The sequence below is a fragment of the uncultured Corynebacterium sp. genome (assembly GCF_902489365.1).
Taxonomy (GTDB): domain Bacteria; phylum Actinomycetota; class Actinomycetes; order Mycobacteriales; family Mycobacteriaceae; genus Corynebacterium.
This window is the reverse complement of record NZ_CABTZR010000002.1, coordinates 1-56,433: the sequence shown is the minus strand read 5'-3', so window position 1 is coordinate 56,433 and position 56,433 is coordinate 1. Positions and strand designations below refer to the sequence as shown.

Annotated in this window: 54 protein-coding genes and 2 pseudogenes (1 of these 56 only partly in view); 29 read left to right on the top strand and 27 right to left on the bottom strand. The window is 62.3% G+C overall.

The genetic code is table 11. The annotated features are described in order from the left end of the window. A protein-coding gene (locus RDN59_RS00590; RefSeq protein ID WP_308606124.1) for a M20 family metallopeptidase crosses the window boundary here: on the top strand, positions 1-797 show its 3' portion. It extends 571 nt beyond the left edge of the window; 797 of the gene's 1,368 nt are visible here — the last part of the coding sequence; the start codon falls outside the window, past its left edge; the stop codon is at positions 795-797. Here the strand turns inward: RDN59_RS00590 and RDN59_RS00585 are convergent. Genes RDN59_RS00585 through RDN59_RS00575 form a run of 3 tightly spaced genes read right to left on the bottom strand, consistent with a single transcriptional unit; the run spans position 733 to position 2,827 of the window. Then, positions 733-1,503, bottom strand: a complete 771-nt coding sequence (locus RDN59_RS00585; RefSeq protein ID WP_308606097.1) for a PrsW family glutamic-type intramembrane protease — start codon at positions 1,501-1,503, stop codon at positions 733-735. The genes RDN59_RS00590 and RDN59_RS00585 overlap by 65 nt on opposite strands. Beyond that, positions 1,500-1,922, bottom strand: a complete 423-nt coding sequence (locus RDN59_RS00580; RefSeq protein ID WP_308606096.1) for a hypothetical protein — start codon at positions 1,920-1,922, stop codon at positions 1,500-1,502. Before RDN59_RS00580 ends, RDN59_RS00585 begins: the two co-directional genes overlap by 4 nt. Further along, positions 1,919-2,827, bottom strand: a complete 909-nt coding sequence (locus tag RDN59_RS00575; protein WP_308606095.1) for a PrsW family glutamic-type intramembrane protease — start codon at positions 2,825-2,827, stop codon at positions 1,919-1,921. Before RDN59_RS00575 ends, RDN59_RS00580 begins: the two co-directional genes overlap by 4 nt. Here RDN59_RS00575 and RDN59_RS00570 point away from each other — a divergent pair. Together RDN59_RS00570 and RDN59_RS00565 are read left to right on the top strand one after the other, a co-directional pair. Next, positions 2,796-3,965 carry a histidine kinase gene (locus tag RDN59_RS00570; protein ID WP_308606093.1) on the top strand — a complete coding sequence of 390 codons (1,170 nt, stop codon included), beginning with the start codon at positions 2,796-2,798 and terminating at the stop codon, positions 3,963-3,965. The genes RDN59_RS00575 and RDN59_RS00570 overlap by 32 nt on opposite strands. Then, the gene (locus RDN59_RS00565; protein ID WP_308606091.1) at positions 3,965-4,609 is read left to right on the top strand and encodes a response regulator transcription factor; all 645 of its coding nucleotides are present in this window, start codon (positions 3,965-3,967) and stop codon (positions 4,607-4,609) included. The genes RDN59_RS00570 and RDN59_RS00565 overlap by 1 nt, the downstream gene beginning before the upstream one ends. Here RDN59_RS00565 and RDN59_RS00560 read toward each other — a convergent pair. Both RDN59_RS00560 and RDN59_RS00555 read right to left on the bottom strand, forming a co-directional pair. After that, a complete protein-coding gene (locus RDN59_RS00560) occupies positions 4,606-4,986 on the bottom strand; it encodes a hypothetical protein (protein ID WP_308606089.1) in 381 nt (126 codons plus the stop codon). The genes RDN59_RS00565 and RDN59_RS00560 overlap by 4 nt on opposite strands. Continuing rightward, a pseudogene (locus tag RDN59_RS00555) lies at positions 4,987-5,658 on the bottom strand (BCCT family transporter); the annotation flags it as partial. It abuts the gene before it with no gap. Positions 5,659-5,947: 289 nt separating this feature from the next. Here RDN59_RS00555 and thpR point away from each other — a divergent pair. Further along, positions 5,948-6,439, top strand: coding sequence for an RNA 2',3'-cyclic phosphodiesterase (thpR, locus tag RDN59_RS00550; protein WP_308606088.1), 492 nt, complete (start codon positions 5,948-5,950; stop codon positions 6,437-6,439). Here the strand turns inward: thpR and RDN59_RS00545 are convergent. From RDN59_RS00545 to RDN59_RS00500, 10 genes are all read right to left on the bottom strand, one after another. Further along, positions 6,414-8,051: an FUSC family protein gene (locus tag RDN59_RS00545; RefSeq protein ID WP_308606087.1), complete on the bottom strand. Its 1,638-nt coding sequence runs from the start codon at positions 8,049-8,051 to the stop codon at positions 6,414-6,416. The genes thpR and RDN59_RS00545 overlap by 26 nt on opposite strands. Continuing rightward, positions 8,023-9,243, bottom strand: coding sequence for an ATP-binding cassette domain-containing protein (locus tag RDN59_RS00540; RefSeq protein WP_308606086.1), 1,221 nt, complete (start codon positions 9,241-9,243; stop codon positions 8,023-8,025). The genes RDN59_RS00545 and RDN59_RS00540 overlap by 29 nt, the downstream gene beginning before the upstream one ends. Beyond that, the gene (locus tag RDN59_RS00535) at positions 9,227-9,985 is read right to left on the bottom strand and encodes an ABC transporter permease (protein WP_293774894.1); all 759 of its coding nucleotides are present in this window, start codon (positions 9,983-9,985) and stop codon (positions 9,227-9,229) included. The genes RDN59_RS00540 and RDN59_RS00535 overlap by 17 nt, the downstream gene beginning before the upstream one ends. Continuing rightward, complete coding sequence (locus tag RDN59_RS00530) at positions 9,982-10,887, bottom strand: ABC transporter permease (RefSeq protein WP_308606085.1); 906 nt, start codon at positions 10,885-10,887, stop codon at positions 9,982-9,984. The genes RDN59_RS00535 and RDN59_RS00530 overlap by 4 nt, the downstream gene beginning before the upstream one ends. Continuing rightward, complete coding sequence (locus RDN59_RS00525; RefSeq protein ID WP_308606084.1) at positions 10,884-12,302, bottom strand: ABC transporter substrate-binding protein; 1,419 nt, start codon at positions 12,300-12,302, stop codon at positions 10,884-10,886. The genes RDN59_RS00530 and RDN59_RS00525 overlap by 4 nt, the downstream gene beginning before the upstream one ends. Next, positions 12,302-13,057, bottom strand: a complete 756-nt coding sequence (locus tag RDN59_RS00520; protein ID WP_308606082.1) for a GntR family transcriptional regulator — start codon at positions 13,055-13,057, stop codon at positions 12,302-12,304. Before RDN59_RS00520 ends, RDN59_RS00525 begins: the two co-directional genes overlap by 1 nt. A gap of 68 nt (positions 13,058-13,125) precedes the next feature. Further along, on the bottom strand, positions 13,126-14,106 hold the full coding sequence (locus RDN59_RS00515) for an LLM class flavin-dependent oxidoreductase (RefSeq protein ID WP_308606081.1): 981 nt from the start codon (positions 14,104-14,106) through the stop codon (positions 13,126-13,128). Between the two features lie 3 nt (positions 14,107-14,109). Then, positions 14,110-15,450 (bottom strand): branched-chain amino acid transport system II carrier protein, encoded by a 1,341-nt coding sequence (brnQ, locus tag RDN59_RS00510; protein ID WP_308606080.1) that lies wholly within the window; start codon positions 15,448-15,450, stop codon positions 14,110-14,112. A 38-nt stretch (positions 15,451-15,488) separates the two neighbouring features. Then, on the bottom strand, positions 15,489-16,586 hold the full coding sequence (locus RDN59_RS00505; RefSeq protein WP_308606079.1) for an aminotransferase class I/II-fold pyridoxal phosphate-dependent enzyme: 1,098 nt from the start codon (positions 16,584-16,586) through the stop codon (positions 15,489-15,491). A 10-nt stretch (positions 16,587-16,596) separates the two neighbouring features. Further along, the gene (locus RDN59_RS00500; protein ID WP_308606078.1) at positions 16,597-18,429 is read right to left on the bottom strand and encodes an ABC transporter ATP-binding protein; all 1,833 of its coding nucleotides are present in this window, start codon (positions 18,427-18,429) and stop codon (positions 16,597-16,599) included. Positions 18,430-18,519: 90 nt separating this feature from the next. Between RDN59_RS00500 and RDN59_RS00495 the strand changes: the two genes are divergently transcribed. After that, positions 18,520-19,056, top strand: a complete 537-nt coding sequence (locus tag RDN59_RS00495) for a hypothetical protein (RefSeq protein WP_308606077.1) — start codon at positions 18,520-18,522, stop codon at positions 19,054-19,056. Further along, positions 19,053-19,577: an isopentenyl-diphosphate Delta-isomerase gene (idi, locus tag RDN59_RS00490; RefSeq protein WP_308606076.1), complete on the top strand. Its 525-nt coding sequence runs from the start codon at positions 19,053-19,055 to the stop codon at positions 19,575-19,577. The genes RDN59_RS00495 and idi overlap by 4 nt, the downstream gene beginning before the upstream one ends. Here idi and RDN59_RS00485 read toward each other — a convergent pair. After that, entirely contained in the window at positions 19,574-20,845 is a 1,272-nt protein-coding gene (locus RDN59_RS00485) for a carboxylesterase family protein (protein ID WP_308606075.1), read from the bottom strand. The genes idi and RDN59_RS00485 overlap by 4 nt on opposite strands. Positions 20,846-20,868: 23 nt before the next feature. Here RDN59_RS00485 and RDN59_RS00480 point away from each other — a divergent pair, with 23 nt between their 5' ends. Together RDN59_RS00480 and RDN59_RS00475 are read left to right on the top strand one after the other, a co-directional pair. Further along, on the top strand, positions 20,869-21,033 hold the full coding sequence (locus RDN59_RS00480; protein WP_216381656.1) for a hypothetical protein: 165 nt from the start codon (positions 20,869-20,871) through the stop codon (positions 21,031-21,033). Further along, on the top strand, positions 21,020-21,175 hold the full coding sequence (locus RDN59_RS00475; protein ID WP_168162657.1) for a hypothetical protein: 156 nt from the start codon (positions 21,020-21,022) through the stop codon (positions 21,173-21,175). Before RDN59_RS00480 ends, RDN59_RS00475 begins: the two co-directional genes overlap by 14 nt. Before the next feature lie 7 nt (positions 21,176-21,182). On the opposite strand, the gene malQ is transcribed toward RDN59_RS00475, so the two are convergent. Continuing rightward, positions 21,183-23,282, bottom strand: coding sequence for a 4-alpha-glucanotransferase (malQ, locus tag RDN59_RS00470; RefSeq protein ID WP_308606074.1), 2,100 nt, complete (start codon positions 23,280-23,282; stop codon positions 21,183-21,185). Between the two features lie 93 nt (positions 23,283-23,375). On the opposite strand from malQ, the gene RDN59_RS00465 reads away from it, so the two are divergent. Both RDN59_RS00465 and RDN59_RS00460 read left to right on the top strand, forming a co-directional pair. Beyond that, positions 23,376-25,217 carry a long-chain fatty acid--CoA ligase gene (locus RDN59_RS00465; RefSeq protein WP_308606073.1) on the top strand — a complete coding sequence of 614 codons (1,842 nt, stop codon included), beginning with the start codon at positions 23,376-23,378 and terminating at the stop codon, positions 25,215-25,217. Between the two features lie 158 nt (positions 25,218-25,375). Beyond that, positions 25,376-26,056, top strand: coding sequence for a hypothetical protein (locus tag RDN59_RS00460; protein WP_070513599.1), 681 nt, complete (start codon positions 25,376-25,378; stop codon positions 26,054-26,056). A 180-nt stretch (positions 26,057-26,236) separates the two neighbouring features. Here RDN59_RS00460 and RDN59_RS00455 read toward each other — a convergent pair whose 3' ends face one another. Both RDN59_RS00455 and RDN59_RS00450 read right to left on the bottom strand, forming a co-directional pair. After that, complete coding sequence (locus RDN59_RS00455; protein ID WP_308606072.1) at positions 26,237-27,304, bottom strand: hemolysin family protein; 1,068 nt, start codon at positions 27,302-27,304, stop codon at positions 26,237-26,239. Further along, positions 27,304-28,677 carry a hemolysin family protein gene (locus tag RDN59_RS00450; protein ID WP_308606071.1) on the bottom strand — a complete coding sequence of 458 codons (1,374 nt, stop codon included), beginning with the start codon at positions 28,675-28,677 and terminating at the stop codon, positions 27,304-27,306. Before RDN59_RS00450 ends, RDN59_RS00455 begins: the two co-directional genes overlap by 1 nt. Before the next feature lie 143 nt (positions 28,678-28,820). Between RDN59_RS00450 and hemW the strand changes: the two genes are divergently transcribed. The 10 genes from hemW (at position 28,821) to RDN59_RS00400 (ending at position 38,911) form a co-directional block, all read left to right on the top strand. Continuing rightward, the gene (gene hemW / locus RDN59_RS00445) at positions 28,821-29,957 is read left to right on the top strand and encodes a radical SAM family heme chaperone HemW (RefSeq protein WP_308606070.1); all 1,137 of its coding nucleotides are present in this window, start codon (positions 28,821-28,823) and stop codon (positions 29,955-29,957) included. A 324-nt stretch (positions 29,958-30,281) separates the two neighbouring features. Further along, positions 30,282-31,316: a heat-inducible transcriptional repressor HrcA gene (hrcA, locus tag RDN59_RS00440; RefSeq protein ID WP_308606069.1), complete on the top strand. Its 1,035-nt coding sequence runs from the start codon at positions 30,282-30,284 to the stop codon at positions 31,314-31,316. Positions 31,317-31,370: 54 nt separating this feature from the next. Continuing rightward, positions 31,371-32,513 carry a molecular chaperone DnaJ gene (gene dnaJ / locus RDN59_RS00435; protein WP_308606068.1) on the top strand — a complete coding sequence of 381 codons (1,143 nt, stop codon included), beginning with the start codon at positions 31,371-31,373 and terminating at the stop codon, positions 32,511-32,513. Then, on the top strand, positions 32,513-33,253 hold the full coding sequence (locus RDN59_RS00430; protein ID WP_308606067.1) for a 16S rRNA (uracil(1498)-N(3))-methyltransferase: 741 nt from the start codon (positions 32,513-32,515) through the stop codon (positions 33,251-33,253). Before dnaJ ends, RDN59_RS00430 begins: the two co-directional genes overlap by 1 nt. 10 nt (positions 33,254-33,263) lie before the next feature. Beyond that, positions 33,264-34,229: a PhoH family protein gene (locus RDN59_RS00425; RefSeq protein WP_308606066.1), complete on the top strand. Its 966-nt coding sequence runs from the start codon at positions 33,264-33,266 to the stop codon at positions 34,227-34,229. Beyond that, on the top strand, positions 34,226-34,801 hold the full coding sequence (gene ybeY / locus RDN59_RS00420) for an rRNA maturation RNase YbeY (RefSeq protein ID WP_046649037.1): 576 nt from the start codon (positions 34,226-34,228) through the stop codon (positions 34,799-34,801). The genes RDN59_RS00425 and ybeY overlap by 4 nt, the downstream gene beginning before the upstream one ends. Before the next feature lie 50 nt (positions 34,802-34,851). After that, complete coding sequence (gene pdxY / locus RDN59_RS00415; protein WP_308606065.1) at positions 34,852-35,700, top strand: pyridoxal kinase PdxY; 849 nt, start codon at positions 34,852-34,854, stop codon at positions 35,698-35,700. A 716-nt stretch (positions 35,701-36,416) separates the two neighbouring features. Next, complete coding sequence (era, locus tag RDN59_RS00410; RefSeq protein ID WP_374044562.1) at positions 36,417-37,412, top strand: GTPase Era; 996 nt, start codon at positions 36,417-36,419, stop codon at positions 37,410-37,412. Positions 37,413-37,431: 19 nt separating this feature from the next. Then, positions 37,432-38,148, top strand: coding sequence for a DNA repair protein RecO (gene recO, locus RDN59_RS00405; RefSeq protein WP_308606064.1), 717 nt, complete (start codon positions 37,432-37,434; stop codon positions 38,146-38,148). A gap of 10 nt (positions 38,149-38,158) precedes the next feature. Continuing rightward, positions 38,159-38,911 carry an isoprenyl transferase gene (locus RDN59_RS00400; protein ID WP_308606063.1) on the top strand — a complete coding sequence of 251 codons (753 nt, stop codon included), beginning with the start codon at positions 38,159-38,161 and terminating at the stop codon, positions 38,909-38,911. Positions 38,912-38,921: 10 nt separating this feature from the next. Here RDN59_RS00400 and RDN59_RS00395 read toward each other — a convergent pair whose 3' ends face one another. Then, positions 38,922-39,335, bottom strand: coding sequence for a transcriptional repressor (locus tag RDN59_RS00395; RefSeq protein WP_308606062.1), 414 nt, complete (start codon positions 39,333-39,335; stop codon positions 38,922-38,924). Positions 39,336-39,362: 27 nt separating this feature from the next. After that, complete coding sequence (locus RDN59_RS00390) at positions 39,363-39,662, bottom strand: metalloregulator ArsR/SmtB family transcription factor (RefSeq protein ID WP_308606061.1); 300 nt, start codon at positions 39,660-39,662, stop codon at positions 39,363-39,365. Positions 39,663-39,852: 190 nt separating this feature from the next. On the opposite strand from RDN59_RS00390, the gene RDN59_RS00385 reads away from it, so the two are divergent. From RDN59_RS00385 to RDN59_RS00375, 3 genes are read left to right on the top strand one after another with little or no spacing between them, the layout of a single operon-like run. Next, a complete protein-coding gene (locus RDN59_RS00385; RefSeq protein ID WP_070754451.1) occupies positions 39,853-41,232 on the top strand; it encodes a glycine--tRNA ligase in 1,380 nt (459 codons plus the stop codon). Next, positions 41,232-41,750, top strand: coding sequence for a hypothetical protein (locus RDN59_RS00380; RefSeq protein ID WP_308606060.1), 519 nt, complete (start codon positions 41,232-41,234; stop codon positions 41,748-41,750). Before RDN59_RS00385 ends, RDN59_RS00380 begins: the two co-directional genes overlap by 1 nt. Beyond that, on the top strand, positions 41,750-42,172 hold the full coding sequence (locus tag RDN59_RS00375) for a hypothetical protein (RefSeq protein WP_308606059.1): 423 nt from the start codon (positions 41,750-41,752) through the stop codon (positions 42,170-42,172). Before RDN59_RS00380 ends, RDN59_RS00375 begins: the two co-directional genes overlap by 1 nt. Positions 42,173-42,883: 711 nt before the next feature. Here RDN59_RS00375 and RDN59_RS00370 read toward each other — a convergent pair. Beyond that, complete coding sequence (locus tag RDN59_RS00370) at positions 42,884-44,914, bottom strand: TPM domain-containing protein (RefSeq protein WP_308606058.1); 2,031 nt, start codon at positions 44,912-44,914, stop codon at positions 42,884-42,886. A gap of 43 nt (positions 44,915-44,957) precedes the next feature. Between RDN59_RS00370 and RDN59_RS00365 the strand changes: the two genes are divergently transcribed. Together RDN59_RS00365 and RDN59_RS00360 are read left to right on the top strand one after the other, a co-directional pair. After that, positions 44,958-45,542, top strand: a complete 585-nt coding sequence (locus RDN59_RS00365) for a YdcF family protein (protein ID WP_308606057.1) — start codon at positions 44,958-44,960, stop codon at positions 45,540-45,542. Positions 45,543-45,553: 11 nt separating this feature from the next. Then, positions 45,554-46,828, top strand: a complete 1,275-nt coding sequence (locus RDN59_RS00360; RefSeq protein WP_308606056.1) for a deoxyguanosinetriphosphate triphosphohydrolase — start codon at positions 45,554-45,556, stop codon at positions 46,826-46,828. Here the strand turns inward: RDN59_RS00360 and RDN59_RS00355 are convergent. Together RDN59_RS00355 and RDN59_RS00350 are read right to left on the bottom strand one after the other, a co-directional pair. Next, positions 46,825-47,058 (bottom strand): barstar family protein, encoded by a 234-nt coding sequence (locus RDN59_RS00355; RefSeq protein ID WP_046649054.1) that lies wholly within the window; start codon positions 47,056-47,058, stop codon positions 46,825-46,827. The two genes, RDN59_RS00360 and RDN59_RS00355, sit on opposite strands and share 4 nt — an antisense overlap. Before the next feature lie 3 nt (positions 47,059-47,061). After that, entirely contained in the window at positions 47,062-47,589 is a 528-nt protein-coding gene (locus tag RDN59_RS00350; RefSeq protein ID WP_308606055.1) for a ribonuclease domain-containing protein, read from the bottom strand. A gap of 157 nt (positions 47,590-47,746) precedes the next feature. Between RDN59_RS00350 and dnaG the strand changes: the two genes are divergently transcribed. Next, entirely contained in the window at positions 47,747-49,675 is a 1,929-nt protein-coding gene (dnaG, locus tag RDN59_RS00345) for a DNA primase (RefSeq protein WP_308606054.1), read from the top strand. 76 nt (positions 49,676-49,751) lie between these two features. Here the strand turns inward: dnaG and RDN59_RS00340 are convergent, their stop codons facing one another. Continuing rightward, entirely contained in the window at positions 49,752-50,036 is a 285-nt protein-coding gene (locus tag RDN59_RS00340; RefSeq protein WP_308606053.1) for a hypothetical protein, read from the bottom strand. A gap of 500 nt (positions 50,037-50,536) precedes the next feature. Between RDN59_RS00340 and wecB the strand changes: the two genes are divergently transcribed. Together wecB and RDN59_RS00330 are read left to right on the top strand one after the other, a co-directional pair. Then, the gene (wecB, locus tag RDN59_RS00335; protein WP_308606052.1) at positions 50,537-51,694 is read left to right on the top strand and encodes a non-hydrolyzing UDP-N-acetylglucosamine 2-epimerase; all 1,158 of its coding nucleotides are present in this window, start codon (positions 50,537-50,539) and stop codon (positions 51,692-51,694) included. 89 nt (positions 51,695-51,783) lie between these two features. Further along, positions 51,784-52,443 (top strand): DUF1707 domain-containing protein, encoded by a 660-nt coding sequence (locus RDN59_RS00330; RefSeq protein ID WP_308606051.1) that lies wholly within the window; start codon positions 51,784-51,786, stop codon positions 52,441-52,443. A gap of 77 nt (positions 52,444-52,520) precedes the next feature. Here the strand turns inward: RDN59_RS00330 and RDN59_RS00325 are convergent, their stop codons facing one another. After that, the gene (locus tag RDN59_RS00325) at positions 52,521-53,780 is read right to left on the bottom strand and encodes a glycosyltransferase family 25 protein (protein WP_308606049.1); all 1,260 of its coding nucleotides are present in this window, start codon (positions 53,778-53,780) and stop codon (positions 52,521-52,523) included. A 530-nt stretch (positions 53,781-54,310) separates the two neighbouring features. After that, positions 54,311-55,519 carry a glycosyltransferase gene (locus RDN59_RS00320; protein WP_308606048.1) on the bottom strand — a complete coding sequence of 403 codons (1,209 nt, stop codon included), beginning with the start codon at positions 55,517-55,519 and terminating at the stop codon, positions 54,311-54,313. Between the two features lie 628 nt (positions 55,520-56,147). Here RDN59_RS00320 and RDN59_RS00310 point away from each other — a divergent pair. After that, positions 56,148-56,273 (top strand): annotated as a pseudogene (locus RDN59_RS00310) (integrase core domain-containing protein); the annotation flags it as partial. Positions 56,274-56,433: the final 160 nt, after the last annotated feature.

Below are 56,433 nucleotides of genomic sequence, written 5' to 3'. Positions count from 1 at the left end.
ATGGCCTGCACGTTGGCCCGCAGGATCGGGGCACCTTCCATCACATCGCCGGGCCGATGATGGCTTCTTCTTCGAACCTGGGTATCACCGTCTACGGCAAGGGCGGACATGGCTCGCGCCCGCATGATGCGATTGATCCGGTTGCCGCCTTGGCGGAGATCCAGGTGGCGCTGCAGGTGGCGCTGACCCGGCGCTTCGACGCGAACTCGCCGATTGTCATCACGGTGACCAACCTGCGCGCGGGCGACGGGGCGGTCAACGTCATCCCGGACAAGGCGGAGCTGGGCGCGACGGTGCGCGTGCTTCGCGACGAACACATCGACGCCGTCCGCCAGATGATCATCGAGGTCTCAAGCTCCGTGGCGGCCTCGCACCGTTGTACCGCGAAGGTGGACTTTGAGGTTTTGTATTCGGCCACGAAGACCTCACCGCGCGAGGATCAGTTCGCGGCGTCGTTGTGGGCCGGGATGTTCGGGGCGGAAAACGTGCTGACCTTGGACACACCGATGATGGCTTCGGAAGATTTCGGCGCGGTGCTCGCCCAGGTGCCGGGCACGTTCATGTGGTTTGGCACCGGGGATCCGCACACCCCGGAGCACATGCGCGAGTGGAATCACTCGCCGCTGGTGCGCTTCGATGATTCCGTTCTGGGGGATCAAGCCGCGGCCCTGGCAGCGGTGGCCTTTGAGCGCCTCGCCGCCGAGGACGCCCATCCCTCCCCGGCGACGAAGGCTATGCGCGCACCGGTGCAGGGGACAGGGCTGGATGCGCAGCCGCCTTCTTCCGCAGCGCAATAACGCCCCAGATGGTGGCTATCCACACGGCTAGCACGACGACCATGCCGGCGAGGACGGGCCAGATGGCGTCGTCGAACGCGGTGCTTAGCGACGGGAAGAGGTTGTTCGTCACGTGCACCGCGATGGCGATAATGAGCCAGCGCACCGGCTGCTTTCGGGACAGGCCATAGGCGCTAAGCCCGGTGAACAGCGAGTGGGAGAGCGGGTTGGATACCAATCGGATGACCACCGCTGAGAGCGCGCCGGCGGTATCCGAATCGAGGTTATCCACCGTCATGCGCGCGAAGGCGGTTGCGTCCTCACCCGCAGTGAAACCGAGGCCCACGGCCACGCCCACGAAGACATAGTCGAGCCAGCTACGGGGCCGGATGACGCAGGTGCAAATGAGAATCACGCCGAGGAATTTCAGCACTTCTTCGGTGAGCGGCGCGTACCCGGCAGCGCCCAGCCAGTCCAGGCCCGCGCGGGCAAGGAGATGGGTCATGTTCGTGTTGAGTTCCACGGCGAGCCCGGAGACCGCGAAGCCCCACACCACGCCGTGCGCAATTCCTGGGCAGCGGCGCAGGAAGAACAGCGTGAGGCAGACAACGACGGCGGCGAAGACCACAGCAGTCAGCGAGCTGGCGGAAAGGAAGGGCTCGCCCGCGTAGTGGAAGGCGGACATGGCCAGCGCGCCGAGGGTCAGCAGATAGTAGAGGTACTTCATGCGTCCTCCTTCTGCACGCGGTCGGCGAAGTCACTTGCCTTCGGGCCCTCGATGTGGAGGAAGGAGACGGTGTTGTTGTGCGGGTTCGCCAGCGTGATTCCGTCCTCGTCGGAAACGCGGTAAAGCTCGGCAGCCTGGGTGGTGATGGGGGCGTCGGTGAGCGCGCGCGTCCCGATGAAGGAACGGTGCTGCCGCGGCAGGTAGGTCTCGACCTCGTGGGAGGAGCTGCCTTCCTCAGAAATGATGGTCGCACCACCGCAGTTCCAGGTCTGCGAGGAGGCGTACGGATCCTCCGGGCATTCAAGCCCCGGGATACCGCGTACGGGCGTGGTGTCGGGAGTGGGGTCGGGGAGGAGGGCGTCGGCAAGCGGTACTGCGGCGAGGACGCCGATGCAGGAATAAATCAGTGTGTTTCTCATGCTTTTGACCCTACGAACTGCGGGGTTGCGCCGGTATCCTCCGCAGGGAGGATTTTGCGGAGCTTGACGATGCTGACAATCGTGGCGACCCACAGGGAGATGAGGATGAGGAAGGTGGGGAAGAGGGGCCAGAGGGCGTCGTCCAACGCGATAGTGACAGAGGGGCCAAAGTTGGCAGCGAAGTGTACCGCCATGGCGAGGAGCAACCAGCGCACCGGTTGTCTGCGGGAGAGCCCGTAGGCCGCGATTGCGGTGAAGAAGGAATGCATAAGCGGGTTCGCGATGAATCGGGCAAGCACCGCCAGCAGCGTTCCCTTGACATCGGAATCCAGGTTCTCCAGTGTCATGTTGACGTAGTAGACGGCGTTTTCGCTCACGCTAAAGCCCATGCCCACCGCCACACCGACGAAGACGTAGTCCGCCCAGTGACGGGGCCGGATGATGCAGGAGCAGATGAAGAGGACGCCGAGGAATTTGAGGACTTCCTCGTTGAGCGGGGCGATTCCAGCGCCGACCAGCCAGTCTGGGGCCACGCGGATGAGGAGGTGATTCATGCTCTCGTTGAGCTGAGCCGCGACTCCGGTGACCACGATGCCCCACACCACACCGTGCGCAATGCCCGGGTGCTTGCGCAAAATCAGCAACGTGAGACCGATTGCGACAGCCGCGTATAACACTGCGGCGAGCGCACTTGTGGGCACGAAAGCGCCGTGGGAGAAATCATAAGCGACGTATACCAGCCCGGCGGCGGTGAGCAGATAGTACAAGAGTCGTGTTCTTCTCATGAGGCTTAGGTTATGAACCGCGCCTGGGGTGCCGGTATCCTCCGCAGGGAGGATTTCCATACCGTGGGGGAGGGCTATCGTGACAACCATGACGAAGAAGACGAGACCGCTGTGGATCACGGTGCTGCTCATTCTGCTCTGCGTGGTGGCGGATATGGCCACGTGGATCCTTCAGCTCGAGACCTTCGAGGTGACGGACCGGGAAATATACGTCACCTCCTTCATGATTCTATTTGCCGTTGTCACATGGGTTCTGCTGCCCGTTGCCCTGCATCACTCGCGGCGGGAGCGCAACATCCACGAGGAGTACCCCGGCCACCCAGTGACGCTGATTGCGGCTCTACTCGTCTTAGCGCTAGGCGGGTTTCGCCCGCTGTCGCTGTCAGTGCTGGTGGTGTTGATATCGCTCATCTCGCGCGGCCGACTGCGGTGGTCCTTGGCGGGGACTGTGGTGTTGGTGGTCTCGTATGCGACCGTCATGGCGGTGCCCTACTTGCACTTGAGCTACCTGTCGGTTTTCGGATACGGGTTCTTTGGAATCATCGTGCTCGTCGTCGCTTGGATTACGGGCTCGGTGCGCGCGCAGCGCCGCCAGCGCGAGGTCACGTTGGTGAGCTTGGCGGAGCTCAATGAGGACCAGTTGCGCTCGCGCGAGGAGCGGGCGCGCTTGGAGGAACGCAACCGCATTGCGCGTGATATCCACGATTCCCTCTCACACCGGCTCAGCCTTATTTCCGTATACGCGGGTGGCCTGAACTACCGCAAGGACGCCGATCCGGAGCACGTCGCTGAGGCTGCGGGGACTATCCAATCGGAGGCGAAGTCTGCCGTGGAGGATCTGCGCGGGGTCATCAAGGCGCTGCGCGTGGATGACCGCGTGGATCCGCGCGCGAGCATCGAGGAACACATCGAGCGCGCACGCGCGGCGGGGACGAAGGTGCGGTACGTCAAGGGAGACGTCGATAAGCTGAGCACCCTTGCCGCCCACACGCTGGGCCGCGCCGTGCAGGAAGGGCTGACGAACGCGCGCAAGTACGCGCCGGGCCAAAAGGTGACGCTCAGCGTGGACAACGAGGAGAACAAGGTACGGGTGACTATGCAGAACAAGAAGGTGGCAGCACAGCCGGAGTCCGGTGGCGGCAATGGCCTGCTGGGCTTGGAGGAACGCGCCCGGCTGGCGGGAGGCACCTTCACCGTGCTTGACGACGCCTCCACCTTCACCTGGGTCCTCGAGCTACCGGAGGAGGCACACGCGTAATGATTTCAGTGGTGTTGGTTGATGATGAGCAAGCGCTGCGGCGCGGTATCCGCTTCATCCTGGAAGGCGCAGCAGACATCGAGGTGGTGGCCGAGGCCGGCAATGGGCGCGATGGCGTGGCCCGCGTGCTGGATCTGCAACCGGATGTTGTCCTCATGGATATCCGCATGCCCGTGATGGACGGCATCGAGGCGGCCGGGCAGCTGCGCGCGAGCGCGCCGGAGACCCCGGTGGTGATGCTCACCGCTTTTGATACGGACGAGTTCATCGTGGATGCGCTCCATGCAGGTGCGATGGGGTTTCTTCTTAAGACCATCGAGCCGGAGGGCCTCGTCTCTGCGGTGCGGGCTGCGGCCACCGGGCAGCAGCTGCTAAGCCCCAAGGCCCTGAAGAACCTGCTGGCGCTCAAGCGCCCCGAGCCAACTCCGGCAGCGGAGGTGCGTGAGCCCCGCCCGCTGGAAGAGCTAAGCGAGCGCGAAAACGAGGTGGCGGAGCTGGTGGCCCAGGGCCTAGACAACCAGGAGATTGCCGGACAGCTCTACGTCTCGGTGACCACGGTGAAGACCCATATCAAGCACATCTTGGACAAGCTCGGCGGTACCAACCGCGTGCACATTGCGATCGCGGTGTTGGAATCGCGTTAGCGTCGGCGGAGGAAGGCGGAAATGATGCCGACGATAGCGATGACGACCACGATGACGGAGGCCGCCGGCCAGTACTGGGGGTAGTACTTCACCGTGTAGCCAAAGACCTGGCTGTCGTTGAACTGTTGGGCCAGTGCGATGGGCATCCACCACAGCTTGGTCAGCGTCAGGATCGCGCCCAAGAGGCCGGCGATGATGCGGACCGGCCTGCGCAGGAAGAAGCTGGCCGCCACGAGGAGAACACCAACAATCGTGAGTGCGAAAAGCAGAGGCGTATCCACGGCGAGCGGCGAGCCATAGATGAGGAACTCGTGGTCCACTTCGTGCTGTTCGATAAGCGTGTAGCCGTCGAGGACGACATCGTCGGGGATGCCCACTTAGGTCTCCTTCTGCTCAGAGTTCGGGTCGTAGCCATCGGCCCAGGTATCGGTGTCGAAGTCGTAGTCTACATTTTCGCCCTTTTCATCGGTGCGCTGGTACCAGTCCGTGTAGCGGTGCGCTGAGGAGTCGAAGTCGGAGCCAGCACCGCGGCCCTCGTCGGCATGCTCGACGGTGAGCTCGAAATCATCGCCGTGCTCCTCGATGCCGCGCACAACGGCGTTTTCCACCGCGGCGCGCGCGTAAGCGCGGCGGATGAATACCGGGTCGGAGCGCAGGTCCTTGATGAAGGCCACCATCATGACGAGCAGCACGATGCAGAAGGGTAGGGCAGACAGGATTGTCAGGTTCTGCAGGCCGGTGAGTACGTCTTCGCCGCCGGTTAGCAGCATGACAACAGCGATGCCCATCATGCACAGGCCCCAGAAGATAACGATGATCTTGTTCGGGGCGGGATTGCCCTTGGAGGACATGGTTCCCATGATGACCGAAGCGGAATCGGCGGAGGTGATGAAGAAGACCGCCAGCACCAGGATCAAAATGAAAGGCGTGATGCTGCTCAGCGGCAGGTTGTCGAACATGGCGAAAAGAACCTGCTCGCCGGAGGCGGAGCCATCAAAGTTGGGTAGTTCTTCGCGCTTAAAGGTGATGGCCGTGCCGCCGAAGATGGTGACGTTGGTCCTCCACGCCGATGCCGGGGACCAAGCCCGGGTGCATGTCGTGAGGATAGAGACCAACGGGTGGACCGGTGGCTTGTCGAGAGTTCATGGTGACCATTATCGCAGGTGCGCGAAATGACAGTGTTGTGAGCTAGGATGAAGGCACTTATCTCTGCGTCGATTGGAATGCCATGTCGCTGCCTAATTTTGATGAGAATGTCCGTGAGCTGGAGGAAGCCTTCGCTCTCTTCGAACTCGTGGAGGAACACGTACTCGATCCAAACCTTTTGCTGTCGGTGAAATGATTCGCCTTTTCAGCGCTCTTTTCCCTTCCGTGGAGGCCCGGGAGCACCTCGTGCGGGCCGTGCGCCCGCTCAAGGACAACGGGCTGCGGTGGACGGACCCGGATAACTGGCACATCACCCTCGACTTTTTCGGGGAACAGCCCAATGACGCAGTGGAGGTCCGCGAGGCGCTGCGCGGCATTGAGGCGTCCCCACTCACGCTGAGCCTAAGCGGCGCTGGGTCTTTTGAGAAGCAGGTGCTGTGGGCAGGCGTCAAAGGGCAGATCAAACACCTCATGCTCGAGCCATCGCGCCCGCACCTTACGTTGGCCCGAGCCGGAAGGCGGACGCGGGATCCGTGGCTCATCCCGGATGCGGTGCACGCACTGAGCGTCTACCGCGGGCCCGAGTTTGAGGTCACGGAAATCAACCTCGTCCAATCCTTCTTGGGAGAGGGACGCGGCGGTGGGCCCCGCTACGAGGTCATTGACGCATTTCCGCTGCGGTGATTTTCTCGATGAGCGTGTCGAGCTCCGCTCGGCTGGGCTGCGAGAGCGGGTTGACCACGCAGAAGTCGAGGAGGAAGTAGCCGGCGGTTTGCAGGGCGGTGTGGCGCTGCCAGAACTGGCTGATATCGGAGTGGTTGGTGGCCAGCGACTGGATGCTGCGGCGTTCCGAGAGCAGCTCGTAGTGCAGGTCGCGGCGCTGCGCCAGCGCCTCTTCCGGGGTCTTGATAAGCAGCGCGCCCAGCAAGGCTGCCATCGCTTCGAAGCAGCGCGTTTGCAGGCGGTAGTGGTTGGTCAGCTGGGCGCGCGGCTTCCACAGCCACAAGAAGAGCATCGCCACGACCACGGAGAGCCCAATCTCCGCCATGCGCGAGCCGATGGTGTGGGCCAAATGCTCCGAGGAGTTGCCCATGAGCAAAGCGAGCGGCGTGGAGAAGATGACGCACAAGGCGTAGTTCTTCACCACCAGAATCTCCGCGCAGAACTGGCAGAAGGCCAAGGCGAGCACCAGGCCCCAGCCGTGCGGGCTGAATGACGCAATGAGCGCAAAGACGCACACGCCCAAGACCGAGCCCAGCATGCGCTGGATGCCGCGAATCGTCCCGGGCACCCGGTCCGGCCCCCACTGCAAGACTAGGAGCACCGACACCGCGCCCCAGTCCGGGCGGTTAAGCCCCAGCGCCATGCCAATGAACGCGGTGGCCAGGCCACCAAGCGCGATCTTCTCCGCCGTCACCACAGCGTGGGAATTGCCCACCGCGGCGCGGTAGAAGCGGTAGCGCATCGTCGGCTTGGTGTGCGGGATGGTGGTTCGGTCCGGGTCCACGTAGGTGGGGGAATCAGAGAGCTCATCCGAGTTGCCGCCGACCTGCTTGTGGTGTGCCACGATCCGCTGCTGAGCGGCCAGCGCGCGGTGAACCAGTTCCGCCTGAGCGGGGCGGCGGATGCGGCCGCCGCGGATGACGCCGGCGTCGGCAAGCGCTTGCCAGGCGGTGGAGATGGCGGACTGCGCCTGGTGGTGGCGAGCCAAGAAATCGCTATCGGAGTTCACGAAGGTATCGGCGGCCTTCTCCAGCGCGGCCACCGCGCGGGTCTCCGGGCCGTGCGGGTCCCTAAAGCGCGGCACCATGCCCAGCAGATAACCTGCCGCCACGCCAGCCAGGCTCCACGCGGCGACCTCCCACGGGGAGACCCCGCGCAGCATCGTGGAACCACCGGCCACCATCACGATGAAGAAGGAGCCCGGCGGCGGCAGCCGCAGCGCATTCTGCACGAACGCGCCGATGGTTGCCAGAGCCACCGTAAACACCGCGGACAGCGCCAGGCCATGCACGCCGACGAGCGAACCGGCCGTGGCCGCCAGCGTGAGCAGCCCGCCAGCGGTGAGGATCACGCGGCGCCGCGTGCGGTAGGGGTGCCCCTCGCCAAAGATCACGGAGAAGGCACCGGCCGAAATGAGCAGCACCGCATCCGGGTGGCCCGTCGCTACAGCGATCCCGCCGGGGATAATGATCGCCAACGCCGCGCGCAGGGCACCGGGCCAACGGCGCGCGGAGGTGTTGAAGGCGGTAAAGAGCTGAAGGGCGTTAGGACGTTGCGGCAGTGGGTGTTCCATATCGGGAGAACACCTTACTCGTTTCGCCGCGATCCACGAGCCGGCCGTCCTGCAGGACCGCCACCGTGGGGCATAAGTGCCGCACGACATCGATGTCGTGGGAGACGAAGACCAGCGTCATGTCCTTGGTCACGCGCTGTAGTAACTCGAGGACTTGGGCCCGCGAGGTGGCATCCAGGGCCGAGACGGCCTCGTCCGCCAGCAGGATCTCCGGCCCGCCCACCACGGCGCGCGCCAGCGAGATGCGTTGGCGCTGCCCGCCGGAGAAGTCCCGGGGATAGCGCTCGAAGCCCTCGATGCCGACCTCCCGCAGCACGGCTTCGGCTTCTGCGCGTGTCCCGCCGCCCTCGGCCACGATCTTCCAGATGGGCATGCGCGGGTTGAGCGAGCCCTTGGGGTCTTGGAAGACCATGTGCACGCGCTTGGCGACGTCCACCGTTCCCGAGGTCGGCTCCGCCAGCCCCGTGAGCATCTTGAGTAGCGTGGATTTGCCGGAGCCGGAACCGCCGACGATGCCGAGGCGTTCGCCCTCGCAGACGGTGAGGGAGACGTCGTCCAGCGCGGTCACCCCGCGGTAGGTCTTGGTCACGTTCTTGAGCGTGATGACGGGCTTGCCCAGGGTGGGCATGGGCGGCGGGGTGAGGTCAGGAGTGGTGAGCTCGCCGATGCGCACGACTCGGTCGCACACGCGCTTGACGACGTCCTGGTCGTGGCTAATAAACAGCAGCGCCGTGTCTTCGCTGTCCGCGGCATCCACGATGGTGGAGAGGATTTCCTCCTGGGTGAAGGGATCCAGCGCGGTGGTTGGCTCATCGCAGATGAGCAGCTTGGGGTGGCGGGCCATGGCCATCTCGATGAGCGCGCGCTGGCGCTGCCCACCGGAAAGCTGGTGCGGGAAGCGGTTGAAACCGGGCACCTTCATCAGCGGGTCGAGTGCGGTCATGGGTTCTTGGAAGACCATGGCCAGCGGCAGCTTGCGCAGGTCACGATCACGCATGCTCAGCAACTCCTGGCCGTTGAAGCGGATGGAGCCGGTGGCCTGCAGGTGGTCGGGCAACAGCCCCATGATGGCTAGGGCGGTGAGTGACTTGCCGCTGCCGGAATCGCCGATGAGGCCGACGCGCTCGCCGGGTGCGATGGAAAAGGAGATGGGGCCGACAGGGCCCACGCGCAGATCAGTGACGGTCAGCATGGCTTCCTAGCAGGTTGAATCCGAGGACGGTGCCGGCGATGGCCAGGCCTGGCCACAGCGCCTGGAGGGGGTGGGTGGCCAGGAGGGGCTGGGCGTCGTGCAGCATGCGTCCCCACGAGGCGGTTGGCGGGGCGGTGCCCAGGCCGAGGTAGGACAGGCCAGCCTCGGCGAGGACGGCCAGCGCAAAGTAGACGGAGGCCTGGATGGCCACGATGCCGCCGAGGTTGGGCAGCACGTGGCGCCACGCGATGAGCGCCGGCGGCACGCGCGAGATGCGGGCGGCCGCGATATAGTCCTGCGTCATAATCTGCAGCGTGCCGGAACGGGTGACCCGGATGAAGGAAGGGATGCCGGCGATGCCGATGGCGATGGTCGCCGTGAGCGTCGACGAGCCCCACACCGCGCCGGCGACGATGGCCAGCAGCAGCGCCGGGAAGGCGAGTAGCAGGTCGGTGGCCGCCATGATGACGCTGCCGCCGCGCATCCCGGCGATGATGCCCAGCGGGACCCCGATGAGCGCGGCGATGGCCACCGCCACCACGCCCACCAGCACGGTGATCTGGGCGCCGGCGAGGATGCGGGAGAAAGTATCGCGCCCAAAGCGGTCGGTGCCCATGAGGTGCTCCAGGCTGGGGCCGGCCAAGCGGTCGGGGGAGATGAGGTTCGGGTCATAGGGCGTCCACACCAGGGAGACCAGGGCGAGCAGGATGGTCAGGCCCACCAGGATATAGCCGGGTTTCATCGCGCCTCCTTCAGCCGTGGGTCGATGACCCGGTAGGCCAGGTCCGTAAGCAGGTTGACGGTCAGCGTGAAGGTCACGAAGACCATGATGAGGGTCTGGACGGTGGTGAGATCGCGGGTGGAGACGGCGTCGAGAAGCAGGGAGCCCAGACCTGGAATGACGAAGACGTTCTCGATGACCACCGCGCCCACTACCAGGGTGCTCAGCTGCACGCCGGTGACGGTGAGCACGGGCAGGGCGGCGTTGCGCAGGCCGTGGCGGATGAGCGCCCCGGTGCGGGATTCACCCAGGGAGCGGGCGGTGCGGATGTAGTCCTTGTCCATCTCCTCGCGGAGGGTGGCGCGCACGTAACGGGTGAGCATCGCGCCCTGCACCAGTGCCAGCGAGATGACCGGCAGGACCAGGTGGCTTAAGCCCTCGCGCGGTAGCTGCCAGCCGTTGGCCGGCAGCCAACCCAGGTGCACGGAGAACACCGCGACGAGCACAATACCGACCAGGAAGCTGGGGACCGCGATGCCCAGCTGCGTGGCTGCATTGAGCACGGGGAGGCGAAAGCGGGCGAGCAGGATGCCCATGGGGATCGCCCCGGCCAACGCGAGGGCGATGGCTAGCCCGATGAGCAGCAGCGTGACCTGCGCGCGGTCAATCACCAGCGGGGTGATGTCCTGCTGCGAGGACAGGGAGATGCCGAAGTTGCCGGTCAACAGCCCCTTCATCCACTCCAGGTATTGCACAATGAGCGGGCGGTCCAGACCCATGGCATGGGTCAGCTCCGCCACGGACTCATCCGTGGCGTTGACGCCCAAGGCCACGCGCGCCGGATTGCCGGGCACGGCCCGCATGAGCAGGAAGATGATGATGGAGGCGGCCCACATGGTGCCGAGGAAGCGCAGGATTCTCATTGCACTCCTCTAAGCTCGATGGCGTCGGTGATCTGGTTCGGCTGCAGGCCGGTCAGGCCCTCGCGGTAAAGCACGATGTTGGGCATGTTCATCAGGGTCAGGGCGGGCATATCTTCCATGATCTGGTCGACCGCACCTTTCATGTCATCCTGCTCCAACAACGTGCGGGTCTGCGGCGAATCATAGCCGATGTAATAGTCCGGGTTGCCAAAGATGGTGGGGATATCGCGCGGCTCGACGTGCGCGACGAGCGACATCTGATAATCCTTGGCCCCCATCACCTGGCTGAGCCACACGGCGGGAAACTCCGCGGTTTCCAGCGTGACCTCGAAGCCCATCTCCGTTAGCTGCGAGTAGAGGAACTCGGAGAGCGTTTGCGTATAGGGCAGGCTCGGCACGGTGAGCGTGAGCGCCGTGCCCACGGCTTCGGCCTCTTCCATCAGCGCGCGGGCGCGCGCGGGATCGTAGGGGTAGTAGTCCTTGGCGCTAAACCACGGGTCGGTCGGCGGCACCGGGGCACCACCGGTATCTTTCGCGCGGCCTTCCCAGAGGATCTCGTTGGCGGCCCGGCGGTCGATGCCATAAGCCACGGCGCGGCGCACCCGGGGGTCGTCGAAAGGCGCTGCCTGGTTATTCATGGACAGCAGCACCTCGCCGTTCGTGGTGCCCACGGCGGTGTCGATGGAGTCATCGAGGGTGTCGAGCAGCTCGGGGTTCTGCACGCCCCACACCGCGTCCACCCCGCCGGAGCGCAGGGCGTTGACCGCGGTGAGGGAATCCGGGAAGTAGCGGATGGTGATGTCTTCCTTCGCCGGGGCTCCCCAGTAGTCCGGTCGGGCGCGCAGCGCGATGTACTCGTTGGGGGAGAAGCTGGCGACGGCGAAGGGGCCGGTGCCCACAGCGTCAGTGGGCGTGCGCATGGCGCCGATGACAGTACCCATGGACCACAACCAACCGGCGGAGGGGCGGGAAAGCGTGACAACCAGCGTGGAATCGTCGACAGCCGTGGCGGATTCCACAACGTCCATCTGCTTCTTGAGCCCGTTGGTCCACTCCGTCTTCACCGCGTTGATGGACCACGCGGCGGTGTGCGCGGTGAAGGCCTCGCCGTTGGAGAAGGAAGCCTCACGCAGGTGGAAGGTGTAGCGCGTGGACTCGACCTCCCAGGACTCGGCCAGGCCGGGCACGATCTCGCCCTCCGGGGAGATGCGCACCAGGGTTTCGTAGACGTTGCTCATGAGTGCTGCCGGGATGGCGGCGCCGCCGACGGTGGTGAAATCCAGGGAGGTCGCCGGCGTCGTGGTGGCCAGCGTCAGCGCGGCGGAATCAGAATCAACCACTGCTGTGGAGCCAGCAGAACACGCGCTTAACGACGCCCCCACGACCACCCCCAGCGCACCAATCCAGGCCCTCATCATCCTTCCGACAGCTTGACCTCGAGCGGGGACGTGGTGCCGCGCACGTTCGTCATACCAAGCGTCATGCGGTCCCCGAGGTACAGGATTTCGGTGCACTCGACGGGATGCCCGGAGTGATCCGAGATGTCGAGGTGCAGGCGCCACAGCGGGATGCCGGGCTCGACATTGAGGGAGCGCGCATCTTCCTCGCTGGCGTAGGCAAGGGAGAGCTCGCGGTTGACGCTGTCGAAGTCCACGCCCTGCTTGCGCAGGTGATCGTGGATGGACTCATTGTCGGCATCGAAGCTGAGGATCTGGCTGCCCACGTCCAGTGGGAAGAACATGCGCTCGATGGCGATGGGCATGCCGTTGGCGCTGCGCACGCGGTGCACAAAGATAACGGGGGAGCCGGTTTCTACCCGCAGGAACTCGGCTTCCTGCTCGGAAGCAGGGCAGCGACCCAGCCACAACGTGGACGCGCCGGGCTCGAAGCCGCGCTCGCGCAGCCAGTGCGTCACGGAGTAAATGGAATCGAAGGACTCCGAGGTAAAACGGCCGAGGACGACGGAGCGGCGGCCGCGGCCGGAGGAGATGAGCCCTTCCGAGCGCAAAGCGGCGACGGCTTGGCGCACGGGGCCGCGGGAGGAGGAGAATTGCTCGCAGAGCTCGGCCTCGCTGGGCAGGAAATCGCCAGGAGAAAGCTTTTTGCTGCGAATGAGGGTGCGCAGGTAGTCAGCGATCATGCTGTGTTGCTGTGTGCGGCGAAGGGCCACCGAAATTCTCCTCTATGTAGAACAACGCTGTGACGGGTAAAGATGTGCGTACGCGCCTGCGCGTACGTCTACATCTGCCACGCTTGTGCCAGGTTACTCATGTTACCCAACGCGGCCTCGTGGCTTGTGGATTGAAGGGAAATCATGAGCTCGTCCGCCTGAGCCAACTTCTGGAAGTCGGTGAGATACTCGCGCACGTGCTCGATGCTGCCGACTGCGGAGTACTTCAGCATGCCAATGATCTGCTGGCCCTGCGGGGAGTCGATGATGCGGGCAACGTCGGCGTCGCTGAGCTGCTTGCCGCGGCTGACGAAGGCCTTGACGCGGCGGAAGCAGACCTTCTCGAATTCCTCGGCGGCGTCATCCCCCGCAGTGACGTTGACGCCGGCGATGACATAGGGCTCGGGGTGGGCTTCGGAAGGCTGGTAATTCTCGCGGTAGTAGGCCGTGGCGGCTTCCAAGTGCTGCGGGGCGAAGTGCGAGGCGAAGGCATAAGGCAGACCGAACTTGGCTGCCAGCGAGGCGCCGAAGAGCGAGGACCCCAGGATGTAGATCGGCACGTTGGTGCCCTGGCCGGGGATGGCCTGCACACCGGGGACGAGAGATTTGCCGGAAAGGTAGCCCTGTAGCTCCTTGACGTCCTCGGGGAAGCGCTCGGCGGCGTTTCTATCGCGGCGCAGGGCGCGGCCCAAGGTCTTCATGTCGGTGCCGGGTGCGCGGCCCAGGCCCAAGTCGATGCGCCCGGGGTAGAGCTCGGCGAGGGTTCCGAATTGTTCGGCGATGACATAGGGCGCGTGGTTCGGCAGCATGATGCCGCCGGAGCCGAGGCGGATGCGCTCGGTCTTCGCGCCGATGTGGGCGATGAGCACCGCCGGGGAAGACGAGGAAATGGAGGGCATGTTGTGATGCTCGGTGTACCACATGCGCTCAAAGCCCAAGGCCTCCGCCTGTTGCGCTAGCTCGACCGACCTAGCCATGGACTGAGAAGGGGTCTCCCCCTCATAAATGGTGCAGAAATCGAGGATGGATAGAGCGGCGCGGGGCGTCATGAACTACTCACTTTTCTTCGGCGAGGATGTAGATACAAAGTCGATGATAACGCCGATGGCAAAAGCGAGGAGCGTGGGAACTACCCAGCCCAGGCCAACGTCTTGGCCGGGGGAGAAGTCAAGCGGGGCGCCGAAGGAGGTGGCGGCGGACCACAGGACGGAAACCCACAGCGCCAAGCGGAAGCCCCAGTAGAAGGTGACCCACTTCTTCACTACCGGCTGCAGGAGGGTCAGCACGATCAGCGAGATCGCCGGCGGGTACAAGAACACGATGAAGGGCATCGCGATGGCAAGCACCGTGTCGAGGCCCTGGAAAGCGAAGGCGATGGACAGTGCAGTAAACAGGCAGGCCCACAGGTGGTAGGTGGTCTTCGGTACGAGCAGGGCGAAGAACTCCGAGGTGGCGGAAATCAGGCCCACGGCAGTGGTCATGCACGCCAAGATGACGATGGCGGAGAAGACGGCCTGGCCGATATTGCCCATGGTGAGATTGGAGGCGTCGGCAAGCAGGGCGGCGCCGGACTCGTAGGAGGCACCGTTCGGCATGGTTTGGCCGATCCACGCCAGCCCCAGGTAGATGGCGGCGAGCAGGGCGCCGGCGATGACCGCGGAGAGAATGGTTCCGCGCAGCAGCTCACTATTCTTGGAAAAACCCTTGGAGCGCAGGGAGGTCACGATGACGATGGAGAATGCCAGGCCCGCGATGGCGTCCATGGTGTTATAGCCCTCAAACAGGCCGGTGACGAAGGGCGCGGAGGCGTACTCCTCGGTTGGGGTGCCGGGAACGCGGGGATTCGCCAGCGTGGCCAAGGTGATGAGGGCGGCGAGCAGGATGACCAGCGCCGGGGTGAGGAACTTGCCCAAGGTGTCGATGATGTCATTCGGGCGCCAGGCCAGGGCTAACGCGATAAGGAAGAAAACGACGTTGAAGGCGCCGTTGGCGAAGGTCCCCTCCCAACCCAGCAGCGGGGTAATCGCGGTTTCCATGGACACCGCGCCGGTACGCGGCAGGGCGTAGAAGGCTCCGATGGCTAGGTAGGCGATGACGGAGAAGGCCACGCCGAAGATCTTGCCGCCGTGGTTTCCGATATCGCGCACGGACTGGCCGGAAATGGCCACCGCGATCACCGCCAAGACCGGCAGGGCTACGCCGGCGGCGAGGAAGCCCAGGGTGGCGGGCCAGAAGTTGGTGCCGGAGGAGACACCGACCTCCGGCGGGAAGATGAGGTTGCCCGCTCCGAAGAACATGGAGAAGAGCATGAGGGAGGCAACGATCACGATGCCGATGGGCGAGCTCGTCTTCGAAGCAGACTGGGCGGGGGCCTGAACGTCATTTATGGACATTTTTCTAAGGATAATGCCCATGACATGAGATGTAAATTTTAGCTAAATGCTTTCTCCAGCCGGTCGAGTGCCTCTTCCAGCAGCTCGCGGGAGGTTGCGAAATTAAGACGGGCATGATGCTCGCCGCCCGTGCCGAAGGTGACACCCTCATTCAGGGCCACCTTGGCGTGCTCGCGAACCCACGCCGCGGGCTTCGGGTCATCCCCAATGGCGGTCTCGCTAAAGTCCAACCACAGCAGGTAGGTGGCCTGCGGGTGGGAAGTCTTGAGGCCTGGAACGCGCTTGGGCAGCTCCTCCACCAGCCAGTCGCGGGTCTTCTTCAGATACTCGATTTCCTCGTCGAGGAACTCCGCACCGTGGCGGTAGGCGGCCTCTGCCGCCAGCACTCCGAGCGTGCCGGTGCCGTCCTTGGCCACACCGCTCAGCGAGTTCCAGCGCTCGACATCCGCGGTGTTGGAGAAGATCACCTGCGCGCACTTTAAGCCCGCGGTGTTCCACGCCTTGGACGTGGCGGTGACGGTAATAACGCGGTCGGACAAAGCGCCGAGCGGGATGTGGCGGTCTTCGTAGACCAGTGGGGCGTGGATCTCATCGGAGAGGATGCGGGCATCGTACTTCTCCGCCAGTTCCACCAGACCGCGCAGCCAGTCTTCATCAAAGACGATGCCCAGCGGGTTATAGGGGTGGGAAAGCAGAATGGAGCCCGCACCGGCCTGGAAGGCACGTTCAATATCGTCGAGCTCCAGCGAGGTTTCAATCTTTTCGCGCCCCGCGGTCTCCGGCAGCTCCAGCAGAGGCGGGGAGGAAGGGACCGGCACGATGACCGGGCCCTCGGGGAAGGACTGCACGCCGAGCAACAGACCGCGCACGACATCCCCGATCCAGAAGATATGCTCCGGGCGCCAGCCGTAACGTGATTCATAAAAATCCGCCAGTGCCGCGTTGAGCTCGGAGGCCTTGGGCGCCGGGGTGTAGCCGAAGGATTCGGCGTCGACCGCCTCTTGGATGGCCTCCTTGACCGCCGGCGCGGTGAGGAAGTCTGATTCGGCGATCCACAGCGGGATGACGTCTTCGTCATAGACGGTCCACTTGCGGGTGCCGCGGGCACTAAGTTCTTTCAGGCTAGGGAAATGCATGCGCCCCACCTTACTCATCGGTGGCTTGGACGAATCCGTATTTTTTCAATCGCTGCCGGTCGGCGGCGGAGGCGGATTGGGTCAAACGCAGCAGCTCGGCGTAGATGCCGTCCGATTGCGCCAGCTCCGCTGGCGCGCCGATCTCGGAGATGCGGCCGCGGTCCAGGGTGATGATGGTGTCCACGTCCGCGATGGTGGACAAGCGGTGCGCGATGATGAGCGTGGTGCGGTCCTTCATGAGCTCGTCCAGACCGGCCTGCACGGCGCGTTCGGCCTTGGTATCCAGCGCCGAGGTGGCCTCGTCGAGGACGAGGATGGGGGCGTCCTTCAGCATGGCGCGCGCCACGGCCACGCGCTGTTTCTGCCCGCCGGAGAGCTTGAGGCCGCGCTCGCCGATGACGGTGTCGTAGCCATCGGGGAATTCCTCGATGAAGTCGTGTGCATTGGCACGCTTGGCGACGCCCACGATCTCCTCCATCGTCGCCCCCGGCTTGCCATAGGCGATGTTTTCCTTGATGGTGCCGGAGAACAGATAGGACTCTTGGAAGACCACGCCGACTGAGGCGCGCAGGCGCTCCGCGGTGAGCTCCGCGGCGTCGTGGCCCAGCACCGTTAGCTTTCCCTCCGTGGGCTGGTAGAGGCCCAACAAAAGATTGACCAGGGTGGACTTGCCGCCGCCGGACTCGCCGACGAGTGCGACCTTGTGGCCCTCTTGGGCGGCGAAGGTGATGTCGGCGACGACCGGCTTATCCGATTCATAGGAGAAAGACACGTCCTCGAAGGCGAAGACCGGGCCTTCGGTGGGGTGCAGCGGCTCGGCCGGGGTGAGGTCGAGCTCCGGCACGTCGGAGGTTTCAGCGGCGGCGACCAGCTGCGGGTTGACGGTGGGCTCCGGGATTTCCTCCATGACCTTGAAATAGTCCTTGGAGCCGGCGATGGCGCGCTGGCTAACATCCACGATCCAGCTCATCATGAACACCGGCTGCTTGGCCATGTTCACCAGCTGCAAAAGCATGACCATGTCACCGATGGAGAAGTGTCCCTCCAAGGTGCGCCAGAAGATCAGGCCGTAGATGCCTAAGAAGATCAATGCCATGGCCGCCCCGCGTGCGGTGTCCATGGAATGCCACCAGCGAGACTGCGGCTTCGTAGTATCTACAACCGTGCGGTAGTGCGAACCGAAGGAGGCCAGCTCGCGGGCCTCGGCAACGAAGGACTTAGTCACCTTCACCTGGCCGATGACCTCCGCGAAACGCCCATTGGCCACGTCGATATTCTCGTTCTTGATGGCCTCATACTTCTGCCAGCGCTCCGAGGTCAGCGCCGTGAGCCACATATAGATAGGGAAGAGGGCGGCCAGTAAGACGGCGAGCGGCCAGTAGTACACCGCGGTGATGACGAGCACGGCCGCGGCTTGGATGAGCATGACGAAGAAGTTATTGGAAAAGGACTGCAGGAACTGCGTAATATTCGCGATCGAGCGGTCCAGGCGCGCGATGATGGTGCCGGTGACCTGGTTGTCGTAGTAGCCCTGCGGCACGGAGAGCAGCTTGGCAAAGTAGCGCGTCGAAAGAATCTGGCGCAGGCGCGCGACCATGACATCGCCGATATAGCCGCCGATATTCTTCACCACGTTGCCCAGCGCGTCCGCCACAAAGAGTGCCACGACCCACCACAGGATGGTGCGCAGCGGGCCGCCTGCGACGACGGTGTCGGTGGCCTCGCGGAGGATAAACGGGGTCAGCAGCGACAGAATCGCGGTGACTGACGCGGTGATTAGGACGCCAAGATAAAACGGCCATAGGGCGGATGCGCTGCGGACGATGCGGAGAATAGAGTTCATCGCCGGCCGATGTTACGCCCTTAATAGGAATATCCAACCCGTCGACTAAGGTAGGGGAGAAACCGAAGTCGTGATGGAAAAGGATCCGCGGTGAAGAAATACCTCCCCCTAGCGTGCGCCCCGCTGTGTCTGGCTGCCTTGTCAGGCTGCAGCATCCTCCAGCCGCCGGACGTGGGCCCGCAGGACAACATCGTGGTGTCTAGCTCGGAGCCGCCGACCTTTGAGGCCAAGGATGTCGACACCCATGAGGTCACCTCCAACCTGGCGGCACCCGTCAAAGATGAGGGGCTCAACGTGGAGTTCGAGCTCCAGGGGCTGTACTCCGGCGGCGGCGGAACGGTGCTGACGGTGAAGATTCACAACCTCAACGAGTTGCCCCTGCCTGCCGACGCCCTCGCGGAACCCACCTTAGAGCGCGCCGACGGCAACGGCGGCTGGGCCACCGTGGATCCCGTCCCTTATGACCCGGAGGTCAACGTGGACCTGGCCGCGCCGGGCTTGGATCACCCGCTGGGCGCCGGTGCATCCACCAACCTTCAGTATGTCTATAACGTTGCCCCCGGAAACTTGTGGAACGCGCGCTTTAGCATCGGCAACGTGCGCTTTGTAGGAGATCTCAATCTATGACGGAACTCGTCGTTCTAGCCTCGCCGGAGGGCACACCCGCCGGCACCGCTGACAAGGCCGCCATACACACCGCGGATACTCCGCTGCACTTTGCTTTCTCCGCCTGGGTGGTGCGCGATGGCCAGCTGCTGCTGACCCGCCGCGCCCTGTCCAAGCTGACCTGGCCCGGCGTGTGGACCAATTCCTTCTGCGGGCACCCGGGCCCGGATGAGCCGACTGCCGACGCCGTCATACGCCGGGCCCAGTTCGAACTTGGCCTGAGCGGCACGCCGCGCTTGGTGCTTCCGGATTTTGCCTACCGCGCCGTGGATTCTTCCGGCGTGGTGGAGAATGAAATTTGCCCGGTCTACCTCTTCGAGACCGAAGATGATCCGACGCCAAACCCAGAGGAGGTCGACTCCTTCGCGTGGGCGCCAGTGCGCGACGTGCTCGCCGCCGTCGACGCCACGCCGTTCGCCTTTAGCCCGTGGATGGTGGAGGAGCTGACCCACCAGCCGCTGCGCGCGGCCCTGATGGCCTAGAGCAGGCTGCCATCCTGGGCAAAGGCCGCCGAAATATAATCCAAGCTGGCGTAGGCCACGCGGTTCTCGCCGTTATCCAGGTTGTATTCCCAGATAGCATGCTCCGGGCGGTAGGCCTCGAATCCGGGCTCGCCTGTGCGCACAAAATCTTGTAGCCACTGGGCCAGAGGCGTTCTGCCGAAGAGCGGGCGCAGCTCCTCGCAATGCAGCGCCGGGCCGGAAGAACGAGTAAATTCCACCATCCAGGTCTTACCCGGCGCCTTCTCCGCTACCTCTGCCGCCCAGCGGCGGATGATGGAATCACCCACCATCCGGCCCATCGGGCGCTCCTTGTCCATGTGCTGCGCCACCTGATACCAGGGCGTGAAGCCGTTGCGGGGGAAGCCGAAGCGCGGCGCCGCATAGCGCAGGATGAGGGCGCGGAAAGGGGAGCGGTCGACCTTCTGCGTGGCTGGGATGTTGTAGAACTCGTCGCGGGTGCTGGCGAGGATGAGGGGGACGTCGGCAAGCTGCCCACACTCCAGCGGGGCGGGGCCCAGCGCCATATCGAGACTGTACTTCTTGCGGAACTTGGCGTAGCCGGCGGCGAGCTCCTCCTGGCTCATCGCCGCGAGCGAGGAACGCGTGATGGGCTTCTTCATTACCTGACGCAGCGTGGCGCTGCGTTCCTCGAAGCTCTCGCGCGGGAAGCCGGGGGACAGAGCCAGCGCCCGCCGAAACGCCCCGCGGTAGTGGTCGCGCCGACACAGCCACAGCACGGCGTTGGCTCCGGCGGACTGGCCCAAGATGGTGACGTTGGTGGGATCGCCGCCGAAGGCCTCGATGTTGTTCTGGATCCATTCCAAGCCCAGCTGCAGGTCCTCGATGGCGCGGTAGCGGTCAGGCTCGTCATCGCGGAAACGGGCTAGCCCCGGCAGCCCCACGCGGTAGCCTAGCTGCACGTGGACAATGCCCGCCTGCGCAGTGGGCGTGCCCTCTGCCCGGGGATCCTCGTGGGAACCGTGCTCATAGCGGCCGCCGTGGATGTAGACCAACGTCGGCGCCAGGAACGTCGCGCGGCTGCCGGGTGCGGGGGTGGTGATGGTCAGCGCGATCTTCTCCGGGTGCGGGGTGCGCGCATCCTGGTCACGTGGCGGTGCGGGCTCAGGGTTCTCAAAATCCCCGGGGATATGGGAGTACTCGATGGAATGGAAATGGGCCACGTCCTCATCGAGGTAGCCGGTGATGGTGCCCGCGGGGCAGGTGACGGTGAAAGGTGCACGGCTCATGCACAACAGGCTACCCTGAGGGCATGGAATGGCTCGTGCAGGCGCCGGTGTGGGCGCAAATGGCGGTGCTTGCCGTCACCGCAGTGCCGGCCGCAACCGTGATGGGGTGGGGGTTGATGTGGGCCATCGACCGCGTGTACACACTCGTGGAGGGGCGGACTAGGATAAATGACCATGACTCCCGATGATCACCGCGAAGGCCTCTGGGACCCTGAGCGCTCCGAACACGTCCACCGCAAGCGGGCACTGCCTAAATCCCGAGTGAGCGTGACCCTGTGGCTGATGATCGCGCTCATCGTCGTGGTGGCTGTGGTGGGCGTCGTCCTGTAGCACTCCTTTAGTGCTCGGCCCCTGGCCTCTTGGCGGCTTGGGCGAGGCGCTGGTAGAGCTCCTGCTTCGGAAGATCCTCCAGGAGGACTGGCTCGCCGGCGGTGTTGCACAGCGGGATGCACCAGTTGGGGTACTGGTCCTTCGTCGTGCCCGGTTGGTTTTGCGCGCGCACGTCACCGACCATATCCACCACGTTGGTGACCGTCAGTGCGGAGGGGGTTCCCGCAATGTAGCGGTGCAGGGCAACCAGCACGTCCTCTTCGTTCTCGCGGTTCTCCAACATGCCATAGGCCTGCAGGTTATCCTTGACCTCCTCCTGCCATGCACGGTCCTCGGCCTCTTCCTCCGTCACCGGGCGGGTCAACAGGCCCAGGCGGGCGCGCAGTGCGATGTGGTCGCCGCGCAGGAAGGCGAGCGTTGGCGGCAGATCGTGCGTGCCTACAGAGGACATCGCCATGTGGCGGTATTGATCCTGCGGGCGCGGGGTGGGGCCTTCGTTGGCGTGTTCAAACCAGATGATAGTGGTGCCGAGTACTCCCATATCGCGCAATGCATTTTGCACCCAGGGCTCCAGGGTGCCCAGGTCTTCGCCGACGAGGACCGCGCCGGCGCGCTCGGCCTCGAGCGCGAGGATGCCGAGCATGGCTTCCCAGTCATAGGTCACGTAGGTGCCGTTGAGCGGGGTGGAGTGGCGCGGGATCCAGTACAGGCGGAACAAGCCCAGCACGTGGTCGACGCGCAGACCGCCAGCGTTGCCCAGCATCGTGCGCAGCAAATCGCGCCACGGCTCGTAGCCGGCCTCTGCCAGACGGACCGGGTGCCACGGCGGCTGCGACCAGTCCTGGCCCTGCTGGTTATAGTCATCCGGCGGAGCACCCACCGAGCACTGGGGAGCCAGGTACTCGGAGAGGTTGACGGCATCGGCACCAGCGGGGTGGATGCCCACGGCCATATCGGTGATAAGGCCGATGCTCATGCCGGCGTCGAGCGCGCGGCGCTGGGCGGCATCGAGCTGCTCATCGCAGAGGAACTGCAGCCAGGAATAGAACTCGGCCAAGTCGTTGACATCGAGGCTCAGCGCGTGGCGGCGGCCACTGTGGCGATCCAGCTCAGTCTCTGCACACCACAGCGCGAAGTTGCGCAGCCCGCGGCCTTCGCGGCGCTGGTATTCACTAAAAGCGGTGCGGCGTTCCGGGGTCATCTCCTGGTTGAAGAGCTCCTGCAGCACCTGCAGCTTGGCCTCGAAGATGGAATCACGGTCGATCTCTTCGGCAGACCGGTTGCGTTCGCGGAACTCGGCGGCGAGCTCGGCGACGTCCTCCTGAAGCTCCGGGCTGAGCAGCTTCAGCTCCGGAATATCCTCGATGCGGATGTAAATCGGGTTGATGAAACGCCGCGTGGTGGGCAGGTAGGGCGAATCCTCCACTGGCGGGATTGGCTCGCCCGCGTGCAGTGGGTTAATAAGGAGGAAGTCATAATCGGGAGCCAAGGTCTCCGCCAACTCGGCGAGGTCCCCGAAGTCACCCATGCCCCAGGACTTTTCCGAGCGCACCGAATACAGCTGCGCCATGGCACCCGCCGCGGGGTGGTCAAGGTAGCGATCCGCCGTGCTGAGGTGATTCGGCACGACGATGAGCGGGCATTCGTGTTCGCCGATGCCGGGCGAGGACAAGCGCAGCTTGTGAAAACCTAAGGGCAGGTCCCCGGGAACGTGGAAGCTGGCCTCGCCCCACATGGTCCCGGCGACGTCGGCAGCCGGGGCGTCGTTCGGATCCTGGTAGGTCGGCCGCGTCTCGCCGTTTTCCAGCTCGATGGTGACGGTGACGGGGTCGCCGTCGTGGACGTGGACGGCAAAGGACTTTTCGGCGCCTTCGCGGGCCACCACGCAGGGCGGCAGCGGGCGGGAGGCGCGTTCGAGGTAGTCCTCGAACAGGGCTTGGGTCAGCTCCTCATCGTCCGGACGGTCTGAAATAGAGACGCCGAGTGCACGCAGCGTATAGGTGATTGTCTCATCGCTGACGTAGACGGGCTGTCCGTTCTGGGCGGTATACTCGCAGGCCACACCGTGGCGTTGGGCAAGTTCTTGAAGCAGATCACGGGTAGTCACATCCCCCAATTGTGCCACGCCCTCCCTGCGCGCGGGAGAAATCCGATTGGTAGAGTGGGCTGGAATTTAATTTTTGTGGGAAAGGACACAACTGTGACTTTGAATGAAGCGCACACGAAAGTGGAGTTCGAGATCAAAGACGGGGAGACCTGCCTTACCGCCATGATGGCCACGGCGCACGCCCGCCCACATGGCGTGCTGTTTACCCGCCCCGCGAATTATGAGTGGATCAACGTCACCGCCAAGGAATTTGTGGAGGAAGTCTACGCGGTGGCCAAGGGCCTCATCGCTTTCGGCGTGGAGCAGGGCGACCGCGTGGCGCTTATCTCTACCACCCGCTATGAGTGGTCCCTATTGGACTACGCCATCTGGGCGGCCGGTGCTATCTCCGTTCCGGTGTACCCCTCTTCGTCCATGTCCCAGGTCCAGTGGATCATCGAGGATTCCGGGGCCATCCTGGCCATTACGGAAACCCGCGAGCACTCCGAGCTGGTCAAGCACCTGAAGCTGCAAGAGGATGGCACCCCACAGTTGCACGGCTCTCCTTCCCAGCTGCGCCGCATCCTAGAGATCAACTCTTCCGCCATCGATACCCTGAAGTTTGAAGGCCGTGATGTCAGTGACGATACTGTCGACCAGCGCATCGAGGCCACAGCTACCGATGACGTGGCCTCGCTGGTCTACACCTCCGGCACCACCGGACGGCCCAAGGGCTGCATGTTGACCCACCGCAACTGGCTCGCTGAAGCGCGCGGCCTGCTGACCAACCCAATCGGTGCCATCGCCGTGCCGGGCTCCCACGTTCTGACCTTTTTGCCGCTAGCGCACGTCTTTAGCCGTGCGGTGTCCCTCGCGGTCACCATCGGTGGTGCGTCCCAGAATCACTGGTCCGACTTTGGCACCATCACCATCGAGTTCGCGCGTTCCCGCCCGAACCTGATCCTGGGTGTGCCGCGCGTCTTTGAAAAGGTTCGCAACGGCGCTTCCGCCAAGGCCCACGGTTCTTCTGCAGTCAAGGGCGCCATCTTCGACCGTGCAGAGAAGGTCGCCATCGAGTACTCGAAGGCACTGGATACCCCGGAGGGGCCCAACCGAGTTCTTAAGGCCAAGCGCAAGGCCTATGACAAGCTGGTCTACGGCGCCATTCGTCAGGCCATGGGCGGCGAAGTCAAGTACTGTATCTCCGGTGGCTCGGCCATCTCGCAGGACCTGTTGCACTGGTACCGCGGCATCGGCGTGACCATCTATGAGGGCTACGGGCTCACGGAGACCGCTGCGGCCGCCGCCGTGGACTTCGTGGACCAGTCCATCGGTACCGTCGGCCCGCCGCTCGGTGGAACGACGCTGCGCATTAATGACGACGGCGAGATCATGATCAAGGGCGATATCGTCTTCAAGGGCTACTGGCAGAACGAGGAGGCCACCGAGAACGCCCTGCAGGACGGTTGGTACAACACCGGTGACCTGGGTGAGATTGATGAGGACGGCAAACTCGTTATCACCGGCCGCAAGAAGGACCTCATCGTCACCGCTGGCGGTAAGAACGTCTCGCCGGGGCCGATGGAAGATATCCTGCGCTCCCACCCGCTGATTTCCCAGGCCATGGTGGTCGGCGACGGCAAGCCGTTCATCGGCGTCTTGCTCACACTCGATGAGGATGCGCTCAAGCGCTGGAAGGCCGATCACAACATTTCTGCGACCAAGGGCATGCGTGAGGTGGCAGCGGATCCGGCACTGCGCGCGGATATCCAGGACGCCATCAACCAGGTCAACGCTACGGTCTCCCACGCCGAGGGCATCAAGAAGTTCGTCATCCTCGACCAGGACCTCACCGAGGAAAGCAACGAGCTCACCCCCACGATGAAGGTGAAGCGCTATGTCGTGGCGCAGCGCTACGCAGCGGATATCGAGCGCCTCTACGCCGGCAAGAAGTAACGTCGGCGCAGGTACGGTCCGGCGGAATGCAGCCGCTGGACGGAGTCTGTGAATTCCTTCGGAGTGTCGCGCAGACCCACGGGAGAATCTCTAATAGAGTCAGCGGGGTCAGAAAAACTCTAAACCTCAACTAGAGGTTCTCGCGGAAAGGGTAGCCTATGCACAAAATCGCAGCCGAGCTGCGCCACCGTGAGCTGACCCAAGAAATCTATAACATCGGCGACGAAGTCGTTGACTACATCGAGCACCTCATCGAGGCCATCGAGGACTGGGATGATGAACTTTCCCTCGACTGCTTGGCTGAGCTGGGGGACATCGTCGAGGACGCCCGCGTGGATTCCGGGCGCTGCGTGGGCGAGCTCATCGGCTTGCGCCACGCGCTGGTCTCCGGGCTGAAGTCCGGCACCATCTCCGCTGCTTCCTCCGGTGACAATGATGTCGAGGAGCCCAAGCAGCTTACCGCCCGCGCATTGGCTGAGGGCCTGCCCATCTCCGGCCCGCCCGTTGTGGTCTCGGAGCTGGCAGAAACCCTGCGTGGCCGCACCGCCGCGGTGGCCGCCTACCTGCGCGAGCTCGTCGAGTACGTGCTGGCGCAAACCGACGCCGTGGCCCGCAACCTCGATGTGGTCTCCTTGCCGAACCTGTACAAGCGAGCCGGCGAGTCCGCGCTCATCGCCGTGCAGGCTTGGCGTCACACCGTCGTTGAGGCGCACCCCGCCTTCGTGCGCACCATGCGTGGGCATAACCCGCCGCCCTTCCTAGAGGAGCGCGCGCGTATTGACGCCGTCGTTGCCCGTGTGCGCGCCAAGCGCCAGAAGAAGGCCGCCACGACCGCCTAGTCGCCGCATTACAGACTTCCTTGTTGCCAACGCACAAGGATTACCTACGAAGAGCGCCACCGAGATTCCCTCTCTCGGTGGCGCTCTTCGTTGCTAGTGTGGCACGAATAACTTTGCGTGCCACCGTTTAGCTTCCTGTGCCACGCTTAGCTTCGTGTGTCATCGTCTAGCGCGTAAGCGCTAGACCCCTGGGTTCTTCGACGCCGGCACGGCCTGGTCCAGCTGCTCCGTAATCTGCGGCCACAGCTGACCCATGATGTCATCCCAGGTCAAAATCCACACCGTCTTGTCCTTGGTGGGCTTGCCCACGACGACGAGTTGCTCGTTGCGAGCGCGCATCTGGTCCAGAGTCTTCTGCACGGTGGAGGAGGAGCCTACAGCTAGTGCTGGGCGGGAGAAATCCAGCACCGGGGTGTCCGGGTCCGCCAGCAGGGTATCGCGCACGTGGACGATGCGCGGGATGCGCGAGGTGCGCGGGTAGACCAGCACGCGCATGATGGATTTGCGCACCACGAGGTCATGAAGCTCAGCCACGGTGGCATCGGAGGAAAGTGGCAGGATTTCCGAGCCGTGCTCGCGGGCCAGCTGCGCCGCGGTGGCGGCTTCCAGTTCGATGACGCCGGTGATCTGGTTGGCGGAGTCGTCGTCAAGCGTGCCCGTCAGGCGCGAGTGCTCGACGAGGTGCCGCAGGGTCTCCGCGTCATAGCCGGCGGCACCAGCACGGTCGACGGGTTCTTCGCCGGTCATCGTCACCAGCTTGTTGGCCATCTTGTTGATCCAGAGCAGCAGCGGACGGAAGAGCCAGATGAAGCCGCGGGCGGGCACCGCAATGAGCTGCAGGGCGGTCTCTGGGTGGGCGATGGCCCACGATTTCGGAGCCATTTCACCGATGACCAAGTGCAGGAAGGTCACGACGAACAGGGCTAGCAGGAAGGAAATGACGTCAGCAACGCCCAGCGGCAGGCCGAGAGCCTCCAGCGGGGTCATGAGCAGGTGATGGACCCAGGGCTTGGTCACGGCACCCAGGACGAAGGTCGCGGCGGTAATGCCCAGCTGGGCGCCGGCCAGCATGACGGTCAGCTCATTAAGCGAGCGTAGGCCCGCGCGCGAAGCCGCCGAGGATTCCGCGGTCTCCTCCAACCGGTTGCGGCGCGCACCCATGAGGGAGAACTCGATGACCACGAAGAAGGCGGAAGCGGCGATGATGAGCAGAGTGATAAGGAGGTTGAACCACCAGGTATCAGTCATTAGTCATCTTCTCCTTCCGGGAATTCCTCCACCAGCTCGAGTGCCAGGACGGAGGGGACGTGGCGGTCGATTTCCTCGACGCGCACGTTGAGCGTGCGGGTGGGGGCCTCGTCGCCGTCGACCCAGTCTTCCGGTTCGGCCTCGAGCTCGATGGAAAGCTCCTCGCCCTCCTCCGGTAGCGTGCCGGAGTGCGCGATGAGCAGGCCGGCGACGGTCTCGAAATCGCCCTCTGGCAGGTCGTGGCCGATGGCGCGCTCGATCTCGTCGATGGGCGTGTCACCGTCGACGATCCAGTGCGTCTCGTCCTGCTCGGTGATTTCTTCGGTCTCTTCGAGGTCGTGCTCGTCGGTGACATCACCAAGGATTTCCTCGGCTAGGTCCTCCATGGTCACAATCCCGACGAAGCCACCGTATTCGTCGATGACGCAGGCGAGTTTCTCGTCGGCGTCGCGAAGCTCTGTGACGACGTCGGGAAGCGGCATGAGCTCCGGCACCACCACGGGTTCCTTCATGATTTCTCGAGCCGGGGTGGCCGGAGGCAGCTCAGTGCCCAGCACATCGTAGAGGTGCACCACGCCGATGGGATTGTGCTCATCGTCGATGATGGGGTAGCGCGTGTGGTTTTCCGACATCATCTCGCGCACTTCACCGATGGTGGTCTCCGGCTCGATGACATCCACGCGCGAGCGCGGAATCATGGCGTGCCCGACATCGTGCTCGGGGAAATCGAGGAGGCGGTCGAGGACCAGGTAGGTGTCCTCATCCAAGTCGCCGGCCTCGTGGGAGGCATCCACGATGGATTCCAGGTCATCGGTGGTGGCGGAAGAATCAACGTCCTCCACCGGCTCGATGCCGAAAACCTTGAGCAGGGCGTTAGAGGAGTACTCGAAGAAGTGGACCAGCCATCCGAAAATCCGCAGGTACCACATGGTGGACGCGGACAGCCACAGCGCCGACTTCATGGGGGCGGCGATGGTGTAGTTCTTGGGGAAGAGCTCGGCGAAGAGCATCGTGAGAACTGTCGACACCGCCAGCGCGGTGACCGTGCCGATGGCGACGGACACGCCCGTGGGCACGCCCACGCCGCCGAGCAGCTGGCCTAGGCCTTGGCCCACGAGGGGCTCGGCCACATAACCAATGAGCAGGCCCGTAATCGTAATACCCAGCTGCGCACCGGAGAGCATGAAGGAGGTCTTTTGCGTGATTTTTAAGGCGCGCTCCGCGGGCTTATCCCCGGTCGCCGCGCGCTGGCGCAGCTGTGTGCGGTCCACCGACATGAAGGCGAATTCCTGCGCCACGAAGTAGGCGTTAGCCACGATAATGAGAGCGATGACGGCGAAACCCGCCACAATCATCAGGATGGCAGATAACACGGCTTACCCCACCGCCTTACGTAGGCGGTGGGGACATCGACTCGGAGGTTCCACGAAAAAGGGGGCCTTTCTTAACTATCGGGGATTGCAAATATGCACTATAGACTACCGCTTCAACGGCTTAGTCGGTTATTTTGTTCCCCATGGATCCCTTCGGTCTTTATATTCACGTTCCCTTCTGTGCCTCCCGCTGTGGCTATTGCGATTTCAACACCTATACGCCCGGTGAGCTGGGAGGGGATCTGACCAGCGGTTATCTGGCTGCGCTGGAGAAGGAACTGGATATGGCGGCGGCGCAGGTGGGGCGTGAGGCCGAAACGGTTTTTATTGGCGGCGGCACGCCGAGCCTGCTGGGCGCGGACGGCCTGGGCCGTGTCTTGTCGAAGATCCGCGACACCTTCGGCCTCGCCCCAGGCGCGGAGGTCACCACGGAATCCAACCCGGAATCCACCTCGCCGGAGTACTTCGCCGGGCTTCTCGACGCCGGCTTTACCCGCCTCTCCCTGGGCATGCAATCCGCCTCCCCAGGGGTGCTTGCCGTGTTGGAGCGAGCCCACACGCCGGGCCGCGCCTTCGATGCCGCCCGCGAGGCCATTGCCGCGGGCTTCGAGCACGTTAACTTGGACATGATTTATGGCACGCCGACAGAAGAGGACGCCGACGTTGCCCTGACCTTGGAGCGCGCCCTGGAGACCGGGGTGGATCACATCAGCGCGTATTCACTCATTGTGGAGGACGGCACGCGTATGGCCCGCAAGGTGTCCAAGGGCTTGCTGCCCGCCCCAAATGAGGACGTGCTGGCCCGGCGCTATGAGATGATCTCCTCCACGCTCGAAGCTGAAGGTTTCGAGTGGTACGAGGTCTCCAACTGGGCCAAGCCGGGTGGGGAGTGCCAGCACAACCGCATCTATTGGGTGGACGGCAATTGGTGGGGCGCGGGTCCGGGCGCCCATTCGCACTTGGGCAACGAGCGCTTCTTTAACGTGAAGAACCCGCGGACCTACATCAAGGCGGTAGGTGAGGGCGAGTTGCCGGTGAAGGAGCGCGAGCAGCTCACGGAGGCTGACCGCCATACCGAGCGCATCATGTTGGGGCTGCGCCTGCGCGAGGGCATCCCCGCTTCCTGGCTCGCGCCGGCGGCTGAGCCCGTGGCCGCGCGTTTCATCGAGCGCGGCCTGCTCGAGCGCGCCGAGGACCGCCTCCGCGTGACCAAGGCTGGCCGCCTGCTCGCGGATGGCATCATCACTGACCTCCTCGTCGCGGAAGACACTGCCCGCTAGTTTGCCTCCGCGCCCCCGTTGGCGGGCTTGACTCACAAAATGGTCCCTATAGTTGGGTCCTCTTGCTTTGGTCCCTTTACGGCGAAAAGGGACCATCTATCGCAGGAAAGGCGCCCGCAGATGGTCTCTTTGCACCGATAAGAGACCAGACTAAAGGGACCATCCGTAAGGACCATCAGTATTCGAGCTATCTGGAAGCGCATGATGAACCCTTCTTGAAGCACATTATGGAACCACCCGGAAGTTGTGGCGGACTGCCAGCGTGCCTAGGAAGATTGGCACCAGCGTCCACACTTGCCCGCCAGAACGGATAGCCTTAAAGACATGTCTAGCTCCACCGATGCCCGCCGCCAAGAGGTCCTGCGCGCCATCGTCGCGGACTACATCGCCTCACAATCGCCCGTCGGCTCCAAGGCCCTGCTCGAGCGCTACCAGCTGGGCGTGTCCTCGGCGACGATTCGCAATGACATGGCCGTGCTCGAAGCCGAAGGGCTCATCGCCCAAGAACACGCCAGCTCCGGGCGCGTGCCCACGCAGAAGGGCTACCGCCAGTTCGTCGATACGCTGCACGATGTCAAGCCGCTTTCCAAGGCCGAGCGCCGCGCCATGCTCACCTTCCTCGAGGGCGGCGTGGATTTGGAAGACGTGCTGCGCCGGTCTGTCCAGCTGCTGGCCCAGGTAACTAAGCAAGCGGCCGTCGTACAGATGCCGAACCTCAAGGTCTCCCGCGTCAAACATTGCGAGGTCGTCGCACTATCACCGGTGCGTCTGCTCTTGGTGCTCATTACGGATAATGGGCGCGTTGATCAGCGCAATGTGGAGCTCGATGATGTCATCGACCCCGAGCAGACCCACCGCCTGCGCGATATCCTCAACACCGCCCTGGAGGGAAAAACGCTCACGGAAGCCTCGGTGGAGCTGGCCGCGCTTGTCGACGACTCCCCGGCCGACATCCGCCCTCACCTCCTCAAGGCGGCGACGACGCTGATTGAGACCCTCGTGGAGCAGCCCTCCGATCGCCTGATCATGGCGGGTACGTCCAATCTCACCCGCGTGGCCTTGCCCGAGGGTCTGCCGTCGATCATCGAGGCGCTCGAAGAGCAGGTCGTGGTACTCAAGCTGCTGGCCCGTGTGCCGGACTTAGGCAACGTATCGGTCTCTATCGGTGAGGAAAACGAAGCCGATGAGCTGCGCCAAACCTCCGTCGTGGCCACGCGCTATGGTTTCGGCACCGGCGAGGATGCGGCGGCGCTTGGCGGGTTAGGTGTTGTCGGGCCGACATATATGGACTACTCGGGAACAATCTCCAAGGTCTCTGCCGTTGCACGCTATGTGAGTGAAATTTTGGCGGGCGAGTAAGCTGGCCCGTCGGATTAGATTTAGAATCAACGAGATATAGAAGGATGACAGTACGTGGCTCGTGACTACTACGGCATTCTTGGAGTAGAAAAGTCGGCGTCCGACGCCGAGATTAAGAAGGCCTACCGCAAGCTGGCGCGCAAGTACCACCCGGACGTCAACCCGGGCGATGAAGAAGCCGCGGAGAAGTTCCGCGAGGCCTCCCTTGCACAGGAAGTTCTGCTGGATCCGCAGAAGCGCCGGGTTGTGGACATGGGTGGTGACCCCATGGAGGAGCGCGCGGCCCAGGGCGGCGGCTTTGGTGGTTTCGGTGGCGGTGGCCTCGGGGATATCTTTGCCGAGTTCTTCGGTGGGGGAGCAGCTTCCCGCGGCCCGCGTTCCCGCGTGCAGCCGGGCGATGATGCGCTCCTGCGCACCACTATTACCCTCGAGGAGGCCTATAGCGGCGTCAAGCAGCAGGTCAAGGTGGATACCGCTGTTGTCTGTGACCGCTGTGAGGGAACCGGTTCTGAGTCCAAGTCCAAGCCGGTGACCTGTGATCACTGCGGCGGCATGGGCCAGGTCCAAGAGGTCCAGCGCAGCATGCTGGGCAACATGATGACCACCCGCGATTGCCCGAAGTGCTACGGCTTCGGCGAAGTAGTCACCGATCCTTGTGGCCACTGCGGCGGCGATGGCCGCGTGCGCAAGCGCCGCGATATTACGGTGAATATCCCCGCCGGCATTGGTGATGGCATGCGCATCCGCATGGCGTCCCAGGGCGAGGTCGGCCACGGCGGCGGCCCCGCCGGTGACCTCTACGTCGAGGTGCACACCGAGCCGCACCCCGTCTTCGAGCGCAACGCCGATGACCTGCACCTGACCGTGCGCGTGCCCATGGTGGATGCCGCGCTGGGTGCTTCCTGTACCGTCGAGCAGCTCGACGGCGAAGAGCTCACCATCGATATCGCGCCGGGCACCCAGCCGGGCGAGTCCATCACCCTCCAGGGGAAAGGCATGCCGCGCCTGCGCACGGACGGCTTTGGCAACCTTCACGCCCACGTGGACGTTGTCGTCCCGACTGACCTGGATAAGAAGACCCGCGAGGCACTGGAGAAGGTCCGCAACGCCGGCCACGGCGGCACCGAGGTGCACCGTGCCGGGGATGGCCAGGGCGAGTCCCTCTTTAGCCGCTTCCGCGATAAGTTCCGCCGCTAATGTCTTTGCCCGTCTTCCTCCACCCGGACCTGTCCCTCGCTGAAGTCGGCCAGCCCGTGGGCCTTGATGGCGCGGAGGGCCGCCACGCGGTCACCGTCAAGCGCATGGCCCCGGGCGAGAGCCTGGTGCTTATCGACGGCTCCGGGCGCCGCGCCACCGCCACCATCACCGATACGCAGGGCAAGGACACGCTGGCTGCGCTTGTCGACGACCTCGTGATCATCCCCGAGCCCTCCCCACGCGTCGTGGTGGTCCAGGCCATCCCGAAGTCGGAGCGCGCCGAGCTCGCCGTCGACCTGGCCACCCAGGCCGGGGCGGATGAGATCATTGCCTGGCAGGCGGATCGCTGCGTGTCCAAGTGGGATGCGAAGAAGGCCCCGAAGGCGCTAGCCAAGTGGGAATCCGCGGCCGTGGCTGCCGCCAAGCAATCGCGCCGAGTGCGCGTACCGGCGGTGCGCGGCCCGCTGACCACGCGTCAACTGTGCCAGGAGATTTCGGGTGCACGAGCCTTGGTTCTCCACGAGGAGGCGGAGATCCGTCTCAAGGACCTAGAGGACCTCGGCTCCGCCGAGACGATCTACCTGCTGGTGGGCCCGGAGGGCGGCATCGGTGCGGAGGAACTAGCCCGCCTGCAGGACGCCGGTGCGACGGCGATCAAGTTGGGGCCGGAGGTGTTGCGGACGGCGTCGGCAAGCATGGTGGCCTTGGCCAGCATCGGCACCCTGACCGCGCGCTGGTAGCCTTTTGGGCGTGCCTATTATCACCACCAAGTTTGATCTCGATTCCGCCTACCTAGCCACGGTGCTCGGCCCGGCGGACGATAACCTGCGCGTTTTGGGCAACCTCGTGGGCGTGGACCTCTTTGCCCGCGGTACCACCATTACTGCCGCCGGCCCCGATTATGAGGTAGCCCGTGCGCGCAAGGTCTTAGAGGAGCTCGAGGCCATCGCGCGCCGCGGCCATCCGGTGAGCACGGATACCGTTAAGCACACCCTGGACCTGGTGGCCGTGGAGGCCCCGGCGTCTGTGTCCGAGACGCTCGCGGCCGATATCGTCTCGCGCCGCGGCAAGGCTGTGCGGCCGAAGACTCTTGGGCAGTCGCGCTATGTGCAGGCCATCGATGAGAACACGATTGTCTTCGGTATCGGTCCGGCCGGTACCGGTAAGACTTACTTGGCGGTGGCCAAGGCCGTGCAGGCCCTGCGCGCCAAGCAGGTCAGCCGCATTATCCTGACCCGCCCGGCCGTGGAAGCGGGGGAGAAGCTGGGCTTTCTGCCTGGCACTTTGAACGACAAGATCGATCCTTATCTGCGCCCGCTGTACGACGCTTTGCGGGACATGATTGACCCGGAGATGATTCCGAAGCTCATGGAGGCCGGCATCATCGAGGTCGCGCCCCTGGCTTATATGCGCGGCCGCACGCTCAACGATGCCTTCGTCATCCTCGACGAGGCCCAAAACACCACGCCGGCGCAGATGAAGATGTTCCTGACTCGTTTGGGCTTTGGCTCCACCATTGTGGTGACCGGCGATATTTCCCAGGTGGACTTGCCCGGTGGTCAGGTCTCTGGGCTGCGTCTGGTGCGCCGCATCCTGAAGGGCGTGCCGGATATTCACTTCGCGGAGCTGGGCTCTGCTGATGTGGTGCGCCACCAGCTGGTCGGGCGCATTGTCGAGGCCTACGATAACTTTGCTGAGCAGGAGGAGAAGAAATGAGCATTGAATTCATCAACGAGTCCGGTTATGACGGCGTCAACGAGGAGATGCTGATCGACGTCTGCTCTTATGCCCTCGGCCGCCTCGACGTGAATCCGGATGCCGAGTGCACGATTACCGCGGTGGACCTGGATACCATCGCGGAGCTGCACGTGCGCTGGATGGACCTGGAAGGCCCGACCGACGTTATGAGCTTCCCCATGGATGAGCTCACCCCGGGCGCTACCGCAGGCCGCCCGGACGCGGTGGAGGCCGGCCCTGCGATGCTGGGCGATATTGTGCTTTGCCCGGAGTTTGCCCAGCGCCAAGCCACGGCGGCCGGCCACTCACTGGGCCACGAGCTGGCTTTGTTGACCGTGCATGGTTGCCTGCACCTGCTGGGCTATGACCACACGACCGCCGCGGAGGAGAAGGAAATGTTCGGCCTGCAGAACGAGCTGTTGGCGGACTGGTATGAGGACCTGGCAGCACGCGGCGTGAGCTACCAGCCCAAGCCTTCTGGCCCGAAGGCCTTCCCGGACGCCGCCGAGCGTGCCGAGCTGGATAAGGAAGTTCCCGGCGGCGGCATTTAAAGTAGCCCTAACGTTGAGGTGCGTGGTGGGGAGTAGCACAATAGGGGATTATGAACATCCTCTCCATCCAGTCCCACGTCACCTTCGGCCACGTGGGCAACTCCGCAGCAGTCTTTCCCCTTCAGCGTGCTGGCCATGAGGTGTGGCCTATCCACACGGTGAACTTCTCCAATCACACCGGTTATGGCGATTGGGGCGGGCCGATGATCCCGGCGGAAGAGGTCACGGCGATTGTGGATGGCATCGAGAAGCGTGGCGCCTTCCCGCGCATCGACGCCATCTTGTCCGGTTACCAGGGCGGTCCGGACATCGCCGGTGCCATTGTGGATGCTGTGAACCGCATCAAGGCGGTGAACCCCAAGGCCCTCTACGCCTGCGACCCAGTGATGGGCAACGCCAAGTCCGGCTGCTTCGTCTCGGATGAAATCCCGCCGCTGCTGCGCGATAAGGTCGTTCCGGTCGCGGACATCATCACCCCGAATCAGTTTGAGCTGGGCTACCTGACCGACTCCGAGGTGGGAACCTTGGAGCAGACCCTCGCCGCGGTGAAGCGCGCTCAGGAGATCGGCCCGAAGACCGTGCTGGTGACCTCGGTGCAGCGCCCGGAAACCGGTGAGGATGAGATTGAGATGCTCGCCGTTGACGGTGAGCGCGCCTTCCTGGTGACCACCCCCAAGCTGCCGTTCAAGCGCAATGGTTCGGGCGATGTCACGGCCTCGCTTTTCACCGGCCACTACGTGGAAACGCACGATGCAAAGGAAGCGCTCAAGCGCACCGCCTCCTCGGTCTACGATTTGCTGCACACCACCTACGAGGCCGACGCCCGCGAGCTGCAGCTCATTGAGTCCCAGGACGTCTTTGCTAACCCGCGCCTGCAGTTCCACGTCGAGGAGCTCTAGCCTCCAATCCGCAACCGCCGACCGCGCGCCTTCGCGGTCTCGCGTATTTGCCTTGGCCTTGACTTGTATCTCATTTTGAGCCTTGGGCCCTGCCAAAGGTGTCCCGCAAACGGCATTTCGCAGAAGGCATCAGTCAAAAGGCGTTTTCACTACCAGAAATGCCTTTTGACCGACGCCTTGTGGAAGATGCCTTTCACCGGATGCCTTCTAGCGGAGGTCTTGTGGTAGGCGCCATCCGGCTGATCCCTTTTTGCAGTCGACTCCCGCCCTACCCGGACGTGGCTTTCTCGCCTCAAGACTGCGACATTGCTTCCAGCCACATGGTTCTACTCAGATGGTTTAGGTCAGAGGGTTTCTTTGGGGGCAAACAAACCTTTTGTGGGCGGCTGGATGGTTCGTTTGGGGGCAAACAAACCATATGACTAATGCCCTCTGACTAGAACCAAGTGCAGGCACACCCGCCAGCCCCCAGCCACACGCCCGCCAGCCCTGTCCATGGGCAGGTTCGGCCGGCATTCGCCGCCCATCAGCAGGTGGTCCCTTTAGTGTGGTCCCTGTGCACCGTAAAGGGACCACCTATCGCGCGAAAACAGCCAACAGGTGGTCCCTTTGTACAGAGAAGAGACCAGAGTAGGAGGACCAAACGAAAAGGACCTTCTGTCCTGCACGCAGCGGGAGCGGGAATTCAGAAATCGTGAGCTATGATGAAAAACAATATGAGCACCGATTTCGACGCCGCCTTCGCGGACCTGCCTGAAGAAGGCGAGGCCACCGCCGCGGACTATTCGCACTACACCGACACGCCAGAGGGCTTCCGCTCCGGCTTCGTGTCCTTCGTCGGCCGCCCCAACACCGGCAAGTCCACCCTGACCAATGCCCTGGTAGGGCAGAAGATCGCCATCACCGCTGACCAGCCGGAAACCACCCGCCACCCCATCCGCGGCCTAGTCCACCGCGAGGATGCGCAGATCGTCCTCGTCGACACACCCGGCCTGCACCGCCCGCGCACCCTGCTCGGCGAGCGCCTCAACGAGGTGGTCAAGGACACCTACGCGGACGTCGACGTCATCGGCCTGACCATCCCCGCGGATGAGAAGATTGGCCCCGGCGACCGCTGGATCCTCGAGAACGTCCGCAAAGTCGCCCCGAAGACCCCCATCATCGGCATCGTGACCAAGCTGGACAAAGCCTCCAAGGACCAGGTTGGCGCCCAGCTGCTTGCCCTGCACGAGCTGCTCGCCGAAGAGAACCCCGATGCCGTGGTCATCCCGGTCTCCGCCACCGAGCGCGTGCAGCTGGATGAGCTAACCCAGGTCATCGTGGACCACCTCCCCGAAGGCCCCAAGTTCTACCCCGATGACCACGTCACCGATGAAGATCAGTCCCAGCGCATCGCCGAGCTCATCCGCGAAGCCGCGCTCTCCGGCCTCAAGCACGAGCTGCCGCACTCGGTCGCTGTCGAGGTCGATGAGATTCTGCCTAGCCAGGAACGCCCCGATGTCCTCAACGTCCACGCCATCCTCTACCTAGAGCGCCCCGGCCAGAAGCGCATCATTGAGGGCAAGGACGGCCGCCGCTTCCGCCGCATCGTGGGCACCGCCCGCAAGGAAATCATTCAGCTCCTTGGCCAAAACGTCTACCTTGACCTGCGCATGAAGGTTCTGAAGAACTGGCAGTCGGACCCGAAGGCGCTGGGCCGCCTGGGCTTCTAAATGCAGGAGATCTTCTAAAGTGCGGGAGAATTTCCGCGACCGCGCCCTCGTCATCCGCACCTATGATTTCGGGGAAGCGGACCGCATCATCGTGCTCTTGACCCGCCACCACGGCCTCGTGCGCGGGGTGGCCAAGGGAGTCCGCCGCGCCAAGTCGCGCTTCGGCTCCCGCCTGCAGCTCTTCGTCAACCTCGACGTGCAGCTTTATCCCGGCCGCAACCTCTACACCATTTCCCAGGCCGATACCGTGGATTACTTCGGCGCGCGCATCATCGAGGATTACGAGCGCTACACCGCCGCCTGCGCCGCCCTCGAATCCGCCGAGCGCCTCGCCGCCGCCGACGCCCCAGGCGATCCCTACCTTTACGAGGCCTGCGTCGATGTCCTCGACAAGCTTCAGCACGGCGATCCGCTCCTGCTTCTTGACGCCTTCCTCCTCAAATCCATGTCCCACGCCGGCTGGGCGCCCAGCCTTTTCGATTGCGCCCAGTGCCAAAGGCCCGGCCCCCACCACGCCTTCCACCCAGCCGTGGGCGGCGCCGCCTGCCACCAATGCCGCCCGCCAGGGGCCGCCGAGGTGGACCCGGAAACCCTGCACCACATGTGGCTTATCGCCCATGACCACCCCAGCCAGCCGACGAACGCCCAAGCCCAAGAGGCCCATCGCCTCATTCGCGCGCATCTGCAATGGCATCTTGAGCGAAGCGTTGGCGCGCTGGGGATCATGGAACAGTAGACTGTAACCCGTGATTACGCCTGACCCGAACCGAGTCCTCCACCCGCCCGCCATCCCGCAGGAGTTCCTGCCGCGCCACATCGCGCTGGTCATGGATGGCAACGGCCGCTGGGCAGAGGAGCGCGGCATGAAGCGCACCGAAGGTCACCGTCGCGGGGAAGCAGTGCTTCTCGACGTCGTCGATGCCTGCCTTTCCCTTGGTGTTCCTTATCTTTCCGCCTATGCCTTCTCCACCGAGAATTGGCGCCGCAGCGCGGAGGAAGTCCGCTTCCTCATGGGCTTTAACCGCGACGTGCTGCGCCGCCAGCGCCACTGGCTCAACGAGAGGGGAGTGCGCGTGGTGTGGGCCGGCCGCCGCCCGCGCCTGTGGCGCTCCGTGATCAAGGAGCTCGAGGCCGCCGAGGAGCTGACCAAGGACAACACCAAGATGACCCTGGTGATGTGCGTGAACTACGGTGGGCGCGCCGAGCTTGTCGACGGTATCCGGATACTCACCGAGCAAGTCTCCCGTGGCGAGCTCGACCCGCGCTCCATCAACGAGAAGACGGTGAGCTCGGTGATGTATGACCCCGATATGCCGGACGTGGATCTGTTCCTGCGCCCCTCCGGCGAAAAGCGCACCTCCAACTTCCTGCTGTGGCAGTCGGCCTACGCAGAGATGATTTACCAGGACAAGCTCTTCCCGGACTTCACGCCGGAAGACTTGTTCGCCGCGGTGGAAGAGTACGCGCGGCGCGACCGCCGCTTCGGTGGCGTCAAGTAGCGCGCGGGCTTTAGGCGCGGCACTCGGCGCAGATGCCGAAGATCTCGGCATCGTGCCCGGTGAGCTCGAAGTCGTGCTCCTTGGCTACCGAGGAAGCCCACTCCTCAATGGGGCCGCCATCGATTTCCTCGGTGCGGCCGCACTTGGTGCACACCAAGTGGTGGTGGTGCGCATCGCTCTCGCAATGGCGGTAAAGGGTCTCGCCGGAGGGCATGTGGAGCGCGTCGACTGCGTCAATCTCCGAGAGTGATTGGAGCGTGCGATAGACGGTGGTGAGTCCGACTTTTTGGTTACCGTCGATAAGCGCCTGGTGAATGTCCTTGGCAGAGACGAACTTGTCGAGACTGCGCAGGACCTCAACGATGGCGGTGCGCTGGCGGGTATTGCGAGCGCCGAGTTTGGGAATACTGTCGTGGATGGCCATGGGGCTTAGTTTATCAACACATTTCCATTAAAGGGTGGCCAGTGAGGCGTCGCGAAGCAAAGGCAGCACCTTAGGGGCCACCAAAGAGTAGCGGACTTCGCGGCCGGTGCGCTCGCTGTCGACGATGTTCGCGCGCTTCAAAACCCGCAGGTGCTGGCTGATAAGCGGCTGCGATTTGCCGGTCGCGGAGACCAGCTCGTGGACATAGTGGTCGCGCTCGGAGAGGCGCTGAATGATATCGATGCGCAATGGTGAATCCAAAGCGCTAATCACGGTGGCAGCCGCGGCACGATCGAAAGGGAGAGCTTCGCTCTGGGTGTTGGTCACGCCATTCACCTTCAGTCATATCTATTGATGGAGAGTTAAAAAGAGAGCTATCGGTACTATAGCTGAAGAATGCGGAAAAGTGTATAAAATACACCACACTTTCGGGGTGAAGGCACGCGTTGTGAGGGGGCACGCTAGACTAGGCCGCACTGTATAAAGACTGTCCCCTACCAGAGGAGTCCCATTAGCTATGGCATCCGTCATTGATACCGTCGTCAGCCTGTGTAAGCGCCGCGGCTTGGTCTACCAGGCAGGTGAGATTTATGGCGGTTCCCGCTCTGCGTGGGACTACGGCCCGCTTGGCGTCGAGCTCAAGGAAAACATCAAGCGCCAGTGGTGGCGCCACATGGTGCAGTCCCGCGATGACGTCGTGGGTGTCGATACGTCCGTAATCCAGCCGCGCCAGGTGTGGGTGTCCTCCGGCCACGTCGAGGTTTTCACCGACCCGCTGGTGGAGTCCAAGCACACCGGTAAGCGCTACCGCGCGGACCACCTGATCGAGGCCTACGAGGAAAAGCACGGCCACGAGCCGGCCAACGGGCTGGCTGACATCAACGATCCGGAAACCGGCCAGCCGGGTGACTGGACCGAGCCGAAGGCTTTCTCCGGTCTGCTCAAGACTTTCCTGGGACCCGTCGACGATGAGCAGGGTCTGCACTACCTGCGCCCGGAGACCGCGCAGGGGATCTTCGTGAACTTCAAGAACGTGATGACCTCGGCGCGCATGAAGCCGCCGTTCGGTATCGCGAACATCGGTAAGTCCTTCCGCAACGAGATTACCCCGGGTAACTTCATCTTCCGTACCCGCGAGTTCGAGCAGATGGAGATGGAGTTCTTCGTTAAGCCGGGCGAGGACGAAGAGTGGCACCAGTACTGGATCGATGACCGCTTTAACTGGTACATCGACCTGGGTATTAAGGAAGAGAACCTGCGCCTCTACGAGCACCCGCAAGAGAAGCTTTCCCACTACTCCAAGCGCACCGTGGACGTGGAGTACGCCTATAACTTCAAGGGCTCCAAGTGGGGCGAGCTGGAAGGCGTGGCCAACCGTACGGACTACGACCTTTCCGTGCACACCAAGGGCTCGGGCGAGGACCTGTCCTACTTTGACCAGGAGGCTGGCGAGCGCTGGACCCCGTACGTCATCGAGCCGGCTGCCGGCCTGGGCCGCGCCATGATGGCTTTCCTTATCGATGCTTACGACGAGGAAGAGGCCCCGAACGCCAAGGGCGGCACCGATAAGCGCGTGGTGCTGCGCCTGGACCGCCGTCTGGCACCGGTCAAGGTGGCCGTGCTGCCGCTGTCCAAGAAGGAAGAGCTGTCCACCCCGGCCCGCGAACTGGCGAACAAGCTGCGCGCCAACTGGAACGTGGAGTTCGATGTTTCCGGTGCCATCGGCCGCCGCTACCGCCGCCAGGACGAAATCGGTACGCCGTTCTGCGTGACCTACGATTTCGACACCCTCGAGGACAACGCGGTCACCGTGCGTGAGCGTGACTCCATGGAGCAGGAGCGCGTCAAGCTCGATGAGCTTGAGGCTTACCTGGCCGCCCGCCTGGTTGGCTGCTAATGCACTACACCAGCTGGGACCGCAGTGACCGCCAGAACCCGGTCCTCCTCGTGGGGGAGGGGCCGGCGTCGTTGGGCATGTTCCAGGAACGCTCAGCGGACGTGGAAGGCGAGCACTGGCGGCTGGGCCTCGATGACCTGGGTGCGTCGGTGACGCTGGAAGACGACCGCGTCTACCGCCTGGCGGGCAACCCCAAGCGCGACAAGCGCTTGGAGGCCTCCCTGGATGGGCGCACCTTTGCCTTCATCAACGAGGCCGGCGGCGACTGGATTGTTGAGGACCACGAGGGGCTGAAAATCGCCCAGTTCTCCTCTAAGAACTCTGGCGTGCGCAAGGCCATCCTCGAATTCGAGGGCGAGGACAGCGATGATTCCGATGACCTCAGCCATTCGGAGATTGCTGCCCTGAGCTGGTTTACGCGTGTCATTTTGGAGGCCCGGACGCAGAAGACTGCTGTCCCAATTATCGCCACGCTGTTGCTCATGACCATCGTCGCCATCATTACGGTGCTTCTCTGATGCAACGCTGGGTGTGGCGCGACGGGGCGCTGGTGGATGACGCGGGCGAGGTCATCGCCCGCGTGGCCCCGACGGGCCTAGTGCTGCACGGGACGGGCACCACCATCGCCTTCGAGCACACCCCGGGCGCGCGCCGTTTCGCGGTGCGCGGTGCTGACTTTTCCGCGGAGCAGGCCAGCTTCACGGTGAACAAGCTGCGCGCGCTCTGTCAGGGCCGCGAGTACCTGCTTGAGCGCACGAATCCATTCCGCCGGCAGCGCCGCATCCTCGCTCTGTCTGGCACCGCCAGCGAGGTTGCCCGCACCACCCCGCGGGGCCGCGACCTCGAAGTCGCAGTGGGCGAGCTGCCCCTCACCGACGCGGTTTTCACCAGCTACTGTTGCCTGCTTCTCGACGGTTCCACCCGCCCCCTTCGCACCTAACCCACCTTCCGCAGCGCCGCCCATTTGTGCACCGAACCCCTACTTCGCACTGCTGCCCGTCTAAGCCCACCTCGCTTTCTTGCTGCCTGCCTGCTAGGCCCTGCTTTCCGCTCTCCCACAGACGGTCCTTCTAGTTTGGTTCCTCTACTCTGGTCCCTTATGAGTGCAAAGGGACCATGTGACGCAGCTTCTCGTCTGATAAATGGTCCCTTTACTGGGCAAAGGGACCAGAATAAAGGCACCAAACTAAAGGAACCTCCCGCGATATGACCTGCACCGACATGCGAGTAGTGGAGTTTGTCTTCGAAGAGGAGCTCTCCGAGTGTGTTTGCTCGGCCGACTACCGGGTCGGTGTCCAGCGGCCCTATGTGTGCAAAGAAAATCCGGCAGAAGGCGTCTCATAGGTGGCATCCGGCAGTCCGGTAGAAGGCATCTCGCAGACGGCATCTGTCAAAAGGCGTCTTTGGGTCTGAAAACGCCATGTCGAGGGTGTAAAAGGCGTTTTTAGCTGTAAAAACGCCTTCTAGAAGATGCCTTTTGCAAGGCGCCTTTTGCGAGATGCGGCGCCATGTGGGACCGCCCCGGTTGGGAGATACCGGGCGTGGGCCGGGGGTTTCGAGGACTAGGCGCGGAAAGGGTGAAGAGGTCGGCGAAACGGAGTCGCAGCCGGAAGGCGTGGGGCAGGAGAGAAGGGGAGAAGCAGGAGAGCGGCTAGAAGGAGCCGCCGCGGAAGCCGCCACCACCGCCGCCGCCTCCGAAGCCTCCTCCGCCGGAGAATCCACCACCGAAGCCACCACCGTGGTGGCCGCGGGAGCTACCGCCGCCGAGAATCTGGCCCAACACCATGCCGGTCAGGATGTTGCCCGCGGCATCGGTGGCCTGGCGGCGCTGCTCCTGACGGCGGTAAGCCTCTAGGTCTTCCTTCGCTCGGTTGAGCGAAGTCTGCGCGGCAGAAGCGGCATCACGGGAGTAGTTGAGGGCCGCGCGCAAGTCCTTAGACGCGGAGTTTTGGGCTTGGGCGAAGAGGCGGGTGGCATCGGCAAGAGCCACACGCGCATCGGGGCCCACCACGCGACCACGCGAGGAGAGCAAGTCCTCAGCTGCCTGGATAGCGGATTCGGCCGCGGCCATCTGTTGGCGGTAGAGCGCAATCTGACGCTCGCGGGTGGCGTTGGTCTCTCGGACGGTATCCAGCTGTTGGTCGAGCTCACCATCGATAGCCGTCAGAGCCGTGTACTGACCCAGCGGATCGCCCTGACCCTGCTCGCGGGCCGCGCGCAGAGCCTCCCGGGCGCGGGCCAGCAACTCCTCCAAAGCGGCCCAATCTGCAGTCGAACCTTGGGCCTTGCCGCGCTGCTCAAGGTGTTGGGCCTCGGCGATTTCTTCCTCGACCTCATCGATGAGCGCCGGCAGATTATCGCGAGCTGCAGTGATCGAGTTCTCCGCATTCTCCACGCCATTCAGCAGGCGGTCGGAGATCTCCAGCGCGTGCTCGGCATCGCGGATATAGCCCACCAACGGGCCCTGCTGGCCAGCTGGTTGGGACTGCAGCGACCTGCCGCGCTCAAGCAGCTTCTCTGCCTCGGTGAGTGAGACCTCCGCCATCTCCGGGTTATCCGCAATGGAGGACAATACTTCCTCGGAATAGGAGCCGCCGAGAGTAGACAAGGTAGCGCGCGCCTGCGGCAAGCGCCCGCGAAGGTCGACCACCCGGCGAGTCAGCTCATCCAGCTTGGACCCAGCATTCATGAGCAAATCGCGCATCCTGGCAAAGTCGGCGGCCTGCTCATCCAAGGCATCATCGGCCTGCCCGCAGGAGGAGATAATCTCCACCAGCATCTGGCGGCGCTCAGCCGTGGATTCCGGCAGGTTGTCCTGCAGCTTCTGCTGCAGCTGGAAAGCCTTCTGCAGAGTGAGCGTGGAGTGGTTCATCGCGCGCGTAAACGGGCGGGTGCGCTCGGGGCCGAACTCGGCCACCGCAATATCCAGCTCCTCCTTGCCGCGGCGAATCGATTCATCGGTGGAGACCAGCTCTTCCTGTGCCAGCTTCTCCAAGGTCGCCATGTCCAGGCGGTCCAGCTGCGCGGTATTACCCGGCTCAATCTGGCGCGCTGACTCCAGCGTGGCCGCCGAGTCCTTCTTGGTCTTGCGCCGGCTCGCCACCGCGATGCCACCGCCGGCCAACGCCAGGGCACCTGCGCCGCCAGCCAGCCACAAACCGCCCGACCCATCGGAATCATCCGCGCCAGAAGAGGAAGAAGACCCCGAAGAACCGGTCGCGGCAGCGTCGACAAGCGCTAGCGCGGAGGGGCCGTACTGGTGACCGTCGGCAAGCTTGGCATAAGCCGCCTCATACATCGCGTCTAGACGCCCGCGCGGCCACTCTTTACCCGTTTGCACGCCTATGGTGGAATCATCCACGCCCACCACATAGGCCGCGGAGTTCGGGCCCTTGGCCTGCACAATTTCACCCGCATAGCTCTCCGCGCTCTCCGGGAGCGAGGAGGCAAAGACCACGAAAATCACCACGTGGTGCTCCTGCTGCAGCGCGCTAATCTTGTCCTCCAACTCGGCTTTTTCCGAATCCGAGAGCACCCCCGCCTCATCCGTCACCTTGTCCTTAATGGAGGCCGCCTCCGGCGCGGCAACAAGAAAATCCGCAGCCACAGCGGGGCTAGCAGTGGCCAACCCCAACACAAGAGCAGCAAGGGCGGCGCGACCAAAACGAGCAGCAGTAATCATGCGCACCACGATACCTGCCACCCAACGCTAAAGTGGACAGGCAGTGAAGTACGTTATTGTCCTGGGCGCTGCGCAATACGACGGGCGCCCCTCCCGCATCCTGAGCGGCCGCGTCCGCTTCGCCGCCGAATACGCCGCCGCGCACGACCTGCCCATCATCACCGTGGGCGGGAACTTGCCCGGCGATAGGTTCACCGAGGCCGGCGTAGCCAAGCGCATGCTTGACGACGACCCCCTCAACGTCACCGCCCTCGAAGAAGGCCTCGACACCCGCAGCGAGCTGGCCGCTGCCCGCGACAAGCTGGGTGTGAGAGAGGCCGTCATCATCACCGACCCGCTCCACCGCCTGCGCACTTTCCTCATCGCTCGTCAGGAGGGGATTGCAGCCACGGTGCTGGGCACGCCCTATTATCCTTCCCCGCGTTTCTCCGTCCCGTGGTGGCGCTACCTGGCCCACGAGACCGGCGGCCTGGCCTATCTGGGTCTGCGCACCTTGCTGGGGGAGGAGCGCAGCGAAGGCGTGCGCGCGGCCTTCTACCGTATCGAGCGGCTCATCCGCCCCAACCAGGCCCTGCGCCACCGCGTCATTGGCGCGAGGCAGACCCAGGAAGACCAGGACTCCGCCTAAGCTTAAAGACCGTGAGCTATTCCTATCGCGCAGAAGACGTCGCCCGCCTTGCCTCCGAGTCACCCAAAGGCTCGGCCCTGCTCAACAGCGAGGAGCACCGCGGCGCCTTCTCCCGGGACCGCGCCCGTGTCCTGCATTCTGCGGCCCTGCGCCGCCTAGCTGATAAGACCCAAGTGGTGGGCCCACGCGATGGCGATACCCCGCGCACCCGGCTCACGCACTCCCTGGAGGTCAGCCAGATTGCCCGCAGCATCGGTGCCGGCTTAGGGCTGGACCCGGACCTGTGCGACATGGCGGGCCTGACGCACGACATCGGCCACCCGCCTTACGGCCACAACGGCGAGAATGCCCTCAACGAGGTGGCCCTCGGTGGCTTCGAGGGCAACGCTCAGACCCTGCGCATCCTGACCAAGTTGGAGCCCAAGGTGGTCTTGGATACCCCGGCGGGCCCGCGCAGCTATGGCTTGAACCTCACGCGCGCCTCCCTGGATGCCGCATGCAAATACCCCTGGACCAAGACCAACCCGGAAGGCACCACCAACCGCAAATACGGCGCCTACGACGAAGACATAGACGTGCTGGAGTGGCTGCGCCAGGGACATAGCGATAAGCGCAAGTCCATGGAAGCCCAGGTCATGGACTGGTCAGATGACATCGCCTATTCCGTCCACGACGTCGAAGACGGCATCATCTCCCGCCGCATCTCTTTGGGTGTGCTCTGGGATCTGGTGGAGCTGGCCAACCTCGCGGACAAGGGCGCAAAGGCCTTCGGCGGCACAGCTGATGAGCTCCTCGAGGCCGCCGACCGCCTGCGCCAGCTGGATGTCATCAATGCCATCGGCAACTTCGACTACTCCCTGCGCTCTTATGCCAACTTAAAGAAGATGACCTCGGAGCTTGTCGGCCGCTACGTCGGCGCCACCGTCTCCGCCACGCTCGCGGCTAACGACGGCCCGCTTGGCCGCATGCATGGCGACCTCGCCGTCCCACCCGGCGCGGTGGCGGAGGTAACCTTGCTTAAGACCATCGCCGTGCTCTACGTCATGGATGAGCCTGCCCATCTGGCCCGCCAAGACCGCCAGCGCGAGCGCATCTACCGCGTCTACGACTACCTCGTGGCGGGCGCGCCGGGCTCGCTGGACGCCACCTTCGCTCTGTGGTGGAAGCAAGCCGACACCGATTTGGAGCGCGACCGCGCCATCATCGACCAGATCGCCTCCATGACCGAGTCACGTCTGGAGCGCCTAGCGCAGCGCAGCGCTGATCTCTTCGGTTTCTTGAGCTAGCGCACGAGCGCGACACCCTGGTCCTTCAGCACCATGCTGATCGGGGCCAGGTCTTCCTCGACCATGTCGAAATCCGCAGCGATAATCGCCACGATGTGCTGTTCGCGGAGGAAATCGGCCAAAGCATCGAGGTTGCGCGGCGCACCGGACTGGCAGCCGCGCAGGCGGCCGAGCGCACCATAAAAGTCCTCGCGCGTACGGATGGGCTCAGTAATTAGGATTCGCTGCATGTCTTAGTCCTCCGCGTCCGGGATGCTGCAGAAGCTGTCGTAGTGGTCATCGGTGTAGTACCAGACATCTGGGTCGGTTTCACTGCCGCCACCGGTAACAATGCGCTTGGCCCCGCGGTGCCCAATCCCCGGTGTTTCCACGGTGTATTCGCGGTAGTAATTCCTGTCCTGCTGCGGCAGCACACCCTCATAGTTGCCAAACCGCACGTTGTCATTATCCGGATAGTCATAGGGGCCGCCAGCCAGGATATCGCTGGCCGTGTCATAGGCCTCCTGGGGCAAGGAATCCATGGAACAGGTGGGCAGGTCTGAATCGTCCTGCTTGGCGACGTCCCCCTCATCCCCACCATTGACACCAGACGCACCAGCGGCAGAGGATGCACCAGCCGCAGCGGAAGACGGTGCTGCCTTCTGGTCCGCGCCATCGCTAGAGTCACCGAGGTCGATGCCGAAGTAACCCGCGACGAGGACGAGAACCGCACCACCGATCAGAGCCGGCAGCGACTTTTTAGAAGGGGAAGACTGGGCCATGGCCCCATCATTGCAGGTGCCAGGGCAGAAAAAGAAATCAGGACCGCGCTCTTTTCCCAATTCCCACATATGGGTTCTTCCAGGATGTGGGACTCGCAGCTCTAGCCCACCCAGCCGTGGGTACCTGTACCTTGCGTGGGCGGGGTAGTCTGTACGCATGGCACGAGGCAGAATTCCGGACAGCGATATCCAAGCTATCCGTGAACGCGCGCCTATTGATGAGATCGTGGGCGAATACGTCCAGCTCAAACCCGCTGGCTATGACTCTTTGAAGGGCTTGAGCCCCTTCAAAGACGAGAAGACCCCATCCTTCCACGTGCGCCCGCAGCGCGGCTACTATCACTGCTTCTCCACCGGCAAGGGCGGGGATGTTTTCAGCTTCCTCATGGAGATGGAGCAAGTCTCCTTCCCGGAGGCCGTTGAGGCCGTAGCCCAGAAGATTGGCTACCACATCAACTACCAAGGCGGCTCCACCGGTGCGCGCGACGAGAAGCCCGGCACGCGCCGTCGGCTTATCGCCGCGAACAAGGCCGCGCACGAGTTCTACCGCCAGCAGCTGGAAACCCCGCAGGCCGCCGCTGCACGTGAGTTCCTCCTGGACCGCGGCTTCTCCAAGGAAATTATCTACGAGTTTGAATGTGGCTACGCCCCGGAGGGCTGGGATACCGCCACCAAGCACCTGTTGCGCATGGGCTTTTCCTTCGAGGAGCTTGAAGCCGCCGGCATTTCCAAGATGGGCAAGCGCGGCCCCATCGACCGCTTCCACCGGCGTCTGCTGTGGCCGATCAAGGACTTATCCGGCAACGTCATCGGCTTCGGCGCACGCAAGCTTTTCGACGATGACAAGCTGGGCAAGTACATGAACACGCCCGAGACCATGCTCTATCACAAGTCCAAGGTGCTCTTCGGCCTGGATTTGGCCAAGCGCAACATCGCGGAGCAACACCAGGCCGTGGTGGTGGAGGGCTATACGGATGTCATGGCCATGTACGCCGCGGGCGTAAAGACTGCCGTGGCCTCCTGTGGTACCGCCTTCGGCGCAGACCACCTGCAGGTGCTGCGCCGCCTCATGTTGGATGATTCCTACTTTCATGGCGAGCTCATCTACACCTTCGACGGTGATGAGGCCGGTCAGAAGGCCGCCATGCGCGCCTTTGAAGGCGAGCAGAAATTCACCGGGCAGTCCTTCGTCTCCGTGGCCCCCGATGGCATGGATCCCTGCGATCTGCGCTTAGAGCGCGGCGACGCCGCGGTGCGCGACTTGGTGGCGGACCGCATCCCCATGTTCGAGTTCGTCATCCGCTCTGTTATCTCAGACTTCAGCATCGACTCCGCCGAAGGACGCCTCCAAGCCCTGCGCCGCGCGGTGCCCGTCGTGGCTCAGATCCGGGACCAACCTCTGCAGCGCGAATACGCCCGCCGCCTAGCCGGCTGGGTGGGCTGGCCCAACCCGGAGGAAGTACTCCAGCAGGTCCGCCAAGAGGCCCGCAAGCCCAAGAAGGAACAGCGCCCGCGCTTTGCCTCCCTGGAGGAGACCGCCTCTGCACCGGCGCAAACCAACGCCCCCGTCATGCACATCCCCGGCCCACGTGAGCCGCACCTATGGCCGCAGCGCGAGGCCCTCAAGCTGGCCCTGCAGTACCCGCAGATTGCCGGCAGCTACTTCGACGGAATCACGGAGGATGCCTACTCCAACGAGGCCTACCGCACCATCCGCCGCGCTATCTCCACCCTCGGCGGCGTGACTGCCGGTGCCGAACAGCCCGGCGTGGAGTGGCTCGCCGCCGTGGCCGGGGAGATGCCGGACCTGATGGCCCGCAACTTTGTCTCTGAACTGGCCGTGGAACCTATCAAGCTGGGGGAGACCGGCAACCCCGATACCGACCTGGAGGCCTACGCCGATTCCGTGCTCTCGCGCCTCCAGGAAGCCCGCGTGGGCGACCAAGTAGCCCAACTCAAGGCCCAACTGGGCCGCATGCGCCCCTCCGACGACGAAGAGTCCTATAACTCACTCTTCGCCGACCTCGTCGCACTTGAGCAGGCCCGCCGCGAGCTCAATGACCGAGCCTTCCGCGGCGTGCGCTAACCGACGCACACGCTAATCCGCAGCCACGCGCATGCGCATCATCGGTGCATCCCATTAACGCGCGCTGTGTCGCGCGTTAATCTTCGTCCGGCTCGTAAATCCGATCCGGCTGCACCCCATCCGTGGCACCTTTGGTGCCACGCTTGCCGCGGCGCCCCTTGTTGTAATCCTTAAGCTCGCGCATGCGCGGTTCTGGGTCCAAGCGGTTGGCCACAGCCTTGCGCGCGGAGCGCACCGCGGCCTTGGTGGCGGGGGAGTTCACGGCCTTTTCATAAGCGCCCTTAATTTGGTGGTAGCGCTTGCGCCCAGCCTTGGTTCCAAAGACGTATCCGGCGGCAGCACCCACAACAAATTGGATCATTGGAAACTAGTCATCCCCTTCTTCAGCCGGCTCGACAGCCAGTGTTTGCGTACAACGTACGGGAAACGTGCAATTCTCATGAATAGCCTACCTGCCCAAGTCCGCTGGCGTGGTGGGCAGTGCAGCCGTGGAGCGCAGGAGGGCAGCGAATGGAGTAAATAGAATTCGACGAATGTATATGGTGCGAACTCTTCCCAAACACCATTCGCTTCGGTTAACTTAAGATCTGTGGAGAGTTCGAAGCGTACGCACGCGGCCTCGGCGGCCGTGGCGATGTCAGCGCTATTAACAGCCAGCGTGGCGGCAGCTGAGCCGCGCGTGGCTGTATTCGAAGAGCCGCGGGAAGTCACAGTGAGCGAAGACTAGCGCTCACAGGACTAGCGACTGCTCGTTCACAGGACTGATGTTCGACTCTCCGTTATCGCCGGGCCATGTGCACGTGACACAATCACGGTAAACTCTGATGGAGATTCTCTCCCGGTAGTAAACGAAGGAAATTAATGTCTAAGCCGAAGATTATGACCGTGTATGGCACCCGCCCCGAGGCAATCAAGGTAGCCCCAGTCATTAAGGCCTTGGAGAAGGACCAGCGCTTCGAATCGGTTGCAGTCTCCACCGGTCAGCATAAGGAAATGCTAGAGCAGGTCAACACCATGTTTGGGATTGAGCCCAAGCTGGACCTGCACTTGATGAAGCCGGGCCAGGGACTCAATGAGATTGTCTCCCGCGCGCTCATGGGGCTGGATGCGATTATCGATGCCGAACAGCCTGACGTCATCATCTCCCAGGGAGATACTTCCACGGCTATGGCCGCAGCACTGGCGGGTTTCCATCGTGGGGTGAAAATCGTCCACCTAGAGGCGGGCTTGCGTACCGGCGACATTCACTCTCCCTTCCCGGAAGAAGCCAACCGCAAGCTCATTGGCCAGGTCGCGGAACTGCACCTTGCTCCCACGGCAGGTTCGATGGAGAACCTGCGCCGCGAGAACGTGCGCTCCAAGGACATCGCGGTCACCGGCAACACCGTCATCGACGCTTTGCTGGAGGCTGCAAGCTGGGATACCGAGTTTGAAGACCCCGCCGTCCAGGAAGCGGCTCAGTCAGCCAAGCGCCTTGTTGTGGTCACCACCCACCGTCGCGAGAACCTGGAAGCCATGAAGGAAATTGGCGGAGCGGTCAAGGATTTGGCAGAGGCCTACCCGGACATTCACTTTGTGCTACCCCTGCACCTCAACCCCAAGGTCCGTGGCGCCGTGCTCCCGGAGGTTGAGTCTTTGCCCAACGTCATCATCACGGATCCGCTGCCCTATGACCAGTTCACCAAGCTTCTAGACCGTGCAACGATTATCCTCACCGACTCCGGTGGAGTCCAGGAAGAAGCGCCAGCCCTAGGAAAGCCGGTTTTGGTCATGCGCCAGAACACCGAACGCCCCGAAGCCGTTGTGGCCGGCACCGTGAAGCTTGTGGGCACCAACCGTAGCCTTATCGTGGCGGAGGCCAAGCTGCTTCTCGACGACTCCGCCGCTTACGAGGCAATGGCCAACGCCGTCAACCCCTATGGCGATGGCAAGGCTGCTGAGCGAGCTGTGGCAGCTATCGCTGAGCTCCTTGGAATAGGCGAGCGCCTGCCCGATTTCGCTCCCGAGATTGAGTCCTAACAAGAACCCAGGAACCAACGAATAAGCGCGGCGATGTGTTCAGAACCTTTCGCCGCGCTTAAATGCGTGTTTCCACGTAAAATCAAGACATGGAATCACGAGACATCAAATGCACGAACTCTGAGCGCACCACCGCTTCACAGGTGTTGGCGGATGCGATGTCGGTAGGCCAGCTCAGCGTTGCCGAATTCGAGGAGCGCTCCAGCCACTGCGCCGATGCCACGACGCGCGGTGAGCTGCTCGACCTCGTAGGGGATCTAGTTGAGGCCCCAGAAAAAGTTCTCTTTGGTAGCCACCAGATAGCGCGTCAAACCTCGCAGGCGGTCAACACCACCAATCGCGAAACATCCACCGTCGTTGACCGGGCCCTGGCCCAAGTGGAACCCTCGGTACACGGCGCGCAGGGGCTTTCTCTCGGTATCTTTGGCGGTAGCACTGTGCGCGGCATTCCCATCGCCGCTCATCACACCACGATGGGAATCTTCGGCGGCACCGATGTAGACCTTCGCGGCGCCTCCCTCAAAGAACACGTCACGACAATCCAAGCGGTCGGGGTATTCGGCGGCGTCGACGTGTGGGTCCCGGAAGGATTCCGCGTTCGTGTCAACGGCGTCGGCCTCTTTGGCGGCCATGACCTCAAGGTCGAGGGCGGTGCCGTCGACCCCGCAGACCTGCCGGCCAGCGCTCCTGAAGTAGTGGTGAACTGCTTCAGCCTATTTGGTGGGGTAGATGTGCACGTGGTGAAGTGATTACCAGAGTATGTAGCTTTAAGAGGGCAGTGCTATGAGAAAGGAAAGAGATGTACTTTCAGAAGAAAATACGAGGATTATCGCGATGAGAACCCGAAATTTTGTTCTTTGAAAAGAGGTACACTCAGTGCAGTGGATTTTATTTCCGGACAAAAGCCAAAATTTATTTGAAAGTCAACGATTAAACGCTGTATACGGTTAACTGGGGCCTTCTTTTGTTCCATAGTCCAAGCTGTCAAGAACCCGTCGACATGCCCGCAGATACCGACCTTGTTGGCGTGGTCGAGTAGACGACGAGCCGCGTTTGGGGTTAGCATGTAGGCGTCGGCACCAATGGCAGTGCGTTTATCACTCCACAAGGATAAAAGTTCCCAAGGATCTACAGGAACTGGCTTTAGCTGGTCAGAGATGCCCTGCGATTTGCCGGACATTCTCTCATTGAGCCATACAAAGTTATAATCTTGGTCGCAATGACTCAGGTTCTCTAGAAGCTGTTCTAGTGCTGAAGCGTGGAACTCCGGAATCGCATCATCTTCTAATACTAGCACCCACGGTGCAGTGCTTTTACTAGCGTGTTCCCAAGCGAGCATGTGGCTTAGCCAGCACCCTATCGCCCCTCTTCCGAATTTTTTCAGTACGTCAGGTTCGGCCAATGTGCGATCTAGAACAATTTCAGGTAGGTAGGCTGCCTCAACCGCTGGAACGAAGTTAAAATTCTGGTAGCCGCCACTAGTCAGTGTGGTACTGGAAATATGCTTTTTTCTAGCGTCTTTCCGGAGATTAAGAATAAAAACAGGGAGACTTGAACCCCTGTTAAACAAAGAAAATGAGTTAAGTCTGTTCTGTAGGGTTTGTTGTACCTTTGAAGGACTTAAGCTTGAAATGAAGTAGTCCGCCTCGGAGAAAATACCGGCCTCAAGTAAAAGTGTTCCCCACCTGCTTCTGGTCACTTCAGGAACAGGACTGCTGAGGCAAAGCTGTCTCGTGTGGGATGCTAGCAAAGATAATTCATTGAATTGGCCATTGGCAAAGAGACAAGAACCGTAAAAATAAGCTACATAAGTATCGGACTGGTTTTTTTCAAATATCCTCTTGAGTAACTCGCTTCCCTGCTGGTACAAACCTGTTTTTCTTGCCAGCTTGTCTGTGGCTACGGCTGCAAGCGCGGGCTCCAAGTTCTTCTCAAATGCTGAGTCAAGGCTCGAAAATGCCAAATTTGGAGAATGCTCAGTGGCAATATGAAGGAGCGATTCTATAAAAGTATCGCGAGATTCTTTTTCGATCGTTGAAATGGGAAGTTGAACCGTCTCAAGTGCTGTCAGAGTGGTATCGTTCATTGTTTTTCGAGTGTCCTAATTTTTATACTGGCTTTTGTAGAACTATTTACGAGGATGGGGTAGTATTTCTGCTTCGTTTTGTTGACATTCTAGTTTACGGATATTCCTAAGGGAAGCTGTTTCCGAGCTATGCCGAGGGGGCGATGGCTTGGATGTGTCATCTGTGAATAAGTCGGATAGGCCATAGTCAGATCGTAAACACAAAATAGTAGTCATTGTCGTCAGCCGTGCAGTTGAAGCGCCGAGGCTAGAAAACCTGGTCGGAGCATCACGAACCTTTGGGTGAGCTTTGTAGCCCTTAAGTGGAAAGCAGTCGCGTTGGCGCAGCGTAATAATCTTCGGTGTGAAAGCGTAGAAGAAAGGGAAGAGGCGCTCATTACATCTCCGATAGTGACTCCCAGGATAGCAAAGCAAATAATGAGGCTTGTGATTTAGCTTTTTCAAGCTTCGCAATTTGGATTCTCGAAATTGTGGCGTCGAGTGGTCTTCCAAAGCTAAGAGGTGAAAATGGGAGATTGTTTACCCTCCCCTTAGTCGTCGGTAATGATTTCAAGTGAATGCAGTTCGAGAGGGCGCGCTTTGATGCCGAAAGGTTGAATACCAATCTCTTCGATTGCGAGACCGTTGGGAAGGTTAATATTGATTTCCTGTGTAGTCCGCCCCTCCCTGGTCTTAAGGTAAAGGAAATAGCCTATTGAATGATAGTGCGATACGGACAAGCCTGGGACCGCGGTTTCACTAGGGTTCAAAAGTTTATCGTTAACTGTATCCTTAACCCTGAACTTAAGAAGCGCTGAATTCGGTCCAACCTCTTTGTCAAATGTAGCGTCGATACGGAGTGTGAAATGTCCTTTAACTGGAGAAACCTTGACGAAATCTCCCGAATTAATAGATGTATTTCCTTCCAAACGCTCTTTACATCCTCGAGTTTTGATTGCTCCTTGCATTGATGGAAAAAGTTCTTCGACATCGCAGGACGGAGACAGTGGTTCAAAAGTGTTGAGCTCTTGGATAATTTCCGAGGTCTTATCCGTCGCGTCGAATGTTGTGTCTTGTCCCACGTGACGGGTCCAGAAGTACGATGGGCGCTCGGAGTTCAAGATGACCGAACCGAATCTATCTGCGATGTGGTGGGGTGAGTCTGGCGGTGAGATGAATTTACCGGTACTATCCGTAGTGTAAATTCCGAGTAAACCAATCGCTATTTTCGGTCGGTAGCAGTATCGAAAAGTGCTGAATTTCTCGCCGTCGTAAAGACCCGTAATCCCTGAGGCGAGTGATACCTTCATTCCGGCAAACGCGGGCGATACGTATCGTACGGTTTGATCGAAAAAATCCGATGTTAGAAGGTCGTCGTCATCAAGTCGGTAGATTCCATATGTTTTGGATCCTCCGGATAGTTCCTCGCCGATCTTATAAGGATTTAGGCTGCTCTTTCCTTCGGTGTGGGGCTCAAGGACTATAAAGTCATGTTGGTTAGATAGTTCCGTGAGCTGTTCAATGTATTTCTTAGGCATCTCGGTTGAGTACCGAATGAGATGGCGAATTGGATGCTTCTCGGCTGCAGCAGCAATTAGCGGCATGCTGAACTTAGTTAAGATTCGAAGTCGTGGCTCTAGTCGTTCAGGGGCATATAGATAGTCTAGATACTCTTTAGATGAGCTAAAGCCAGAGGTTGATTTCCATACAAGGGAACTGGGATCGTAAATGCTAAAGCGGGTGGTGCCTATGAATGCCATCCGAGAAGTCTTTCTACTGTTTGCCGCTACGGGGGCGAATCGTACTTAGATCGTGTTTTCAATGTCTTAATACGACGATACCGCAACAAGGTTATCGGAAATGGTCATGGACACGCTGTTATTGGGCCTAACCTCAGCGACAGGATTAAGGATCAAAATGTGTGTCTGGCTCGGCGTGTCATTGGGGCTAGATTTGTCGGCTTATATGCCAGGTGAATGGGCGTAGACGGTGTTAGTGAAGTCCTAGTCGTGTGATGTCTAGCGACTTTTTGGACATGGAGTCCAGGATGTTTTGGACGGGATGTCTAGTGGCTTTTTGGACGTCCACGGCGGTGGAATAGCCGGATGGCTATTCCATTGCATAAGCGTAGAAAGGTCGCAGATTTCGATCCCGTTCGTGACGGCAAGACGGTCACACAGTTTTGCAAAGAATTAGAAATCTCGCGGCAGACGTACCACAACATCAAAAGCCGGATAGCGCAGAAGGGTCGCGCAGGTATTGTGCCTGATTCGACTGCCCCGAAGAATCCGATTAAGAAATTTGACGAGGCCGATAAAATCGCAGTCGTCCACGCCAGGCAGGAGTTGATGGAGCAAGGCTTGGATTATGGGCCTTGGCCCCCAAGCATTTCAAGATCACTGCGCCCAGCTTGGCGTGCGCCAATCCATGGGAGCAGTGGGAACGAGTGCCGATAATGCCCTGGCAGAATCTTTTAACGCCACCTTAAAGCGTGAAGTCCTGCGTGATCGGAAAGTCTTTGACAATCCCATTACCGGCTTAAGGGACATTTCGTGTGGATAAACCGGTACGGATTTCCGGGGCAGCCTGGGATAATGCGGTGATCTTGATTTTGAATCGGTTCCAACAGCCCGATCGATGAAATCAACACCGGATAGTCCTAGGTCTGTGATAG

Excerpts from the sequence above, each read along its gene's own strand:
- RDN59_RS00585 (WP_308606097.1), bottom strand. The coding sequence starts at position 1,503 with ATGAAGTACCTCTACTATCTGCTGACCCTCGGCGCGCTGGCCATGTCC.
- RDN59_RS00580 (WP_308606096.1), bottom strand. The coding sequence starts at position 1,922 with ATGAGAAACACACTGATTTATTCCTGCATCGGCGTCCTCGCCGCAGTA.
- RDN59_RS00570 (WP_308606093.1), top strand. The coding sequence starts at position 2,796 with ATGACGAAGAAGACGAGACCGCTGTGGATCACGGTGCTGCTCATTCTG.
- RDN59_RS00565 (WP_308606091.1), top strand. The coding sequence starts at position 3,965 with ATGATTTCAGTGGTGTTGGTTGATGATGAGCAAGCGCTGCGGCGCGGT.
- thpR (WP_308606088.1), top strand. The coding sequence starts at position 5,948 with ATGATTCGCCTTTTCAGCGCTCTTTTCCCTTCCGTGGAGGCCCGGGAG.
- RDN59_RS00545 (WP_308606087.1), bottom strand. The coding sequence starts at position 8,051 with ATGGAACACCCACTGCCGCAACGTCCTAACGCCCTTCAGCTCTTTACC.
- RDN59_RS00540 (WP_308606086.1), bottom strand. The coding sequence starts at position 9,243 with ATGCTGACCGTCACTGATCTGCGCGTGGGCCCTGTCGGCCCCATCTCC.
- RDN59_RS00535 (WP_293774894.1), bottom strand. The coding sequence starts at position 9,985 with ATGAAACCCGGCTATATCCTGGTGGGCCTGACCATCCTGCTCGCCCTG.
- RDN59_RS00530 (WP_308606085.1), bottom strand. The coding sequence starts at position 10,887 with ATGAGAATCCTGCGCTTCCTCGGCACCATGTGGGCCGCCTCCATCATC.
- RDN59_RS00525 (WP_308606084.1), bottom strand. The coding sequence starts at position 12,302 with ATGAGGGCCTGGATTGGTGCGCTGGGGGTGGTCGTGGGGGCGTCGTTA.
- RDN59_RS00515 (WP_308606081.1), bottom strand. The coding sequence starts at position 14,106 with ATGACGCCCCGCGCCGCTCTATCCATCCTCGATTTCTGCACCATTTAT.
- brnQ (WP_308606080.1), bottom strand. The coding sequence starts at position 15,450 with ATGTCCATAAATGACGTTCAGGCCCCCGCCCAGTCTGCTTCGAAGACG.
- RDN59_RS00505 (WP_308606079.1), bottom strand. The coding sequence starts at position 16,586 with ATGCATTTCCCTAGCCTGAAAGAACTTAGTGCCCGCGGCACCCGCAAG.
- RDN59_RS00500 (WP_308606078.1), bottom strand. The coding sequence starts at position 18,429 with ATGAACTCTATTCTCCGCATCGTCCGCAGCGCATCCGCCCTATGGCCG.
- idi (WP_308606076.1), top strand. The coding sequence starts at position 19,053 with ATGACGGAACTCGTCGTTCTAGCCTCGCCGGAGGGCACACCCGCCGGC.
- RDN59_RS00485 (WP_308606075.1), bottom strand. The coding sequence starts at position 20,845 with ATGAGCCGTGCACCTTTCACCGTCACCTGCCCCGCGGGCACCATCACC.
- RDN59_RS00480 (WP_216381656.1), top strand. The coding sequence starts at position 20,869 with ATGGAATGGCTCGTGCAGGCGCCGGTGTGGGCGCAAATGGCGGTGCTT.
- RDN59_RS00475 (WP_168162657.1), top strand. The coding sequence starts at position 21,020 with ATGACTCCCGATGATCACCGCGAAGGCCTCTGGGACCCTGAGCGCTCC.
- RDN59_RS00460 (WP_070513599.1), top strand. The coding sequence starts at position 25,376 with ATGCACAAAATCGCAGCCGAGCTGCGCCACCGTGAGCTGACCCAAGAA.
- RDN59_RS00455 (WP_308606072.1), bottom strand. The coding sequence starts at position 27,304 with ATGACTGATACCTGGTGGTTCAACCTCCTTATCACTCTGCTCATCATC.
- hemW (WP_308606070.1), top strand. The coding sequence starts at position 28,821 with ATGGATCCCTTCGGTCTTTATATTCACGTTCCCTTCTGTGCCTCCCGC.
- hrcA (WP_308606069.1), top strand. The coding sequence starts at position 30,282 with ATGTCTAGCTCCACCGATGCCCGCCGCCAAGAGGTCCTGCGCGCCATC.
- RDN59_RS00430 (WP_308606067.1), top strand. The coding sequence starts at position 32,513 with ATGTCTTTGCCCGTCTTCCTCCACCCGGACCTGTCCCTCGCTGAAGTC.
- ybeY (WP_046649037.1), top strand. The coding sequence starts at position 34,226 with ATGAGCATTGAATTCATCAACGAGTCCGGTTATGACGGCGTCAACGAG.
- pdxY (WP_308606065.1), top strand. The coding sequence starts at position 34,852 with ATGAACATCCTCTCCATCCAGTCCCACGTCACCTTCGGCCACGTGGGC.
- era (WP_374044562.1), top strand. The coding sequence starts at position 36,417 with ATGAGCACCGATTTCGACGCCGCCTTCGCGGACCTGCCTGAAGAAGGC.
- RDN59_RS00395 (WP_308606062.1), bottom strand. The coding sequence starts at position 39,335 with ATGGCCATCCACGACAGTATTCCCAAACTCGGCGCTCGCAATACCCGC.
- RDN59_RS00385 (WP_070754451.1), top strand. The coding sequence starts at position 39,853 with ATGGCATCCGTCATTGATACCGTCGTCAGCCTGTGTAAGCGCCGCGGC.
- RDN59_RS00380 (WP_308606060.1), top strand. The coding sequence starts at position 41,232 with ATGCACTACACCAGCTGGGACCGCAGTGACCGCCAGAACCCGGTCCTC.
- RDN59_RS00375 (WP_308606059.1), top strand. The coding sequence starts at position 41,750 with ATGCAACGCTGGGTGTGGCGCGACGGGGCGCTGGTGGATGACGCGGGC.
- RDN59_RS00370 (WP_308606058.1), bottom strand. The coding sequence starts at position 44,914 with ATGATTACTGCTGCTCGTTTTGGTCGCGCCGCCCTTGCTGCTCTTGTG.
- RDN59_RS00355 (WP_046649054.1), bottom strand. The coding sequence starts at position 47,058 with ATGCAGCGAATCCTAATTACTGAGCCCATCCGTACGCGCGAGGACTTT.
- RDN59_RS00350 (WP_308606055.1), bottom strand. The coding sequence starts at position 47,589 with ATGGCCCAGTCTTCCCCTTCTAAAAAGTCGCTGCCGGCTCTGATCGGT.
- dnaG (WP_308606054.1), top strand. The coding sequence starts at position 47,747 with ATGGCACGAGGCAGAATTCCGGACAGCGATATCCAAGCTATCCGTGAA.
- RDN59_RS00340 (WP_308606053.1), bottom strand. The coding sequence starts at position 50,036 with ATGATCCAATTTGTTGTGGGTGCTGCCGCCGGATACGTCTTTGGAACC.
- wecB (WP_308606052.1), top strand. The coding sequence starts at position 50,537 with ATGTCTAAGCCGAAGATTATGACCGTGTATGGCACCCGCCCCGAGGCA.
- RDN59_RS00330 (WP_308606051.1), top strand. The coding sequence starts at position 51,784 with ATGGAATCACGAGACATCAAATGCACGAACTCTGAGCGCACCACCGCT.
- RDN59_RS00325 (WP_308606049.1), bottom strand. The coding sequence starts at position 53,780 with ATGAACGATACCACTCTGACAGCACTTGAGACGGTTCAACTTCCCATT.
- RDN59_RS00320 (WP_308606048.1), bottom strand. The coding sequence starts at position 55,519 with ATGGCATTCATAGGCACCACCCGCTTTAGCATTTACGATCCCAGTTCC.